The 57,671-nt window shown below is 71.4% G+C and carries 34 protein-coding genes, 2 rRNA genes and 1 pseudogene; 16 read left to right on the top strand and 21 right to left on the bottom strand.

Features of this window, described 5'->3' with window-relative positions:
• Nucleotides 1-94: 94 nt before the first annotated feature.
• Entirely contained in the window at nucleotides 95-1,438 is a 1,344-nt protein-coding gene (locus tag ACFVFS_RS00185) for a chitinase (protein WP_380618367.1), read from the top strand.
• Nucleotides 1,439-1,488: 50 nt separating this feature from the next.
• On the opposite strand, the gene ACFVFS_RS00180 is transcribed toward ACFVFS_RS00185, so the two are convergent.
• The 10 genes and pseudogenes from ACFVFS_RS00180 to ACFVFS_RS00135 all read right to left on the bottom strand — a co-directional run bounded on the left by ACFVFS_RS00180 (nucleotide 1,489) and on the right by ACFVFS_RS00135 (nucleotide 14,693).
• The gene (locus tag ACFVFS_RS00180) at nucleotides 1,489-2,289 is read right to left on the bottom strand and encodes an MBL fold metallo-hydrolase (protein WP_380618365.1); all 801 of its coding nucleotides are present in this window, start codon (nucleotides 2,287-2,289) and stop codon (nucleotides 1,489-1,491) included.
• A gap of 92 nt (nucleotides 2,290-2,381) precedes the next feature.
• Nucleotides 2,382-5,432: a hypothetical protein gene (locus ACFVFS_RS00175; RefSeq protein WP_380618363.1), complete on the bottom strand. Its 3,051-nt coding sequence runs from the start codon at nucleotides 5,430-5,432 to the stop codon at nucleotides 2,382-2,384.
• Nucleotides 5,432-7,348, bottom strand: a complete 1,917-nt coding sequence (locus ACFVFS_RS00170) for an HSP90 family protein (protein WP_380618361.1) — start codon at nucleotides 7,346-7,348, stop codon at nucleotides 5,432-5,434. The genes ACFVFS_RS00175 and ACFVFS_RS00170 overlap by 1 nt, the downstream gene beginning before the upstream one ends.
• Nucleotides 7,349-7,458: 110 nt before the next feature.
• Entirely contained in the window at nucleotides 7,459-8,430 is a 972-nt protein-coding gene (locus ACFVFS_RS00165; protein ID WP_380618359.1) for a hypothetical protein, read from the bottom strand.
• A 382-nt stretch (nucleotides 8,431-8,812) separates the two neighbouring features.
• A complete protein-coding gene (locus ACFVFS_RS00160) occupies nucleotides 8,813-9,694 on the bottom strand; it encodes a geranyl diphosphate 2-C-methyltransferase (protein WP_380618357.1) in 882 nt (293 codons plus the stop codon).
• A 15-nt stretch (nucleotides 9,695-9,709) separates the two neighbouring features.
• Nucleotides 9,710-10,789 (bottom strand): annotated as a pseudogene (locus tag ACFVFS_RS00155) (family 2 encapsulin nanocompartment cargo protein terpene cyclase); the annotation flags it as partial.
• 448 nt (nucleotides 10,790-11,237) lie between these two features.
• A complete protein-coding gene (locus ACFVFS_RS00150; protein ID WP_380618355.1) occupies nucleotides 11,238-11,864 on the bottom strand; it encodes a glycosyltransferase in 627 nt (208 codons plus the stop codon).
• Nucleotides 11,865-11,953: 89 nt separating this feature from the next.
• A complete protein-coding gene (locus tag ACFVFS_RS00145; RefSeq protein WP_380618353.1) occupies nucleotides 11,954-12,799 on the bottom strand; it encodes an ABC transporter permease in 846 nt (281 codons plus the stop codon).
• A gap of 2 nt (nucleotides 12,800-12,801) precedes the next feature.
• Nucleotides 12,802-13,695, bottom strand: coding sequence for an ABC transporter permease (locus tag ACFVFS_RS00140; RefSeq protein WP_380618351.1), 894 nt, complete (start codon nucleotides 13,693-13,695; stop codon nucleotides 12,802-12,804).
• Nucleotides 13,692-14,693 (bottom strand): ATP-binding cassette domain-containing protein, encoded by a 1,002-nt coding sequence (locus tag ACFVFS_RS00135; protein ID WP_380618349.1) that lies wholly within the window; start codon nucleotides 14,691-14,693, stop codon nucleotides 13,692-13,694. Before ACFVFS_RS00135 ends, ACFVFS_RS00140 begins: the two co-directional genes overlap by 4 nt.
• A 171-nt stretch (nucleotides 14,694-14,864) precedes the next feature.
• On the opposite strand from ACFVFS_RS00135, the gene ACFVFS_RS00130 reads away from it, so the two are divergent.
• On the top strand, nucleotides 14,865-15,722 hold the full coding sequence (locus ACFVFS_RS00130; RefSeq protein WP_380618347.1) for a hypothetical protein: 858 nt from the start codon (nucleotides 14,865-14,867) through the stop codon (nucleotides 15,720-15,722).
• On the opposite strand, the gene ACFVFS_RS00125 is transcribed toward ACFVFS_RS00130, so the two are convergent.
• The gene (locus ACFVFS_RS00125; RefSeq protein ID WP_380618345.1) at nucleotides 15,712-16,896 is read right to left on the bottom strand and encodes a cytochrome P450; all 1,185 of its coding nucleotides are present in this window, start codon (nucleotides 16,894-16,896) and stop codon (nucleotides 15,712-15,714) included. The genes ACFVFS_RS00130 and ACFVFS_RS00125 overlap by 11 nt on opposite strands.
• 262 nt (nucleotides 16,897-17,158) lie before the next feature.
• On the opposite strand from ACFVFS_RS00125, the gene ACFVFS_RS00120 reads away from it, so the two are divergent.
• Nucleotides 17,159-17,386: a hypothetical protein gene (locus ACFVFS_RS00120; protein ID WP_380618343.1), complete on the top strand. Its 228-nt coding sequence runs from the start codon at nucleotides 17,159-17,161 to the stop codon at nucleotides 17,384-17,386.
• Between the two features lie 24 nt (nucleotides 17,387-17,410).
• Here ACFVFS_RS00120 and ACFVFS_RS00115 read toward each other — a convergent pair whose 3' ends face one another.
• Together ACFVFS_RS00115 and ACFVFS_RS00110 are read right to left on the bottom strand one after the other, a co-directional pair.
• Complete coding sequence (locus ACFVFS_RS00115; RefSeq protein WP_380618341.1) at nucleotides 17,411-18,130, bottom strand: flavodoxin family protein; 720 nt, start codon at nucleotides 18,128-18,130, stop codon at nucleotides 17,411-17,413.
• A gap of 86 nt (nucleotides 18,131-18,216) precedes the next feature.
• Nucleotides 18,217-18,948 carry a DUF5995 family protein gene (locus ACFVFS_RS00110; RefSeq protein ID WP_380618339.1) on the bottom strand — a complete coding sequence of 244 codons (732 nt, stop codon included), beginning with the start codon at nucleotides 18,946-18,948 and terminating at the stop codon, nucleotides 18,217-18,219.
• Between the two features lie 197 nt (nucleotides 18,949-19,145).
• Between ACFVFS_RS00110 and ACFVFS_RS00105 the strand changes: the two genes are divergently transcribed.
• The 5 genes from ACFVFS_RS00105 (at nucleotide 19,146) to ACFVFS_RS00085 (ending at nucleotide 31,013) form a co-directional block, all read left to right on the top strand.
• Nucleotides 19,146-20,339: a serine/threonine-protein kinase gene (locus ACFVFS_RS00105; RefSeq protein ID WP_380618337.1), complete on the top strand. Its 1,194-nt coding sequence runs from the start codon at nucleotides 19,146-19,148 to the stop codon at nucleotides 20,337-20,339.
• 138 nt (nucleotides 20,340-20,477) lie between these two features.
• Nucleotides 20,478-23,621: an SNF2-related protein gene (locus tag ACFVFS_RS00100; protein WP_380618335.1), complete on the top strand. Its 3,144-nt coding sequence runs from the start codon at nucleotides 20,478-20,480 to the stop codon at nucleotides 23,619-23,621.
• On the top strand, nucleotides 23,618-29,059 hold the full coding sequence (locus ACFVFS_RS00095) for a hypothetical protein (RefSeq protein ID WP_380618333.1): 5,442 nt from the start codon (nucleotides 23,618-23,620) through the stop codon (nucleotides 29,057-29,059). Before ACFVFS_RS00100 ends, ACFVFS_RS00095 begins: the two co-directional genes overlap by 4 nt.
• Complete coding sequence (locus ACFVFS_RS00090; protein ID WP_380618331.1) at nucleotides 29,056-30,363, top strand: AAA family ATPase; 1,308 nt, start codon at nucleotides 29,056-29,058, stop codon at nucleotides 30,361-30,363. Before ACFVFS_RS00095 ends, ACFVFS_RS00090 begins: the two co-directional genes overlap by 4 nt.
• Complete coding sequence (locus ACFVFS_RS00085; protein WP_380618329.1) at nucleotides 30,360-31,013, top strand: hypothetical protein; 654 nt, start codon at nucleotides 30,360-30,362, stop codon at nucleotides 31,011-31,013. The genes ACFVFS_RS00090 and ACFVFS_RS00085 overlap by 4 nt, the downstream gene beginning before the upstream one ends.
• 24 nt (nucleotides 31,014-31,037) lie before the next feature.
• Here ACFVFS_RS00085 and ACFVFS_RS00080 read toward each other — a convergent pair whose 3' ends face one another.
• From ACFVFS_RS00080 to ACFVFS_RS00070, 3 genes are all read right to left on the bottom strand, one after another.
• On the bottom strand, nucleotides 31,038-31,247 hold the full coding sequence (locus ACFVFS_RS00080; protein WP_380618327.1) for a DUF397 domain-containing protein: 210 nt from the start codon (nucleotides 31,245-31,247) through the stop codon (nucleotides 31,038-31,040).
• 90 nt (nucleotides 31,248-31,337) lie between these two features.
• A complete protein-coding gene (locus ACFVFS_RS00075) occupies nucleotides 31,338-31,547 on the bottom strand; it encodes a DUF397 domain-containing protein (RefSeq protein ID WP_380618325.1) in 210 nt (69 codons plus the stop codon).
• A 30-nt stretch (nucleotides 31,548-31,577) separates the two neighbouring features.
• Nucleotides 31,578-32,435 carry a helix-turn-helix domain-containing protein gene (locus tag ACFVFS_RS00070; RefSeq protein ID WP_380618323.1) on the bottom strand — a complete coding sequence of 286 codons (858 nt, stop codon included), beginning with the start codon at nucleotides 32,433-32,435 and terminating at the stop codon, nucleotides 31,578-31,580.
• A gap of 257 nt (nucleotides 32,436-32,692) precedes the next feature.
• On the opposite strand from ACFVFS_RS00070, the gene ACFVFS_RS00065 reads away from it, so the two are divergent.
• The 8 genes from ACFVFS_RS00065 to ACFVFS_RS00030 all read left to right on the top strand — a co-directional run bounded on the left by ACFVFS_RS00065 (nucleotide 32,693) and on the right by ACFVFS_RS00030 (nucleotide 49,452).
• Complete coding sequence (locus tag ACFVFS_RS00065; RefSeq protein ID WP_380618321.1) at nucleotides 32,693-33,157, top strand: ATP-binding protein; 465 nt, start codon at nucleotides 32,693-32,695, stop codon at nucleotides 33,155-33,157.
• A gap of 260 nt (nucleotides 33,158-33,417) precedes the next feature.
• On the top strand, nucleotides 33,418-40,155 hold the full coding sequence (locus ACFVFS_RS00060) for a DEAD/DEAH box helicase (protein WP_380618319.1): 6,738 nt from the start codon (nucleotides 33,418-33,420) through the stop codon (nucleotides 40,153-40,155).
• Nucleotides 40,152-42,473 (top strand): UvrD-helicase domain-containing protein, encoded by a 2,322-nt coding sequence (locus ACFVFS_RS00055; RefSeq protein ID WP_380618317.1) that lies wholly within the window; start codon nucleotides 40,152-40,154, stop codon nucleotides 42,471-42,473. Before ACFVFS_RS00060 ends, ACFVFS_RS00055 begins: the two co-directional genes overlap by 4 nt.
• 274 nt (nucleotides 42,474-42,747) lie before the next feature.
• Entirely contained in the window at nucleotides 42,748-44,472 is a 1,725-nt protein-coding gene (locus ACFVFS_RS00050) for a hypothetical protein (protein ID WP_380618315.1), read from the top strand.
• Nucleotides 44,473-44,761: 289 nt separating this feature from the next.
• Nucleotides 44,762-45,253 carry a hypothetical protein gene (locus ACFVFS_RS00045; protein ID WP_380618313.1) on the top strand — a complete coding sequence of 164 codons (492 nt, stop codon included), beginning with the start codon at nucleotides 44,762-44,764 and terminating at the stop codon, nucleotides 45,251-45,253.
• Nucleotides 45,250-47,328, top strand: a complete 2,079-nt coding sequence (locus tag ACFVFS_RS00040) for an Hsp70 family protein (RefSeq protein ID WP_380618311.1) — start codon at nucleotides 45,250-45,252, stop codon at nucleotides 47,326-47,328. The genes ACFVFS_RS00045 and ACFVFS_RS00040 overlap by 4 nt, the downstream gene beginning before the upstream one ends.
• Before the next feature lie 414 nt (nucleotides 47,329-47,742).
• Nucleotides 47,743-48,033 (top strand): hypothetical protein, encoded by a 291-nt coding sequence (locus ACFVFS_RS00035; RefSeq protein WP_380618309.1) that lies wholly within the window; start codon nucleotides 47,743-47,745, stop codon nucleotides 48,031-48,033.
• 300 nt (nucleotides 48,034-48,333) lie between these two features.
• Nucleotides 48,334-49,452: a serine hydrolase domain-containing protein gene (locus ACFVFS_RS00030; protein ID WP_380618706.1), complete on the top strand. Its 1,119-nt coding sequence runs from the start codon at nucleotides 48,334-48,336 to the stop codon at nucleotides 49,450-49,452.
• A 74-nt stretch (nucleotides 49,453-49,526) separates the two neighbouring features.
• On the opposite strand, the gene ACFVFS_RS00025 is transcribed toward ACFVFS_RS00030, so the two are convergent.
• The 5 genes from ACFVFS_RS00025 to ACFVFS_RS00005 all read right to left on the bottom strand — a co-directional run.
• Nucleotides 49,527-52,763 carry an acyltransferase family protein gene (locus tag ACFVFS_RS00025; protein ID WP_380618307.1) on the bottom strand — a complete coding sequence of 1,079 codons (3,237 nt, stop codon included), beginning with the start codon at nucleotides 52,761-52,763 and terminating at the stop codon, nucleotides 49,527-49,529.
• 16 nt (nucleotides 52,764-52,779) lie between these two features.
• Nucleotides 52,780-54,492 carry a glycosyltransferase family 2 protein gene (locus ACFVFS_RS00020; protein WP_380618704.1) on the bottom strand — a complete coding sequence of 571 codons (1,713 nt, stop codon included), beginning with the start codon at nucleotides 54,490-54,492 and terminating at the stop codon, nucleotides 52,780-52,782.
• Nucleotides 54,493-54,803: 311 nt separating this feature from the next.
• Nucleotides 54,804-56,252 (bottom strand): glyceraldehyde-3-phosphate dehydrogenase, encoded by a 1,449-nt coding sequence (locus ACFVFS_RS00015; protein WP_380618305.1) that lies wholly within the window; start codon nucleotides 56,250-56,252, stop codon nucleotides 54,804-54,806.
• A gap of 189 nt (nucleotides 56,253-56,441) precedes the next feature.
• A 5S ribosomal RNA gene (gene rrf / locus ACFVFS_RS00010) occupies nucleotides 56,442-56,558 on the bottom strand.
• An 85-nt stretch (nucleotides 56,559-56,643) separates the two neighbouring features.
• A 23S ribosomal RNA gene (locus ACFVFS_RS00005) occupies nucleotides 56,644-57,671 on the bottom strand; the annotation flags it as partial.

Genomic DNA, 57,671 nt, shown 5'->3' with positions numbered 1-57,671 from the left:
CGACCCGTCGCGGGGTGTCCCCGGCCCGGCGCGCCGCCCCCACGACTGGCGCGGGTGGGCCGTATTCCGCCGTTTCCTGGAGAGGTTGATCCCGATGGAACGCGCACTTCCCCCACACGCACAACCGCCGAACCCGCCGCCGTCGCAGTCGTCGCGGCCGCCGCGCCGCCGGGCCGCCGCCGCGGTGGCCGCGGTGCTCGGACTGGTGGCCGGCGGGCTCGTGGCGGTCGCCGCCGCGAACGCGGCGACCACCACGGCCGCCGCGGGCGCCGTCAGCGGCGGCATCGGCAGCAACTGGTACGCCTCCGCGCCCTACCTGATGCCCGAGGACAACAGCCCGCCGGACGTCTCCGCGGTGATGGACGCCACCGGCCAGAAGGCCTTCCAGCTCGCGTTCATCCTGGACAAGGGCGGCTGCGTCCCGGCCTGGGGCGGGACCTCCCCGATCGACACCGACACCACCATGCCGGCCGTCGTCCAGACCGTCCGCGCCAAGGGCGGCGACGTCTCGGTCTCGATCGGCGGCTACGGCGGCACCAAGCTCGGCCAGACCTGCGGCACGCCGGAGGCGACCGCGGCGGGGTACCAGAAGGTGGTCGACAAGTACCAGTTGAAGGCGATCGACTTCGACCTGGAGGAGCCGGAGTACGAGAACACGGCGGCGATCCGCAACGAGATCGGGGCGGCCCGCATCCTCCAGCGCAACAACCCGGGGCTGTACATCTCGATCACCACGGCCGGCACCGCCGCGGGCACCGGCTGGTTCGGCCAGCAGATGCTCAACGAGGCCAAGGCGCAGGGCTTCACGCCCGACAACTACTCGATCATGCCGTTCGACGGCGGCTTCAACGGCGCGGCGGCGCAGACCTCCGCGCTGGTGAACTTCAACCAGATCCTGCGCACCACCTTCGGCTGGTCGGAGGCGGAGGCCTACGCCCACGAGGGCGTGTCGCTGATGAACGGCCGCACCGACGTCGCCGAGTACTTCCGGCAGGCGGACTTCCAGGCGGTGCTGGACTTCGCGCTGGCGCACAAGCTGGCCCGCTACACCTACTGGTCGGTCAACCGGGACCGGCAGTGCCCGGGCACGGTCGACCCGGGGCTGTCCGGCTCCTGCTCCAGCGTGGTGCAGAACGACTGGGACTTCACCAGGTTCACGGTGCGGTTCGCCGGGGCCACGCCGCCCACCACCCCGACCGTCTCACCGTCCTCCCCGTCCGCCTCGCCGACGTACACCATGCCGGGGGTGTGCAAGGACCCGGAGTGGCAGCGCGACACGGTGTACACCGCGGGCGCCAAGGTCTCGCGGCAGGGCCACGCGTACCGCGCCAAGTGGTGGACGCTGAACGAGGATCCGACCGCCGGCGGCCAGTGGGGCGTCTGGGAGCGGTTGGAGATCTGCGCCCCCAGCCGGCCCTCGACCTCGCCGATCCGCTGACCAGCTGACCTGCCGGCCCACCGGCCCGCTGGCCCACCAGCCCACCGGCCCTAGAGCGCGACGAAGCGGCGCGGCCCGTCGACGGTCACCACCCGGCCGAAGCGCAGGCCCGGGAAGTGGGCGGCGACCAGGACGTCGTCGGTGTCCGCCGCCTCGTCGGCGATCCGGTTGCGGACGGCGGAGGCGGCGGCCGGGTCGACGTCCCACACCACCTGCCAGTCCCGCTCGGAGAGCTGGACCACCGAGTGGACGACGTCACCGAGCAGCAGCGCCCGGCGCCCGCCCCCGGAGGCCACGTAGACCGTGGAGCCGGGGGTGTGGCCGGGGGCGTGCCGGGCGTCGAGGCCGGGGGCGACGGTGAAGTCCTCGTCGAACAGCTCCAGTCGGTCCCCCACCGGGGCGAAGGCGGCGGCCGCCCGGCCGTCCGCCGCCGGGCCGCCGCCGCTGACGAAGTGCTCCCAGTCGGCGCGGTGGAGCCGGTAGGCGGCATTCGGGAAGAACGGCCGGCCGCGGTGCGAGGCCCAGCCGATGTGGTCGAAGTGGAGGTGGGTGAAGACGACGTCGGTGACGTCCTCCGGGGCGATCCCGTGCCCGGCGAGCGAGTCGGGCAGGCCGCCGCCGACGTACCGGCCGTCGTCGTGGGCGCCGACACCGGCGTCGACCAGGACCACCCGGTCGCCGGTGCGGACGCAGAAGCCGCCGAGCGGCAGCTCCAGCGTGCCGTCCGGGCGGAGGTGTTCGTCGTGGCAGTCCCAGGGGTCGGCGACGCCGGGGCGGCCGAGGATGTCGCGGGCCGTCTCCACACCGGTGCCGTCGTGGACGGGCAGGATCTCGATCTCGCCTATGCGCATGATCGTCCTCAACCCGCCCGCGCCCCCGCCGTGTTCCCGTCCGTACGGGAGAACGGCGGGGCCACGGCGGGGCCACAGCGGAGGTCCGGCCGTCAGTCCGTGAGCCGCTCCCGCAGCTCGGCGAGGATCCCCGCCGCCTCCTCCAGCCCGTGCGCCCGGCACCGCTCGGCGGCGACGGCGAGCCGGCCGCGGGCCGCCTCCACCCGGCCGAGGTCGGTGCCCTCGATCAGCGCGGCCAGCCGGACGGCCTCGGCGCGCGGGGTCTCGGCCTGCTCGCCGCCCGCCTCGTAGGCGGTGATCGCCCGCTCGGCCTCGGCCAGCGCCTCCTCGAACTCGCCCGCCACCGCGCGGACCCGGGCCCGCTCGTAGTGGACGGCGGCGCGCGGGTACCAGGTGTCCGCCCCGGGCTCCTCGCGCTCCAGCCGCTCGCGCACGGCGTCCGCCTCGGCCAGCCGGGCGAGCGCCGACTCGACGCCGGCCGGGCCCTCCTTCTGCGCGGTGAGCCGGGCGAACTGCCGCAGCATCGCGGACACCGGGCCGGGCTGCGGCCACTGCTCGTGGGCGGCCAGCGCCCGGGCCCGGGCGGCGTGCGCGGCCTCCCAGCGGTCGGCGTGGACCAGCGCGACGGTCGCCTCCGCCGCGACCATGGTGCGCAGGTGGAGGTCCTCGGTCCAGCCCTCCAGGACGGCGGCGAGCCGCAGGTACTCCTCGGCGGCGTCGCGGTCCTCGTCCAGGGAGAACAGGCCGCGGGCGAGGTCGAGCCGGGTCTGGGCGACCAGCCGCTCGCCGAGGCCGGCGGCGGCCGCGTCGGCCAGCACGGACTCCAGGACGGCCACCGCGTCCGCGGTCCGGTCGGCCTCGGTCAGCAGGTCGGCGAGCTGCAGCCTGGTCCGGGCGGCCTCCTCGGCGGCCTCCGGCCCCTTGCGGTCGAACCGGGAGGCGGCCTCGGAGAGCGCCCGGATCGCGGCACCGGTGTCCCCGACGTGGGCGCTGGCGTGCCCGGCCATCAGGTAGGTGGCGGCGAACGGGTACGACTCGTCGGCCCAGCGGCCGGCCGCCGCCAGGGCGCGGTGCAGCACCTCGACGGCCTCGGCCTGCTCGCCCGTCTGCAGCAGCACCTGGCCCAGCAGGCCGTACGCCCGCGGGGTGTGCCAGGGCTGCCCGGCCCGCTCCAACTCGGCGATGGTGATGCGCAGTTCCTCCGCCGCCTCGACGGTCCGGCCCTGCCGGGCGGCGGCGTCGGCGGTGTACTGGCGGGCCACCGCCAGCCGTCGGACGGAGCCGCGGGCGGCGGCCGCCTCGCGGTAGGCGGTGACGGCGGCGGCGAAGCGCGCGGCCTGCTCGGCGGGCGGCTGCTCCGGCGGCTCGGGCAGTGCGCGGACCAGCTCCTGGTGGGCGGCGTAGGCGCGGCACTGGAGGACGATCAGGTAGTCGTCGTCGGTGATGCCCGGCTCGCCGCCGGACGCCGCGGCGGCGGACAGCTCCTCGGCGCGGGCCAGCGCGGCGTCCAGGGCCGCCCAGTCGACCACCGGCGCGGAGGGCGCCACCCGCACACCGTCCGCCCGCACCTCGCCGTCCGCCCGCTCGCTGCCGGCCGCCTCGCCCGTCTCGCCAGTCTCGCCCGTCTCGCCTTCATCGTCCTCCCGGACGAGTTCGGCGATCAGCGCCCTGGTCCGGGCCGCCAGCGCCGGGCCGACCAGGCCCTCCCGCCGGTACAGCCCTCCGGCGGCCAGCAGCTCGGCGGCGCCCTGCTCCCAATCCCCGCGTTCGAGCGCGACGTGCGCCCGCCGCTCGGCGAGCTCGGCGAGCAACCGGCCGAGCGGCCCGGCCTCCGCGCCCAGCAGCGCTTCGAGGCCGTCCTCCGCGGTGGCGGTCACCCGCTCGTCGATCCGGGTCCAGAGCCGGTCCCCGTCCGGGTGGCCGACCAACTGCAGCTCGCGGGCCCTCAGCAGCAGGGCGGTGAAGTCCTCCGGCTCCGGCTCGACCTCCCGGGCCGGCACCGCCGGGACGGCCGGGACGGCGGCCAGCTCCGGCGCGGCCGCGGCCCGCACGCCGAGGGCGAGCGGCTCGGCCAGCAGCGGACGGCGGGCGAGCCGGTCGCGGCGGCGGCCGCTCACCGCCCCGGTGCCGTTGCGGGCGTCGAAGCGGGCGGCGAGCGCGTCCGCCTCGGTGCGCAGGTGGGCGAGCAGGGTGTCGACGGTCCAGCTCGCGCCGGGCGGGCCGCTGACGGTGAGCCCGCCGTGCCCGGCCCGGTCGAGGCCGGCGATCAGCACCTCGACGCCGGTGAGGAAGTCGAGCCGGCTGACCGGGTCGCCGGTGACCGAGAACAGGTCGCGGTTCTCGGCCAGGATCTCCAGGCCGCGCGGCTCGTTGCCGGAGAGCGCGCAGAACTCGATGTGCAGGCCGACCGAACGGGCCAGCCCGCTCTTGCCGCGGGCGAAGCGGTAGCCGACCAGGTGGCTGGAACGGGCCTCGTCCAGCCGGCCCTGGCGCAGCAGCGGCAGCAGCGCCTGGGCGTGGCTGACGTAGGGCTCCTCGGCGCAGGTGGCCTCGCCGCTGAGCACCGGCCGCCAGACGTCCAGCGCGGTCGCGTCGTCGCCCCGGCGCAGGTGGTGGACGGCGCGGGCGCGGATCTCGCAGGCGTGGCAGTCGCTCAGCTCGGTGCGCGGCCGGCCGGCCCACAGCTCGTAGGCGTCCTGGACGTCCTCGCCGAGGTGCGCGGCGAGGTGGAAGCGCTGGGCGTAGTACGGCTGGAGGCCGTGCCCGGCGGCGCGGTAGCGGCCGCGCATCTCCTCGTGCCAGCGGCGGATCGCCTTGAGCGGCACGTCGGGGGTGCCGAGCAGCGAGGTGGCGACCCACTTGAAGCGCCAGAACACCTGCTGGCGGGCCCAGTCGCCGAAGGACTCCGGGTCGGCGTCCCAGAGCTTGAGGACGCGGGCGAAGACGACCGGGGCCTTGCTCCGCTCGCCGTCGTACTCGTAGGCCTCCATCAGTTCGAGCAGGGCCATGGAGCGGACCGCGGTGTCGTCGAACTGCTCGGCGGCGTCGACCAGTTCCTCGGCGGTGACGGTCCGCTGCCGCCCGTAGGGGCGGTCGTCGTTCTCGCGCAGCGCGGTCATCACCGCGTCGATGCTGTTCAGCATCACGCCTCCTTCCGCGGGTCCAGCGGACCGGCGCCGCCGTTGCCACCCGCGCCGCCCGTGCCACCCGTGCCGCCGGAGGCGGCCTCGTGGCCGAGCATCGCGTGGTCGAGCAGGCTGATGAACGAGCGGTTGAGCAGCGCGCTCTCACTGGAGGTGAGCGGCCGCCGGGTGAGCAGCACGGCCTGCCCGTAGAGCGTCTCGACGGCGGTGACGGCGAGTTCGCGGTCGCCGATCGAGGCCGCCCGCCGCACCAGCGGGTTGAGGTGGTTGAGGACGAGCTGGGCGCGGGGCACCTCGGCGCGCAGCGAACCGAGGATGTCGGCCCACAGGCCGTCGGCCTCGTCGGCGAGCTGGGCGCGGGTGCGCTCGTGCCGGGCCTCCCGGTTGTCGAGCAGCAGGGCGGGCGCGCTGGTCGGGTGGAAGCTGCGCAGGGCGACGTCGCAGTCGAAGCGGCCGACCACCTCGCGGGCGGTGGCGAGGAACGCCGAGGCGGCGAGTTCGGCGGCCGGGTCGACGGTGTCGAGGTGCGCGGTGACGGTGCTCGGGTCGAGGTCGGCGACCGAGGTGCCGGGCCGGATCTCGGGCAGCCGGTGCACGAGGTCGCGGTCGTAGGTGTAGCCGCCGTTGACGACGCCGAGACCGGCCGCGCCGGCGATCGGGGCGACCTGGCGGAACTCCTCCACGGTGCGGGTGACCAGCACCACCGGGTGGGTGCGGGCGAACTCGTCCAGGGTGACGTTGCCGTCGGTGGTCTCGAACGGCAGCCAGGGCAGCAGCATCCGCAGCAACTCGTCGTCGTAGCGGGCGAGTTCCTTGACGGCCAGGTGGTGCACCGAGATGAAGCGGTGGAGCAGCGCCGGGTCGCTGGCGGACAGGCCGGTGAGCCAGTCCCGGATCCGGGCGCCGAGCGCGTCGCGGACGGCGGCGAGCGTCTCGTCGGCGTACAGGCCCTCGCGGCTGGCGGTGGGCCGCAGGCCGTCGGTGTCGACCACGCAGCGCACGAAGAACGCCCAGTCGGGCAGGAGTTCGTCGGCGTGGTCGGAGAGCAGCATGCCCTTGAGGTGCACCCGGTGGCCGGCCCGGCGGGAGGGCGGGACGGCGTCCGGCAGCACGTAGGCGACGCCGCGCAGGCCGACCAACGGCAGGTCCAGCTCGATGGTGTCGAGCGGGGTGAAGTCGAAGGCCGAGCGGCAGTAGGCGGCCAGCGCCTCGCGGCGGGCCAGCGGGGAGCCGTGCTGCGCGGCCCACGGCGGGGTGTGGTTGACCCGGGTGGCGTCGCCGCGGCCGTCGATCACGGTGACCTCGTGGCGCAGCAGGCTGCCGAAGTCCCGGGCGAGGGTCAGCACCCGGTCGGCGCGGGTCCACTCGGCGGCGTCGGAGCGCGGCGTGAGGCGCACGGTGGTGCCGGGCTCGGGCTTGGCGTCGGCGGGCAGGGTGCGGATGGTGTAGCGGCCGTCGGAGCTGCCGCGCCACTCGATGACGGGGGCGTCGGGAGTGGCGGCGGAGCGGGTGACGACGGTGATCTCGTCGGCCACGACGAAGCAGGCGAGCAGGCCGATGCCGAACTGGCCGATGAAGTCGCCGCGGGCGCGGGCCAGCCCGTCGCCGTCGAGGTGGCCCTCGGCGGTCCGCTTGGAGCTGCGGCCGATGGTGGCCAGGAAGGTGTGGACGTCCTGCTCGGTGAGGCCGACGCCGGTGTCGGTGACGGTGAGGTCGCGGTCGGCGCGGACCGTGATGGCGGCGGGCGCGGCCGGGTCGAGGGCCTGCCGGGCGGAGATCGCGTCGACCGCGTTCTGCAGGAGTTCGCGCAGGTAGACGCGCGGGCTGGAGTAGAGGTGGTGGGAGAGCAGGTCGACCAGGCCGCGCAGGTCGACCTGGAAGGTGTGCGCGCTCGTCGGGTTCTCGGATGGGGACACCGGTGGCTCTTTCGATCGCAAGGGGTGTGTCGGGCTTCGGCGGCGGCGGGTCGGGACGGCCCGCGCCGGCCGGTGGGTCCGGTTGCTCGGCGTGCTCCGCCGGCGCGGGCTCAGCGCGGGGCGCAGCGGTCGCGGTGGGCGCGGAAGTTCTCCGCCTCGTCGCCGCCCAGGTAGTACCAGGGCGACGCGGTGACGACGTCGCCGAGGGCGGCGAACACCGCGTGTGCGAGCTCGCGTTCGTCGGCGAGTGAGAGGACCATCGCGAAGGCGTTGTGGGTGGCCCGCCAGTCGCGCTGGGGCCGGTAGGCCGGGTGCAGCACGGAGCGCAGGGCCGCCTCGCGCAGCGAGGCGCGCACGGCGGGGCCGGTCAGGTAGGCGTGGTCCTCGCCGTCGGGGAGGTCCAGCCAGTGCTCCAGGTGGGCGAGGGCCACCAGCTCGCCCAGCGGGCCGCCCTCCGGCGCGCCGAGCATCGCGGTGCGGGCGAAGGCGTGCATCTCCTCGTGGGAGCCGCCCCACTTGGCGCAGAGCTGCTGGAGGCGCGCCCGGTGGGAGGCGAGGTGCCCGGGGTCGCGGCGCACGGCGGCGTCGAAGCGGGTGGTGGCGACGGTGCGGCCGAGCGAGGCGCCGAGTGCGCCGAGCTGCAGGAAGTACCAGGGCGCGACCCAGCCGGGCTCGCGCTCGGCCACCTCCAGCAGCTGCTCCTCGGCGACCTCCAGCCGCTCGCCGAACAGCTGCCACTGGTCCTGGGTGACGTGCTTGGCCAGGGAGCCGGTGCGGGCCTCCCAGCCCCAGGCGATGTGCCGGGCGCCGGAGAGCAGCAGGACGAGGCTGTCGTCGGGCCGTTCGGCGACGGCCTTGGCGAGCCACTCCTCGGTGCCCTCGACGTCGGAGATCCGGTTCAGCAGCCAGGTCTGCTCGGACTGGTCGGGGACGGCGGCGAGGGCGGGTCCGAGCGCGGCCCAGTCGCCGGCGTCGGCGAGGGCGCGCAGCCGGCGCAGCTCCTCGTCGCCCTGCGCGGGGTCGAGCACCGGGGGCAGGCCGCGCGGAGCCTTCCGCCCGGTCAGACGGCGGAACAAGGACATGGTGCGGCCCCCCTGAGACCTCGTCGACCGGCACGGCCGTCGGCATCGTTCGTATGGCCTCGCAGTGGCCAATCGGATGATGCACTGCATATCACGTGCCACCGACGTCCCGTTGACCAGCCCGGTTCCGGGAGCCCCCCGCGGGATGTCACGGCCGGGCCCAGCCGGACGCCATGGCCGTGCCCCGCCGGGGGGGGGACGCGCTCCCCCGGAGATCGCGGCCGCTCCGCCCCGGAGGTCGCGACCGCTCCGCCCCGGAGGTCGCGACCGCTCCGCCCCGAACGTCGCGACCGCTCCCCGTCCGGGGCCGCGACGCGGCGGACCCGGCCCCGCCGCCGTGCGGCCGGGCCGGGTCCTCGCCGTGCGGCGACGCGACGCGGGGTCAGACCCGGTCGGCGGCGATCAGCAGGTACTGGAAGGAACCGTCCTTGTAGGAGTTGATGAACGCCTCCTCGATGCCGGTCACCAGGGACGGCACGGTGGCCCGCAGCTCCCAGTACGGGAGGGTGGCGGCGGTCAGATCGACGACGGCGTTCGGGACGAGGCGGTTGTCGGCCATCGCGCGCAGGTACTCGCGGCGCGAGTGGATGTTGCACTCGAAGTGGGCGTTGATCTGCGAGACCCACTTCGACGGCTGGCCGTAGATCGGGTTCCAGCAGCCGGTGATGGTCACGTACCGGCCGCCGACCGACAGGATCCGGGAGTGCTCGGCGAACAGGTCGTGCAGGTCGACGTACATGCTGGACTCGTTGTTCCAGGAGCCCCGGACGGTGCCGGTGCCGAACGGCATGTCGAGCATGTTGCGGACCTGCGCGTGCACCGAGTCGTCGATGCCGAGCTCCTTGGCCCGCCGGTTGCCGAACTCGGCCTGCTTGGCCGACAGGGTCACGCCCTCGACCTTGCAGCCGAAGCGCTGGTGGGCCATCACCATCGATCCGCCGCGCCCGCAGCCGGCGTCGACCAGGGTGTGCTCGGGGCGGATGTCGCCGAGGCTGTCGAGCAGGACATCGGTCTGCGCGGACTCCAGCCGGTGCAGTTCCGCGACGAGCTTCTTCTCGCGCTCGCTGTCGTCCGGGGAGCCGAGGGCCTCCTGGTCGACCTCGCCGATGCCGTAGTGGTGGTGGTAGAGGCCGTCCACGTCGCCGAGGCGCAGGTTCACGGGCCGGGCCTCATGGTCCCAGTAGCGGGCGATGTCGCCCTGGTAGGGAGTGGCCGGCCCGGGGACGGCGGTGCGGTTCACGGGGGTGGTGTCGGTGACGGACACGGTTCAGCTCCTTGGTTACCAGAAATCGGGCAGGCTGTAGCGGTAGGTGTTGGTCTGGTGCCAGTAGTGGTTGCCGTCGACCCACGCGGCGACCCCGCGCAGGAAGCGCACCACCACCGGGACGGGCGTGGCGGCGGCCAGCGCGGCCGCCTCCGCCTCGAAGGCGTGCATCAGCTCGTTGTGCACCTCGACGGCCTTCAGGTAGCCCTCGCGGTCGTCGACGCCCTCGCGCTCGGAGATCACCACCGGCAGGTTGAGGTGGCGGCCCGGGCTCGCCAGCTCCTTGGTGTACGAGTACAGGTCGTTGACGATCGTGGTGGCGTTGGAGGCCAGGGCGATGACCCGTTGCATCGCCGGACGGGCGTGCAGGTCGGCGGGGAGCTCGTAGCCGCCGACGGTGTCCGTGATGGTCGGGCAGGGGCGGAAGTTGTTGAACTGCCGCATCGACAGGTACTCCCACACCTCCGGGACGTGGTCCTCCTGGTCCCAGGCGGCCTCGGCGAGGTAGCCGAGGTGCAGGCGCGCCATGTCGTGCCGGAACCGGTCCGCCTGGGAGGCGGTGGCGGCCCGGGTGAAGTGCTCCATCGCCGAGCGGTAGGCCCGCCGGGGCGCGTCCGAGCCCAGCGACTCCTGCCAACCGCCCTGGTACTCCGCGGTGGTGTGCACGGGGTCGAGGGCGGTGTGGGCGAGCAGCAGCCGGCTGCCGAGGCCGATCGGCGAGCCGCCGAGGTCCTCGCAGTAGCAGTCGTCGACGGCGTTCTCGGCGACCATCAGCCGGGTGGCGAGCATGACGTGGTCGACGCTCGGGGCGTCCGGGTGGCAGGCGACCATGTAGCGGCTCACCGAGAAGCCGTCGAACTGGTCCTCCCAGTCCGGCGGGTAGAGCTCGATCTCCTCGGCCCACAGCTTGATCCGGCGGTTCACCTCCGCCACCCGCCCGGCGTCCGGCTCGGCCACGGGGTGGAAGTAGAGCCCGGGGACCGGGTCCCCGGACCCGGGCTTCCCCGAGGGCGGTTCGACCGCCGCCGCGGCCGGCGAGTCGACCGCCTGACGGGGCGCCAGATTCAACCCTGCCGTGCCGATCCCGCTCGGCCCGCGGAGGAGCTGCTCCAGGGCCGCCCCGCTCATGACCGCACCCCCGCGCGCCGGACGGGGTGCGGATGCTGCTGCGACGCCTGCGGTGTCTCGCTGCTCGTGGCCACGGGCATGGGAGAACCTTCCTCTGTGAAGGGGGACACGCCATGACGGGTCGTCGGCCGTCGCCTCCGCCCCGGAAAGAGGGGTTCCCCGCTCGTCGCGGCGGCCCCGTCTCGCTTGCTGCCCAACCGTAGGCGGGGCGGAACGATCTGAGCCGCTTCCCATGATCCTGTGCACTCGAAAGGGTGAACGTTCACATCAGTCGCGTTTGAAACGGCGCACCCCATGATCGGTTCGGACCGGCACCCGAACCGCCACCCGAACCGGCACCACGAACGGGCGGCCCCGCCGTCCTTCCGGCGGGGCCGCCCGGGCCCTTCCACACTGTCCGACCTGCCGGATCCGGCTACATCCAGCTGGCGGCCCAGTGGTGCACGGCGTACGCGCCGGGGAACTCCTCGCCCGCCCGGTGCGGCTCGGTGAAGTGGTACGGGTAGAACAGGTCGGCGGAGAAGACGGTGACCGGCGGCCGCCCGGCCTGCCCGGACTGCCGCTCGAACACCGCGGTGGCCAGCCCCGGGCCGGTCTTGAGGGCCGCGTTGGCGTCGGCGAACTCCTTCATCCTGAGGGGCAGTTCCTGGACGCAGGCGGCCATGAACGGGTGGCCCGGGACCGCCCCCATGATGCCCGTCGAGATGTGGACGCCGTCCTCGCTCGCGGCGAAGGCCTCCTGGTCGGCGAGGAGTCCGTCCAGCGGCCGCAGGCACTCGAAGTCGGTGTCGATGTAGATGCCGCCGCAGCGCAGCAGGATCTCGAACCGCGCCACGTCGGACTTCTCCGACCAGCTCCCCAGCTCCAGGAAGGCGTCCCCGTGGGTGAGGAAGTCCGAGCGGGAGGGGTCGAGTTCCTCCTCCGTCCACAGGCGGTACTCCCAGTCGGGGTGGTGCTCCTGCCAGCCGCGGGAGTAGGCACGGAATCGCTCCGGCATCGGCCCGCCCAGCCATACCTGGTGGAAGATCCGGGGTATCAGCACGCCATGGTCCTCTCTGAGTGGCCGTCCGCCGGTGGAACGGCTCGGGGTGGGGCCCGGTGGTGCGCTCGGAGCGGCGGGCTTCCGGCCCCTCACGTCCCCGAGCTGGAGTACTGGGCGGACTGCGCCCGCCAGAACACGTGCGCGAACCAGAGCAGCAGCGGTCCGGCGCCCGGTGCGGCGTAGGCCGCCCAGAGGGGGACGTGCAGGTCGTCAGCCCGGCCGAGCAGGGCCGCCGCCGGCAGGTAGGCCACGAACGCGACCGGCACCAGGAAGGTGAGCACGAAGCGGGCCGGCGCGGGGAAGACCTTGAGCGGGTAGCCGCCGAAGCTGTTCATCACGTTGTCGACCAGCACCCGCAACGAGCGGTTGGACAGCGTGCGGAAGCACAGCGCGCTGATGCCGAGCTGGAAGGCGCCCTCGACCATCGCGCCGCCCAGCAGGGCCAGCAGGAGGTAGAGCACGCCGCCCGGCGAGGACGGGACCCCGAGCCGCCAGGCCGCGCCGACGAGGATGACCAGCCCGGTCACCAGGTCACCGAACACCGGCAGGTGGATCCCGCGGGCCAGCAGCTGCGGCAGGACACCGGTGGGGCGCACCAGGTAGCGGTCGAACTCGCCGGTCTGGATGGTGACGTCGAGGAAGTAGAGCTGGTTGCCCGGGACCACCCAGAGGCCGTGCGAGGTCAGGCGCATGCCGTACAGCAGGCAGATCTCCGCCATGGACCAGCCGCCGACCGCGCCGAAGCGGGCGGCGACGACCCAGATGAAGGCGAGCCCCACCCCCTGGAAGGCGGCGCCGCCCGCGAGGCCGAACAGCAGGTTCCCGCGGTACTGGAGCTGGGACTTCACGGCCGCGCGCATCAGCAGCCCGTAGGCGTACAGGCGCGGGACCGGCCGGGCGGCGGGTCCGGCCCCGGGGTCGGCGGAGGCGGTCACGGTCAGCCCCCCTGCACGACGACGCGGCGCAGCGCCCTGGCCCAGACGAGCCTCAGCAGCAGCCACAGGGCCACCGCCCAGCCGCACTGGACGGCCAGGGCCTGCAGGACGGCGCCGGTGCCGCCGATCCGGCCGAGGTAGAGGGCGGTGGGGACGTGGACCATGGCCTGGAAGGGCAGCAGACGGGCCAGGTCGGCGAGCCAGTCGGGCATGAACCACAGCGGGACCAGCGCGCCGGAGAAGAAGTGCGCCGTCATCAGGTAGACGGAGTAGAAGCCGTCGAGCTCCAGGGTCCAGAAGGAGATCAAGCCGACGATCACGCCCAGCAGCAGGGCGCAGGTGTAGGCGGGCACCAGGCTGGCCGCGTAGACGAGCAGCGCCGGGGCGGAGGCGGGGGCCTGCGACCCGCCGGCCAGTACCGAGAACACCAGCGCGCAGCCGGCGAACGGGAGCATCGCGAGCGTGGCGCCGGCCCTGGCGGCGATCAGCTGGGCGGTGAAGCGCACCGGGCGGACGAGGTCCAGGGCGACGGCGCCCTCCCGGATGCGGAGCTGGACGGTCGCCAGCGACCGGGCGTCGGAGTTGGCGAGCCAGGCCTGCACCGAGGCGAGGGAGACGTAGGCGAGCTGGGTGTCGAGGGGGATCTCGCGGCCCGCGCCGGCGGCGCTTCCCGAGTCCGGGTAGACCGCGGTCCACACCAGCCGGAGCAGGTAGATCTGCAGCAGCAGGCCGATCGCGCCGAACAGGAAGTCGGTGCGGTAGACCCGCTGGGTGCGGGCCTGGACGCGGGCCAGGGCGGCGTACGCGGCGAGCCGCCGGCCCGGTCCCAGCCGGGCCGTCCGCGGTCGCGCCGCTCCCGGCCGGACCGTTCCCGGCCGGGCCGCGGGCGCCGTCACCCGGTCCCGCTCTCGGAGTAGATCCGGTGGATGACGCCTTCGAGGTCCGGCTCGATGATCGACAGGTCGGTGACGCTGTGCCGGGCCAGGACGGCGGCGACGATCTCCGGGGTCCGGGCGTCCTCGGGGGCGAAGCGGAGCGAGACGCTGCCGGGCCCGGCGTCGCCGCCCCGCACGCTCTCGACGCCGGGCAGGTCGACGCCCTGCCACGGGCAGCCGTCGGCGAGCTGGACGACCAGCTGCCGGTGCGGCGCGTACCGCGACTTGAGCTTCTCGACGTCGCCGTCGTAGAGGACCCGGCCGCTGTCGATGAGCACGATGCGGCTGCAGAGCCGCTCGACGTCGTCGAGGTCGTGGGTGGTGAGCACGACGGTGGTGCCCTGGCCGCGGTTCTGGACGGCGATGAACTCGCGCATCCGCTCCCTGGCCACCACGTCCAGTCCGACGGTGGGCTCGTCGAGGAAGAGGACGCGCGGCTCGGACAGCATGGCGGCGGCCAGGTCGCCGCGCATGCGCTGCCCGAGGGAGAGCTGGCGCACCGGCGTGTCCAGGAAGGCGCCCAGCATCAGCACCTCGGTGAAGTGGGCGATGCTGCGCCGGTAGCGGGCGCGCTCGACCCCGTAGAGCCGCCCCATCGTCTCCAGCGAGTCCCGGAGCGGAAGGTCCCACCACAGCTGGCTGCGCTGGCCGAAGACGACGCCGATGTTGCGGGCGTTGCGCTCGCGCTCGCGCCAAGGCACGACCCCGGCGACCTCCACGTGGCCCGAGGTGGGCCGCAGGATCCCGGCCAGCATCTTCACGGTGGTCGACTTGCCGGCACCGTTGGGCCCCAGGTACCCGACCAGTTCGCCCTCGCCGACCGCGAAGTCGATCCCGTCGACGGCGCGCTTGCTCACGTACCGGCGGGTGAACAGGGTCCGCAGTCCGCCGAGCGGCCCGTCGATCCGCTGGGGCCTGCGGAACTCCTTGACCAGGCCGGCGACCTCGATCAGCGACACACGACAACCTTCTCCTCGACGCAACCCGGCCCGGGCCGCGGCAAGTTGACCGAAGACCCGGTGGAGATCCCACCGTGCGGCATGTTTGATTGTCCATCTACAAAACGCGGTCGCGGCCCAGGTGGGCGGCGGACAATCCGGTTTGGCCGCGGACACGGCAGGGGGCAGCGAGTGGGGAGTGCCGGACGCCCGCAGGGGCGGCTCAAGGGGGAGACCGAACAGGCCGACGCCCTGGCCCGGTTCGTGCGGGAGGTGACCACCGGGCTCACCGTCCGCGAGCTCGCCCAGCGGTACCCGGCCGGCAAGACCAGCTGGAGCGAGTACCGCTCGGCGGAGAAGGACATCCCCTGGCACCTGCTCCGCCGGCTGGTCCACGACCACCTGGAGGACCCCAGGGCCCGGGCGGCCCTGCTGGCGCGGGCCGGCCGGCTCCACGAGCAGGCCGTCCGGGCCGCCCGGGGCCTGGGCTCACCGTCGGCGGGGCGACCGGCCGCCGATCAGGCGCTGGACCGGGCCCGGCAGGCGCAGCGGCTGGCCGAGGCGGGCGCGGCGGAGTCGGCGGAGCTGATCCGCGTCCTGGTGGCGATCGTGGCGGAGCTGCGCGGCGAGCTGGGCGCGGGCGCCTCGGGGCCGGACGGTACGGGCACGGACGCGGGCGCAGGCACGGGCACGGGCAGTGGCACTGGCACGGACGCGGGCGCGGAGGAGCTGCGGCGGGCCCGGCTGCGGGAGGCGACGCGCTGCCTCGCCGAGGTGCGGCGGATCAGACAGCCGGAGCCCGAGGCGCCCGCACCCGCCCGCCCCGCACCCGCCACCGCACGGCGGCGCCGGACGGTCGGGACGGGCACGGCGGCCGCGCTGGCCGGGCTGCTGCTGGTGGCCGGGGTGCTGGTGGGCCTGAACCTGCGCCCGGCGCCCGCCCCGCAGCGCTGTCTCGCCGTCTCCCAGGACGGCGGCCTCCCGCGGGCCGTCCTGCTGCCGTACCCGTGCGAGGAGCACCTGGTCCAGGGTCAGCCGGTCACCAGGTGACCGGCAGGGCGTGGAGGCCGTAGACCTCGTTGTTGACGCGGTAGGGCACCTCGTCGGCGGGACACCCGAGCGCGAGGCCGGGCAGCCGCCGCAGGAGCGCGGGCAACGCGATCCGCAGCTCGGCGCGGGCCAGCGGCGCGCCGAGGCAGTGGTGCGGGCCGTGCCCGAACGCCACGTGCGACACGGGCTTGCGCCCGATGTCGAGGCGGTCCATCCCGGCGCCGAGCACCGGGTCACGGTTGGCCACCGGCAGTTGGCAGACCACCTGCTCACCGGCCTTGACCGGCACGCCGCCGATCTCGGTGTCGTACCGCGCGGTCCGGGCCAGCGCGGTGCTGGACACGGACAGGTACCGCAGCAGCTCCTCGACGGCGGTGTCGATCACCGGGTCGGCCTCGGCGGCGCCGCGCAACCGGTCGGCCTGGTCCGGGTGCGCCAGCAGGGCGAGCACGCCCAGGCCGATCGTGTTGGACACCGTGACATGGCCGGCCAGCAGCAACAGCTCGCAGACACCGACCAGTTCGGCGTCCGACACCGCGTCGCCGTGCTCCCGGACGAGCATCCCGATCATCCCGTCGTCCGGGCTGCGCCGCTTCTCCGCCACCAGGGAGGCGGTGTACGCGTGCGACTCCCGGCCGGCCGCGAGCCGTTCCTCCATGGGCAGCCCGAGGTCCAGCGTGGTCCGGGACCAGCGGTGGAACTCCCCCTGGTCGGGGTCGGGCACGCCGAGCAGCGCGCAGATCACCCCGAGCGGCAGCGGCAGGGCGAAGTCCGCCATCAGGTCCGCCGCGGGACCGCGCGCCTCCATGGCGTCGATCAGCTCGCCGACCCGGGCGCGGATCATCGGCTCCAGCGCACGGATCCGCTTCCCGGTGAACTCCGGCGTCAGGACGTGGCGCAGCCGGGTGTGCTCCGGCGGGTCCATGTTGAGGAGCTCGTTCGGCAGGACCGGCGCGCGCTGCGCGTCGTACATCGCGAAGGTCTCCTGGTCGGCCAGCACCCGCCGCACATCGGCGTGCCGGGTGACGAGCCGGTACTCACCGACCCGGTGCAGCCAGAAGTCCCGCACCCGCCGCACCGGATCCCCCCGCTGGGCCTCCCCCAGCGCCGGGCCTGGGCCGAGCCCGTCACGCCGGTAGAAGATCGAGATCGGCGGTGCTTCCTGCTCACTCATCGGCCCTCCCGTGGCCACCGGACACCCCCCTCCCGATACCCGGCCGCCCGCGCCGCCGCGCACCCCGGGCCCGATCCCGTGCAGCGCGCGGGGGCGCGGCGCCCTCCCCCGCACCCCCTCCGCGCGCCGGAGCCGCCCCCTTCGTCGAACGCGCATCCGACGACCGGCCCGAACGGCCGCGCCCCGGCCCACCGGCCGGGCGCCGGAATGTCTCAACTCGGCCACCGGGGCCCTGGACGCCATCATCGGCTGCAACCGCGGCGTGGCGGAGACCCCGTCCGGCCCCCAGTTCATCCTCGTGATCCTCATCGCGGCCGGCGAGACCGACACCGCCCGCCGGCTGGCGCCGGTCTTCGTCGAACGCTCGACCCCGCTCCAGTGCGAGGCCTTCGCCATCCACCTGCGCAACCTCGCCCGCCGAGTGCCGCACCTGGCCCCCCTCGCCGACGAACTGGCGGAGGTGATCCACCCGCCCGCCGACCGCACCTGACGGCCCCGCCGGAGGACCCCGGGCTCAGCGGTGTTCGGGGTTCTCGAAGTCGAAGCGGCAGCCGGCGTCCCACTCGGAGCGCTGGTTGCCGTACGCCGGGATGCCGCCCGCGTCCTTGATCATCCGGGCGAGGTGCAGCAGGTTCCAGGTCATGAAGGTGGCGTTGCGGTTGGTGAAGTCGTTCTCCGGACCGCCCGAGCCCGCGTCCAGGTACGAGGGCCCCGGGCCCGCCTCCCCCACCCAGCCCGCGTCCGCCTGCGGCGGGACGGCGTAGCCGAGGTGCTGGAGGCTGTAGAGCACGTTCATCGCGCAGTGCTTGGCGCCGTCCTCGTTGCCGGTGATCAGACAGCCGCCCACCCGGCCGTAGTACGCGTACTGCCCGCGCTCGTTGAGGATCGACGAACAGGAGTAGAGCCGCTCGATCACCCGCTTCATCACCGAGGAGTTGTCCCCGAGCCAGACCGGTCCGGCGAGGACCAGGACGTCGGCCGCCATCACCTGGCTGTAGAGCACGGGCCACTCGTCCGTCTCCCAGCCGTGCTCGGTCATGTCCGGCCAGACCCCGGTGGCGATGTCGTGGTCCACCGCGCGGACCACGTCGACCCGCACGCCCTGGCGCTCCATGATCCCGGTGCTCACCTCGATCAGCCCCTGGGTGTGGCTCCGCTCGGGTGACCGTTTGAGCGTGCAGTTGATCACCACGGCGGTCAGGTCGGCGTACCGGGCAGGGGGCGAGGAGGACATCGGGGGCCTTTCGCAGCGCGGCTGGTCACCCACCAGTCCACCCCGCCCGCCCCTCCCCCCGCGCGCCGGACTCGGCCGGTCGTGGGTCAGGGCGCCTCCCCGTCCGGCTGCGCCACCGGCGGGAGCACCGGCGTCACCAGCATCTCCCCCGCCAGCGCGGTGCTCGCGGTGACGGCGGCGAGCGTCGCGTCGAACATCGGCCGGATGTTGCGCTGGTGCCAGAGCGTCTGCGTGGTGGCCCAGGCGGCGTCCCGGGCCCGGGCGGTCGAGAAGCTGGCGACGATGTGCTTCAGCGGCTCGGCCTCCTCGGCCGCGACCTCGGCGATCCGCGCCTCGAACGAGGCCCGCACCTCCGCCGCCGACTGCGCGAGCAGCTCGTTCACCTTCAGGTGGTCGGCGTGCACCGGCGGCGTGTCGGGCGTGGTCCGCCGCTCGATGCAGGTCCCGACGACGGCGAGCGCGAGGTCGTGGTTGATGTGCGCGTTCATCCCCGCGAACGCGAACTGGACCGGCCACACCTTCCGGCTGCCGCGCGCGTCGAACAGCGGCTTCCACGCCGCGTTCACCGCCCGCCCCGCCTCGCCGGCCTCGACCGCGTCGAAGTACAGGTTCGCGAACACCACGTCGAGCCGCTCGATGAACACCTGGTCCTGGAAGTACCCGGCCGCGAGCCGCTCCCCCACCAGCTCCGTGACCCGCAGGTACATCCGGTTGAAGCAGGCGACCCCGTCCCGCGGGTCCAGCCGCGCCTTGATCGCCCGCATCCGCTCGATGACCTCGTCGACACTCTGCGCGGGCCTGGCGGCCGACCGCGTCATGGGGGTGTTCCCTTCCCTCGGGGTGCTCCGGCTGCCACCTATACACACCGCCACCGCCCCGGTCCGCCGAACCGGGGGTCGGCCCGCGATCCATCACCCGTTCCGGTGAGCGCGCGCCGTGCACCTCGGTCCCCCCTCCCCGGAGGGTCCCCCAAAGCCGGCTCGGTGCCCTCTGCCGCCCCTGGATCACGCCCTCCGTGGGCGACGTGTCCTCCCTTCCCACTAATCTGGCCGACGGCGTCCACAGCGGTGATCACGCCGCGGAGATACGAGAGGGTGTGCTCATGCCGGGAATGCCCGAGCGGATCGGCCGGTACACGGTGGCATCCACGCTGGGATCCGGTGGCATGGGCGAGGTGTTCCTCGCTTTCTCCCCTGCAGGAGACCCGGTCGCGGTGAAACTGATCCGCGCGGACCGCCTGGACCCGGTGACCCGGGAACGCTTCGAACGGGAGGCCCGGGCCGCACGGAAGGTGGTCGGCACCGGCCGGGTGGCGCGGTTCCTGGACGCCGACCCGTACGCGGACCGCCCGTGGATGGCCATGGACTACGTGCCCGGCCGGACGCTGCTCGAAGAGATCGACACTCGCGGTCCGCTGCCTGTGGTGCAGGTCGCGAGTCTGGGCGCGCTGCTCGCGGAAGGGCTCGCCGCCGTTCACGCCGTCGATCTGCTGCACCGCGACATGAAGCCGCAGAACGTCATCATGGGTGACTACGGCCCGGTGATCATCGATTTCGGGCTCGCCGCGTTCACTGACGCGACGCACGAGTCCCTGTCGCACAGCGGCATGATCGTCGGAACGGTACGGTGCATGCCGCCCGAGCAGGCCGCAGGTAACCCGCACGTCACCCCGGCCGCCGACGTGTACGCCCTCGGCACCGTCCTGCTCTACGCGACGGCCGGCCACTATCCGTACGACGGCACCCGCTGGGAGTCGATCGTCGCGCAGGTGGCGAGCCCCGACCACGCTCCCGATCTGGGCGGTGTGCCCGAGGCGTTGCTGCCCCTGCTCACGGCCGTGTTCGCGCACGAGCCACAGGACCGGCCGACCGTCGAGCAGGTCGCCGAAGCATGCGGCACCCTGATGTCCGCGTTCGGCGTCACCGCGGCCGCGGCCCGGCAGACGCTTATCGCGCGCACGGCCGGCGGTGGTGCAGGGGTCGACCGGCTCACCCCGGAGGTCGAGGACCGTCTGAGGGATGCCGCCGCACCGCTTCCGGATGCGGACGAGATCCCGGCGCAGCCGCCCGTGGAGGAGGACCTGCCCGAGGCGTCGACGGCCGAGCCCGAACCCCCCGCGCCCACTGCGCCACCACGTCCACGGGTGCCCGCCTCCCGGCGGGTCGCCGAGGATCTGCGTAAGGCATACGCGGCGAAGCCTGTCCTCTAGAACGTCCTGGACGATCAAGCAAACGGTGCCGGTCGGGGCCCGGGCCTGGTTGGATGGCACGGTGCACTGACCGCGCCCGGGCGTGTTCGGCGCAGCAGGGCAAGGCAACTGGCGAGTGCAAGTGAGTGGGAGTACGGCGTGGCGGTCGACGCGGAGTCCGGCGACATGACGGCGACCGGAGCGGCGGCAACCGGGACAACGGAGGCGTCCGATTTCGGCTGGACCGACTGGGAGCCCGAACCGGCCCCGCCCACGTCCCCCGGCGACCGGGCGGCCGGGCCCGGGTTCGCCCCGGGTTCTCAGGTCCTGGTCCGGGACGAGCAGTGGCTGGTCCGCAAGGTGACGGCGACCACCCACGACAGATTCATGGTCGAGGTCACCGGCGTCTCCTCCTTCGTCCGCGGCACCGAGGCCGTCTTCTACAGCCGCCTCGACGACATCCAGGTCCTCGATCCCCGTGAGACCGCCCTGGTCGCGGACGACTCCCCGAACCACCGGCGGGCCCGCCTCTACCTGGAGGCGGTGGTCCGCAAGTCCTTCCTCCCCCAGACCGAACACGGCCTCGGGCTGGCGGACAACTTCCTCATGGACGCCCAGACCCACCAGCTCCGCCCCGCCGAACTCGCCCTCTCCATGGCCAACCCGCAGCCGCGCCTGCTGATCGCGGACGTCGTCGGTCTCGGCAAGACCCTGGAGATCGGCCTGGTCCTGGCCGAGCTGATCCGCCGCGGCCGCGGCGAGCGGATCCTGGTGGTCACGCCCCAGCACGTCCTGGAGCAGTTCCAGCGCGAGCTGTGGACGCGCTTCGCGATCCCGCTGGTGCGGCTGGACTCCACCGGAATCCAGCGGATCCAGCAGGAGATCCCCTCGGGCCGCAACCCGTTCGCCTACTTCAAGCGCGTGATCGTCTCGGTCGACACTCTGAAGCGCGACGGGCAGTACGCCCACCACCTCGACAGGACCGAGTGGGACGCGGTGGTGATCGACGAGTCGCACCGCCTGGTGAACCGCGGTACCGACACCAACGCCCTCGCCCAGCTCCTCGCCCGGCGCACCGACGCCCTGGTCCTGGCCTCCGCGACCCCGCACAACGGCGACGCCCGCTCGTTCGCCGAGCTGATCAAGCTGCTCGACCCGGCGGCCATCGTCGACCCCGACCGCTACGAGGTGTCCGACCTGGAACACCTCTACATCCGCCGGACCAAGACCACCCCGGAGGTACGCGACTCCCTCAAGGGTGCCTGGGCCGACCGGGGACCGTCGGTACCCGTGCCCGCCGCCGCGAGCGAGGCGGAGCTCGCCGTCTTCGAGGAGCTGGCGTCGCGCTGGATCCCGCGCGACGGCGCCGACGCATCCGCGGCCTTCAGCCAGCTCGACGCCTACAACCTGCTCAAGTCCTTCCTCTCCTCGCACCACGCCCTCCTCCAGACCGTCGCCACCCGCAAGAAGACGCTGAGCACGGCGGTCAAGGAGCAGCCGGCGGACGACGGACCGGCCACCGCGAGGTCCGGCCGCCGCAGGCGCACCGCCGAGGAGACCGCGGCCGAGCTCGCCGCCCTGACCGAGCTGGAGCGACTGGCCGGCGCCATCGGCGACGACGACTCCGCGAAGCTCCGCGCGCTGGTCGCCGAGCTGCGCGAGCTGGGTGTCGGCCCCGGGTCGGACGTCCGCGTGGTGGTCTTCTCCGAGCGCATCCCCACCCTGAAGTGGCTGGCCGAGGCGGTACCGGCGGCGCTGGGCTTCACCAGGGGCCCGAGCCCGGACGACCGCAAGCCCTGGCTCGCCTACGGCCACGGCCGCGGCGGCACGCACGCCGTCCAGGTGATGCACGGCGAGGCGACCAGCGACCAGGAGCAGATGAAGATCATCGAGAGCTTCGGTCTGCGGGACGAACCCGTCCGGTTGCTCTTCACCGGCGACGTCGCCTCCGAGGGCGTCAACCTGCACCAGCAGTGCCACCTGCTGATCCACTACGACCTGCCCTGGTCGCTGATCCGGATCGAGCAGCGCAACGGCCGCATCGACCGCTACGGGCAGAAGCGCTCCCCGCAGTTCCGCGCCCTGGTCCTCACCAGCGACCTGCCGTGGCGCACCGACCCCGTCACCGGCGAACCCCGCACCCTGGACGACCGCCTGGTGGGCGAGAAGCTGCTGCGGCGCGAGGAGGAGGCGCACAAGATCGACGGCTCCGCCGAGGCCGCCACCGGCCTCTACCGGGCGCAGGAGGAGGAGAACCGCCTCACCAAGGACCTGATCGCCGGCCGCACCGTCGAGCAGTCCATCAAGGCGTCCCGGCAGGCCGGCGGCGGACTGCTCGCCGGACTGCTCGCGCAGGTCGGCGCCGCGCCGACCCGCCGCGAGGTGCCGCGCGCGCAGGTCCTGCGCCTCTTCCCCGACACCGCCGCCTACTTCGAGGCGGGCCTGCGGCAGGTCTGCCGCACCAACCCGGAGGACGAACTGTCCCTGCGCCGCGACCCGGACGGCACCCTCGCGTTCGAACCGCCGCGCGACCTCGCCTACCGGTTCCGGGCCCTGCCCAAGTCCTACCTGGACGAGCAGCGGATCCTCCCCCGCCGGGACGAGCCCGGCCGGCTCCGGGTGACCTTCTCCAAGGAACTCGCCGGGAAGCGGCTGGCCGTCGCCCGCGACTCCTCGGAGTCGCTGTGGCCCAACGTCTCCTACCTCACCGACATCCACCCGGTGCTGGACTGGCTCACCGACAAGGTGCTCGTCGAGATCGGCCGCCACGAGGCCCCGGTGCTGGCCGCTGCCGTCCCCGCGCCGGTCTTCCTCGTCCAGGGGATCTACTCCAACGCGCTCGGCCGCCCGACCGTCGTCGAGTGGATGGCCGTCTCCGGCCTGCCCGGCGAGCCCGTGGTGGAGACGCTGGACAACGACTGGCTCAGCCGCGCGGGGGTGAACCCGTCCATGCCGGGCCGGGCCGCGCCGCACGACCTGCCCGGCCTCCAAGGCCTGGTCCCGGCCGCGATCACCGCCGCCACCGGATTCCTGGAATCGCGCGAAGACGCCTACCGGCAGCAGGTCGACGCGACCCTCGCCCCCTACCGCAAGCGGCTGACCCAGTGGAAGCAGGGCGCCCTGTTCACCGGCGGCACAGCCGGCAAGCAGCAGGCGGCGCTGACCGCGAGCCGCCGCTTCGACCTGGTCAAGTCGCTGGAGACGGCCGGCGCGCCGATGCTGCGCCTGCTCGCCGTCCTGGAGCCCCTGGACGCCGGAACCGCCCCGGCCGGACCCTCGCACCTGGAGACCGAGAACCGATGAGCACCGTCCACGACTCCTTCGGCAACCGCGGCGAGTACTTCGCGGCGCACTACTTCGCCGAGCAGCTCCCGGCCGACCTGAAGAAGCACGTCTTCGACCCGTGGACACTGCGCGAGGGCGACGAGCACGACCCCCGCACCACCGCCCGCGAGCGCGTCCGTACCCTGCGCGCCGCCTACTTCGGCGACGACATGCGCCCGTTCTTCGCCGAGGCCGACCGCACAGACGCCGAGGACGAGTACGCCCGCCGCACGTACGGCAACGCCGAGTGGACGAAGCGGCTCACCGAATGGCACCAGTCGGTGCTGCGCGCCCTCGGGTACGACGACGGCGGCCCGGCCGAGCTGACCGTCCACCGGGCGGGCAAGGACCACACCGTCCAGGTCGCCTACCACGGACACGGCGTCGTGGCGGTGGACTGCGGCTGGGCCGCGGAGAACGACGCCGCCCTCGACGCGAACGGGCCGGGGCGGCTGCTCACCCCGCTGCGGGTCAGCGCCGCAGAGAGCTACGCGGACGGCGCCGCGCTCGCCTCCTGGCTGTTCGCCGGCAAGATCGGCGGCCCCGAGGGCAGCCCGCCGCGCTTCGTGCTGCTGCTGATCGGCGGTGTGCTCGTCCTCGCCGACCGCAACAGCTGGGGCGAGGGCCGGTACCTGGCCGTCAACCTGGACGCGGCGCTGGAGCGCAACGACCGCAAGCAGGGCGGCGAACTCGCCATGCTGGCCGCCCTGTTCGGCCGGGACATGCTGCGCCCCGGCGACAACGGCGCCGAACCACTGCTCGACACCCTGCTCAAGGCCTCCGCCACCAACGCCGTCGGCGTCAGCGGCGAGCTGCGGGACGGTCTGCAGCGGTCCGTGGAGATCATCGCCCAGGAGGTCCTGGACCGGATCACCGCTGCCGGGCTGACCCCCGCCGACCTGGAGGACGGCCGCACCCCGTTCGCCAAGCGGCTCACCCGCGAGACGCTGCGGTACCTGTACCGGATCCTCTTCCTGCTGTACGCCGAGGCCCGGCCGGAGCTCGGCATCCTCCCGGCGGACGACGGCAGTTACGAGGCCGGGTACTCGATGGCGCGGCTGCGTGAGCTCGTGGCCCGGGACGAGGAGCTGGTCGAGCCGGCGGCACGGGAGGGGTACCACCTGTACTCGTCCTTGGACGTGCTGTTCCACAAGGTCAACCACGGCCACCGCCGCTACGGCAGCGAGCCGGACGACGAACTGCCCGGCGACGACGTGGAGACGCGGAAGGCCAAGGCCGCACGTCGCAGCGAGGACCGCGGGCTGCGCTTCGAGCCGCTGCACAGCACGCTGTTCGAGGACAAGTCCGTCACCCTGATCGGCGGCAATACGCTGGACCCGCGGGCGGAGGACGACTGCCCGGCCTGGCTGGACCTGCGGCTGCGGAACGCGGCGCTGCACGAGGTACTGCGGCTGCTCACCATGAAGAACGCGCGGCGCGGCGAGCGCGGCGGCTTCATCTCCTACCGCAACCTGGGCATCAACCAGCTGGGCGCGGTGTACGAGGGCCTGATGTCGTACACCGGCTTCATCGCCGACCAGGAGCTGCGGGAGGTCGCCAAGGGCGGCGATCCGAAGGACGGTTCGTGGATGATCCCGGCCGACCGGCAGGGCGAGTACCCGGACGAGGTGTTCGTCGAATACGACGAGCGGGACGCGCGGAAGGGTCTGCGCGGGCGGAAGGTGTACCGGAAGGGCTCGTTCGTCTACCGGTTGGCGGGGCGGGAGAGGCAGACGTCTGCCTCTTATTACACGCCGGAGTCGCTGACCAAGGTGACGGTGGAGCTGACGCTCAAGCACCGGCTAGACCAGGAGAAGGACGAGAACGGGGAGGTCGTCCCAACGCGGGCGGCCGAGCTGCTCAAATACCGGATCTGCGAGCCGGCACTCGGGTCGGGGGCGTTCCTGAACGAGGCGATCAACCAGGTCGCGAAGGAGTACCTGCGGCGGCGGCAGGACGAGTTGGGCGTCTCGATTCCGACCAGTAAGGCGCTGGAGGAGGAGCAGAAGGCCAAGGCGTACATCGCCCTGCACAATGCGTACGGCGTCGACTTGAATGCGACGGGTGTCGAGCTGGCGGAGGTCTCGCTCTGGCTCAACACCATGCACCCTGGCATGCAGGCGCCGTGGTTCGGCCTGCACCTGCGGCGCGGCAACTCGCTGATCGGTGGACGGCGGGCTGTGTTCAGCGGGGAGGACGTCGGGGCGAAGGAAAAGCTCTGGCTGAAGGCCAAGGGCGCGCTGGGCCCGACGCCGCTCCCGTTCATCGGCGAAGACGGCGTGACGCGGCAGGAGCTTCCGGAGGGTGCTGTGCACCAGTTCCTGCTGCCGGCGCCGGGGTGGGCGGCGGTCGCCGGGGAGAAGGAGGCTCGGGCGCTCGCGCCGGAGGAGACGAAGCAGCTCGCGGCGTGGAAGAAGGGGATCCTGAAGCCGCCGACGGTGAAGGCCGCGCGGGGGCAGAAGCTGTCGCAGCTGGCGAGGCTGCAGGCGGTGGCCCGGCGGGCTGAGTTCCTGTGGGAGCTGGTCGTGCGGAGGATGGAGATCTCGGAGGGCGAGATCTCGCGCCGGATAGATGTGTGGGGCGCGGAAGCCTCGGAGTCGGAAGACCCGGCGGAGTACGCCTTCCTGCGCCGGCCCGAAGGCGCGGTGCCGAAGGAGAAGGTCTACCGGGACCTCTTCGAGACGCCCGGGACGCCGTACTGGCGGCTGAAGACCATGATGGACACCTGGTGCGCGCTGTGGTTCTGGCCGGTGGAGGAGGCGTCGCTGCTGGACGGCAGCGCGGCGGTGTACGAGGCGCATGACGACGAACTCGCAGTCGCCGCACTAGCCGGGCTGCCCCAGGTGGGCGAGGTCGAGCCGACCCTGCCTGCCGTCGGGCTGGGCATCCCAGAACAGTCGTCGCTGTTCAGCATGGGCAACGACCAGGAGTCTCTGTTGTCTGCGCTCAGCGATGCCGCTCCCATAGCGGCCGCACGCAAGGCCCCCACCGGAACACGTCGGCGCATGGCGGGCCCCACACGACGCCCGGTCATCGCTCTGGCTGATTTCGCGGACTGGCTGGACTTCGCCGAGGCCATGCTCGGCACAGACGACCAGCCGGAGGGCACGCTCGTCGCCGATCTCGGATCACTCAAGAAGATCGAGGGATACGAGGAGGGCCTGCCGGGATTCATGGGAATGGACTCGGTATCCAAGCTCGACGAACGCTTCCCTTGGTTGGCCGTCACCCAGAAGATCGCAGAACGTCAGGGCTTCCTGCATTGGGAACTGGACTTCGGCGCGGTCTTCGCCCGTCACAGCGGCTTCGACCTCCAGGTGGGCAACCCACCCTGGGTGCGGCCCCGCTGGGATGAGGCGGCGGTGTTGGCGGAGCACGAGCCGTGGTTCGTGCTCACCGAGAAGGCGCCAGTGGCGGAAAAACAGCGTCGAAAGAGCGATTTGCTGCAGCTGCCGAACGTACGACAGTACATTCTGGACGAGCTTAGACCCATCAGCGGGCAGGTCGCTCTCTTCGGATCCGATCAAGCTTATCCGCTACTTTCAGGCACTCAGCCGGATCTGTATCGTGCGTTCATGTGTCAGGTATGGGCACACTCTTCACCCCTGGGAACGGCAGGGCTGGTTCATCCCGACTCACACTTCACCGGTGACAAGGAAGGGGCGCTTCGAGAGGCTGCCTATCAGCGACTGCGAATCCACGGAGACTTCTCAAATCCGGGGCATCGATTCTTCCCCAAGCCTGTCGGGGAATCTACCCATTTCGGCGTGCACGTCTACGGGAAGACCGGGTCCGTCGACTTCGACCACCTTTCCTGGCTCGTATCGGTAGACACTTTGCGCCACTCAGTAAGCCATGATGGAACTGGCGAGATGCCTGGCATTCGATATCGCAACAGGGGATTCGATGAACGCCCCCACCACGCGAGGGTTATTCGAGTGAATCCCGCAACACTTTCCATCTGGCAACGACTGCTAGACGAAGAGAGGGGGCAAGTAGAACGCACCCGTCTACTCTTTCCGGTTAGCACAGCGGAGGCCACCGCAATCGATGCGCTAGCGAGGTATCCATTGCGCCTAAGTGCGCTTAATCCGCGAATCTCGCGCGGCTACGACGAGAGTGGCGCCAAAGATTCCAGCTTGATCGACTACAGTCGCTCCGAAGACTCCGAGGAATCTTCAAACCATCCAGACCGCTGGCGTCAGGTAATCCTCAAAGGTATCCAAATCGGCGTAGCGACTCCCATTTTTAAGCGTCACGACGCGAACAGCAATGACCCCCATGGCACCGATCTCGTAACCCTCGACACCGATTTCATCCCAGATACCGCATACGTTCGAACTGCGGGAAGGAGCCGCGAATATCTTGCAGCTCAGGACCGGTGGGTCAATTACTCCACACTCAAGAAACTCCGCATGAGTGATTCGGCAATTACCGCCGCCCGCACCAAGGCTGCCGAGAGTCGAAATTCCAGCACAAATTCAGCAACAGAGGAGGAGGTCGATTCCATTCTAGTTTCTCGCTCTCGCCGACGGTACTCGACCTTCTACCGCGTGGCGTGGCGCAAAATGATTGCCCCCGATACTGAGCGCAGCATCTACGCAGCGATCATTCCCGTAGGCCCGACACACATCGACGGAATTCGCAGCATGGCACTTTCCAGTCGACGTGAAACCTCACTTGTTGCCGGATTCTGGTCATCGGTGCCAGTCGATTACCTCCTCCGCACGACCGGTACAAGTAACCTGGACGTCACTCAAGCCCGCCGCCTCCCAGCCCCATCCCCTGACCACCCCCTTGCATCTGCTCTCCTCCTTCGCACCCTGCGCCTCAACTGCCTCACCCGCGCATACGCCGACCTCTGGTCCGAGTTGTACGACGCGACGTGGTCTGCCTATGAGCCGTGGGCCTGTGACTGGCCGGGCCTCCAGCCGCTGCACGAGGTCACTCCGGAATGGCGGCGGGAGACCCCGCTGCGCTCGGAGCGGGCCCGCCGGTCCGCGCTGGTGGAGATCGATGCGCTCGTCGCGGTCTGGCTCGGCATGGATGCGGATGCACTCATCGCCGCATACCGGGGCCGGTTCCCCGTTCTCCAGAAGTACGAGGCCGTCACCTGGTTCGACGCGGAGGGCTGGAAGCTGGCCGGCAATGCCCGCACGATCGGGCAGCGCCAGTCCAAGGAGAGCTTCGCCCAGCTCACTGCCTACCTCGCCGACCCGGACAACGCACCCGTCCCCGACGGCTACACCGCGCCCTTCTACAAGGCCGACCGCGAGCGCGAGATGCGCGAGGCGCACGCCGTTTTCCAGGCGCGCCTGGACGCAGAGGTGGCCCGCGGCAAGTGGGATCCGGTGCGACAGGAGGTGCCGGGCGCCTCTGTGGCGGTGTCCGACGATGACAGTAAGGTCAGGCCATGACAGACCGCCGGCTTCTCCGACTCGACGTGGAGAACTTCCGCAGCCTTCAGCGGATCTCCCTGCCCCTCGGCGGCCTGACCGTCCTGGTCGGTCCGAACGGCGTGGGCAAGTCGAACGTGCTCCAGGTGTTCCGCTTCCTCGCGGACATCATCAACACCGACCTCGACCCCGCTCTCTCGTCACGGGGAGGCTTTGACGAGCTGGCGTTCTGGGGCGGCGACCGCCCGCCGACGATGATGCGCATCCGATTGCAGGCACGGTGGACGTCCCACGCGTCGGCTGCGGCTCCCGACGAGTACCAGCTGACCATCAACCGGCGCGGCAACAAGCGCGCCATCGAGGGCTACAGCATCAGCCGCAGCGAGTCGTTCACGTTCAAGCGGAACAAGGGCAGAGGCCGACGAATCACTGTCTCAGGTGAGGAAGCGGTGGTTACTGACACGATCGGGCATACGGCGTCCGACGACATCGAGGATTCAGGGGAACGAAGCCTCGGAATTCGAAAGCTCAGCAGCGGCCTCTCCACCCTTCCGCGACTCGCTCCGACCGAGGGCGGGCAGGAGGTGGCGACCATTGCAGAGGTGCTGTCGTCCTTCCGAGTGTTCGACGTGAATGTGGCTGCGGCTCGCACACCTCAACGAGTGCCGGCCGGCCCGTCTCTGACCCGGCCGGTCCGGAGAGGCACCAGTACCGCACGACAGATGCTCATCACGGGTGTACCGCACAGCCGTCCAGTGCAACTGGGACACAACGCCGCCAACCTTGCTCTCTTCTTGACCAATCTCGCAGCACACGACGAGACAGCTTGGAACAGGCTGGTCGAGGATGCCCGGGTTGCTCTTCCGAACCTGGAGGACATCAACTTTGCCACGATCGGTGGAGCTGGTGAATATGTTGAGGTCCAGCTCTCCGAGCAGGGTCTACGGCGCCCGACCTCGCTCGCCGATGCCTCCTTCGGGACAGTGCGCCTCCTGAGCCTGCTTGCCATGCTCTACGACCCGGCGCCGCCCGCACTCACGTGCGTGGAGGAGCTGGACCACGGCCTGCACCCGCAGGCACTCGAATTGCTCGTCGAGCGCCTGCGCGAGGCGAGTGAACGCAGTCAGTTCATCGTGACGACGCACTCTCCCGCCCTAGTGGACCGGCTCGAACCTGAGGAGTTCGTGGTCTGCGAGCGCGACCATTACGGCGCTTCACGCATTCCGTCGCTCAGTGCTGACGAGGTGCGCGAGATCCGCACCGCCAGCGAAGGGCTTCCACTCGGCGAGCTGTGGTTCTCCGGTGCCCTGGGCGGCGGCTTGTGAGCAAGCCATCCAAAGGCGTAAAGGGCAGCGGTAGCAAGGCCCGGATCATCGTCGTCGCGGGCGAGAGCACGAATGACCGGGAGGCGCTCACCCACCTCGTCAGGGCTCATCTGCGCGCCTTCACCGGCAAGGTCGCGTCCATCAATGACCCGGTCGCCCTGAAGGACGCCACCGGAACGAACCTCTCCTCCCGGGTGACGAAGATCGTCCAGAAGGCCAAAGCACTCGCGGCCAAGGAGAAGGCGGACCTGCACGGCCTCGCCATGCACCTCGACCTCGACGACGTCTCGCGCCGCAGCTACGACGCCGTACGCGCCAAACTGCGGGCCGAGTTCGCCGACCGCTGCCCCGCACCGCTCGCCCTCGCGCTGGCGACCTGGGAGACGGAGGGTTGGCTGCTGCTGTTCCCCGACGCCTTTCCAGAGGTCCACGCGGGGTGGACGGTGCCTCAGCAGCTCCGGAATCGGGACACCGCGCAGATACGCAACCCGAAGGAGGAGTTGCAGCGCCGGCTCGGGAAGCCGCCCTACAGGGAGAGCGACAGCCAGACGGTCGTTCAGGCCGCTGTCCGCCTCGGTCACGCGCCGGCGAAGCCCACCGGCAGCAACCACTCCTACCGCGACTTCCTCGACGATCTGACCGCCTGGTAGCAGCCAGCCGCACCCCGACCGGAATCAGGCGAGCGGGAACTCCCCCGCCTTCAGCCCGACAACGAACGCCGCCCACTCCTCGGCTGTGAACAGCAGCGCAGGACCTTCGGGGTCCTTCGAGTCGCGGACCGGTACGACCCCGAGCAAGCCATTGGCCACCTCTACGCACTCGTTGTCCGGCCCGCTGTAAGTGCTCTTGTGCCAAACCCGATCGGCTGTATCCCGCACGGTCATGCGCCTACCTCTTTCCGTCGTCCGGCCCCACGCTAACGTTTCCCGGGCTGTGGGGGTCGTGGTCCACCGCGGCCCCCACACCCGGCCCCGTCAGGCGAGCGGGAACTCCCCCGCCTTCAGCCCTTCGACGAACGCCGCCCACGCATCAGCGGCGAACAGCAGCGCAGGCCCCTCGGGATCCTTCGAATCACGCACAGCCATCCCGCCGACCACAACAGGACCCGTCTCCACACAGTCGTTGGCCTGTGCGCTGTAGCTGCTCTTGTGCCAGCCCTGAACGGCCATCTCCGGCACGGTCATGCGCCTACCTCTTCCGGTCCGTTCCCGTATTCACGCTTCCGCCTCTACGGCAGCGATCCTATCCAGCGACTCGGCGGGATTCAGCGCCGATGAGCGGAGGCACTCGAAGACCAGTCCGTAGCCGTCGAGTTCGGCCTCCTGCTCCAGGTAGTGGCTGCTCGTCAACGTCTCCAGGAACACGGCTCCGGGAGCCGGGGAGTCCGTGAACCCGAACATCACGAACGCGCCGCAGGCACCTGCGGTCGCGCCGACGTCGAGCGGAACGACCTGCAGCGTGACGTTGGGGAACTGGGCGACCTCCGCCAAATGTCGAAGCTGCGCCTTCCATACAGCCTGACCACCTACGGGGCACCGCAGCGCCGGCTCCCAGATGATCGCCCAGAACCGTGCCGCGTCTGGCTTCGAGAGCACACTCTTGCGCTCCATGCGGATCTTGACGAGTTGGTCGATCCGCTCGGGACGCACAGCAGCCGGGTTCGCCTGGAGCAAGGCCCGCGCGTAGTCCTCGGTCTGCAACAGACCGGGAAGCACCAGGGGCTGCCACGTGCGGATGTACCGAGCGTCACCCTCAAGCCCGAGGAAATCGGCATAGGCAGGTGGAACGGTGTCCCCGTAGTCGTGCCACCAGCCTCGTTTCTTGGTGTTCTTGGCCAAATCCTCAAGGCTGTCCCTGGCCTCCAGGCTCGTCACTCCATAGAGGTCCAGCAGGATGCCCAGGTCCAGTCGCCTGATCCCGACCGCCCCGGTCTCTATCCGGCTGATCTTGGCTCGCGAGCACTTCAGCGCGCCCGCAGCCTCCTCGGTCGTTCGGCCCGCTGTCTCGCGAAGCCTTCGCAACTCCGAGCCCAGGCGGCGGCCTCGCACCGTCGGGCGCAGTTCTTCAGTCATGCGCTGCCCTCTCCTGCTGGTCCAAGTCTGACTGCTGACGGACCGTCTGCTCCAGACTAGCCAATCTGCAACTGTGCATATTGGCTTATTGCAATCTGCACGACTCCAGGTGCAAGCTACACCATGTAGTTGATCGCTCGACACACGGTGATCGCGGCGATCTTCGGCCGGGCATCCCCATGCCCGATCCACGGCACGGGTGCCTGCCCACCGACCCCGGCCGTCACACCACTCGCACCACCGAAGGGTGATCAGCCGTGTCCGACGTCTGCAACAACCTCCCCCCGGTCCCCTCCCCCTCGCCCCACGAGCAGTCCACCTGGCTGCCCAAGCACCGCCGTTCCGTCGGCGTCGCCCGCCGGCTCCTCCTCGACTTCCTCCGTTCCTCCCCGCCCGGGCTCGCTGACCTCTTCTCGTCGACCGGCGAGCTGCTGCTCAGCGAGCTGGTCACCAATGCCGTGCAGCACGCCCGGGTGCCCGCCGACCGGCTGCTCCTCGTGCGCTTCGCGCTCTCGCCCGCCGAACTGCGCATCGAGGTGCACGACGCCGGCCGTCCCTTCCCCTCCACCGTCGCCACCACCAAGCAGCCCGGCCTCGACGCCGAGGCCGGGCGCGGGCTGTTCCTCGTCGACCGCCTCTCCCACAGTTGGGGCTGCTTCCCCCGCCCCGACGGCATCGGCAAGGCCGTCTGGTGCACCATCGCCCCCGCCCACCCCCAGTAGCACACGCACACGCCACCCCCGGGGAAGAGCAGCCGCCCTCGCGGCCGAGCCACCCCGACCCGCACGAACGCCCGATTCCGATTCCGCCACGACCCCCTTGTCCCACCCGCCCCCGCAGTAGGCTCGGGGACCCGACGGGCGGCCCCGAGACGCCCCCGGGCCCCGGCCACGGCGACTGTCCGTGTCCGACCGTAAACTTCACCCCGCGAGCACCACCCGAACACCCGGCGGGGAAGAACCACGAGGGGGACCGTCACACCGTGAGGCCGACGCTGGAGGCGCGGGCGCTCAAGGAGAGCCTGCTGCAGTACCTCTCGACCACCTACGCACTGACGGACGAGGGCGCGCGGCTCGCGCTGCACAGCTTCCTCGGCGACGAGACCACCGGCATGTTCCGGGGCCCGTTCCTGCGGATCCGCACCCCCTTCCTCCAGGCCGACCCGTCCTGGCGCGCCTCCCTCGACTGGGCACCGGGCAACGGCTGGACGCCCTACGCGCACCAGGCCCGCGCCTTCGCCCGGCTCAGCTCGGCCCACGGCCGCACACCGCAGCCGACGATGGTCACCACCGGCACCGGCTCCGGCAAGACGGAGTCCTTCCTCGTCCCCGTCCTCGACCACTGCCGCCGCGAGAAGACCGCCGGCCGGTACGGCGTGAAGGCCGTCCTCCTCTACCCCATGAACGCGCTGGCCACCGACCAGGCCCTGCGCATCAACGACTACCTCCGCAACAACGACGGGCTCTCCGCCGTCACCGCCGGTCTCTACATCGGCGACATCTCCAAGACCCGCTACGAGCGGGTCGAGACCAACCGGGCCTCGATGCAGAGCTCCCCGCCCGACATCCTGATCACCAACTACAAGATGCTCGACCTGCTCCTCCAGCGCAGCGACGACGCCCCGCTCTGGGGCGGGGCGGACCTGCGCTACGTCGTGGTCGACGAGTTCCACACCTTCGACGGCGCGCAGGGCACCGACGTCGCGATGCTGCTGCGCCGCCTGGCCTCCGCGCTCGGCGTGTCCGAGCCGGACCGTCCGCTGGGCACGATCTGCCCGGTCGCGACCTCGGCCACCCTCTCCTCCGACTCCGGCCCGGACAGCGCGGAGGCGATGCTCCAGGTGGCGGGCGAGGTGTTCGGCACGCCGTTCACCGCGGACGCAGTCGTCGGCGAACAGCGCCTCTCCCCCGAGGAGTTCATCCCCTCCGAATCGATCGACCCGCTGCCGGTGCCGACTCCGGACAAGCTCGCCGCGATGGCCGATCCGACGCTGAGCGAAGCGGCGTTCGACGCCCTCGCGGAGGCCTTCACCGGCGAGCGCGGCCTCGACCGCTTCGAGCTCGGCGCGCGCCTGAAGAGGCACATCCTGACCCAGGCCGTGATGACGGCACTCAACGGCGAGCTGAAGTCCGTCGACGAGGTCCTCGCCGTCCTCTGGCGCGCGGGTGCCTACTCCTGGGGCCAGGCGATCACCCAGCGACCCGAGCAGGCCGCCGAGGCACTGGCCAGGTTCGTCGCCCTGCTGTCCACCGCCCGCGCACCGGAGTCCCGCACCGGCACGCCCCGGCCGCTGGTCCAGATCGAGGTGCACCAGTGGGCCCGGTCGGTGTCCCGGGTGCTGCGCGGAGTGCTGCCCTGGCCCCGCGCCCAGTTCCAGTGGGACGCCGGCGACGCCTCGCAGGCGGGCGCGCCGGAGACGGTGCGCAGCGCCCCGATGACGACCGCCAACGGCGGGGAGAGCGCCAACCTCTTCCTCCCCGCGGTCTACTGCCGTGACTGCGGGCGCTCCGGCTGGGCGGTGTTCACCCCGGAGAGCGACGACCTGGAGGTGGAGGTCACCCCGTCGAAGATCCGCCGGGCCTCCACCAGCCAGGACCGGATCCGGGTGCGGAACCTGATCGCCGCCACCGACGCGGAGGCCCGGCGGGCCTCCGCCGAGGCGCCCGTGGCGGCCTCGGCCCGGGGTGCCCGGGGCGGGCAGCTGCACGGCGCCGGCGGGGACCTGATGGTGCTGGACGGCGGTAGGCGCCGTCTCCGTCTGCCCGATCCGCTCACCGACTTCGACCCGGAGACGGGCGAACCACGCGTCGGCACGCCCGACTCCGCCTTCGTCCTGGTCAACCGGGGTGCCACTGCCAACACCGCGGCCAAGGAGGACTGGTGCCCGGCCTGCGGCGAGCGCAACGCCGTCCGCTACCTCGGTACCGGTCAGGCGGCGCTCGCGGCGGCCTCCATCACCCGGCTGTTCACCGGCGGCGAGCTCGACGAGAAGGCCGACGAGCGCAAGACCCTGATGTTCAACGACTCGGTGCAGGACGCGGCGCACCGGGCCGGCTTCGTCGCCAACCGCTCCTACACCTTCTCGCTGCGGGCCCTGCTGGTGGCACACCTGTCGCAGGACCGGCCGACGGCGCTGAACGACCTGATCGCCGAGGTGATCGCGGACAGCACCGACCCCGACACCCTGGTCGCGGTCGTCCCGCCGGACCTGCACGACCTGCGCGGCGTCGCCCGGCTGCTGTCCGGGAAGTCCAAGGGCGACAAGGCCACCTGGCAGCTGATCGGCGAGCGGCTGGCCTTCCAGACCCTGATGGAGTTCGGCCTGCGGGCCCGCCAGGGCCGCACCCTGGAGCTCACCCGCACCGCGGCCGCGCACGTTCGCCTCACCGACCCGGCGGCGGCCGTCGCGCTCGTCCGCGAGGCGCACACGTCGAGCGGGCACGCGGACACGCTGGAGCCGCTCGACGACGCCCGCTACCTGGCGTTCCTGCGGGTCTTCCTGGAGCGGCTGCGCTGGCGCGGCGCGATCAAGCACCGCTGGCTGGAGCAGTACCTCTCCGAGACCGGAACCAGCCGCTACTTCGTGTGGGGGCGGCGTCCGCAGGGCATGCCGGCCTTCCCGAAGGGCGTCGCCGCCCCGGTCTTCCTGCTCTCCGGCCCGAAGGACGGCAGCGAGTTCGACGTGGTGAGCGGCCGGCTCGCCTGGCACGAGCGCTGGGCCGGGCGGACCCTCGGCCTGCCGCGCGAGCAGTCGCCCGCCTTCTGGGGCGCGCTGCTGCCCGCCCTGCACGACGCCGGTCTGCTGTCCGTGCGCACCGCGAAGGACGGCGCCACCCGGATCCACGGCCTCCAGCCCGGGGCGATCGACGCCCTGCTGCTGTCCGACGAGGACGTGGAGACGGCGTACGTGCGCTGCCGGGTCTGCTTCTGGGAGCAGACCGTGCACCCGTCCCTGCTCGCCCAGTGGCACGACGCGCCGTGCCCGTCCTACCGCTGCTCCACCGGACGGCTGGTGGCCGGTACCCACGCCCGCGAGGCGGACGTGCACGCCCGGGACCGGCAGTTCCGCGAGGACTACTACCGCCGCCTCTACCACAGCGCGGGCCCGTACCAGGTGGTGACGGCCGAGCACACCGGCATGCTGAACCGCGAGCAGCGCGAGACCGTCGAGGCGGCGTTCCGCCGCAAGCGGAGCGACGGGCGGGCCTTCAACGACCCCAATGTGCTGTCCTGCACGCCCACCCTGGAGCTGGGCATCGACATCGGCGACCTTTCCGCCGTGGTGCTCGCCTCGCTGCCGCGCACCTCGGCGAACTACGCACAGCGGGTCGGCCGGGCGGGTCGGCACACTGGCAACGCCTTCCTGCTGACCATCCCGGAGCGGCGCAAGCGGGACCTCTACTACCTGGACCGCCCCAAGGACATGATCGCCGGTCCGATCACCCCGCCCGGCTGCCACCTCTCCGCGGTGGAGATCCTGCGCCGCCAGTACCTCGCGCACCTGCTGGACCTCGCGGCCCGCGGCCGTCTGACCGGCCACGGGGGGCGGGTCCTGCCCGGTCTCCCCCGCAAGGCCAAGGAGCTGTTCGGCCCGGACGGCTACCTGGCCGACCTGACCGAGGCGGCCCTCACCCACGGCGAGGCCGCCGTCACGGGGTTCCTGGCGCTGTTCCCCACCGGAGTGAGCGACCAGGCCGCCGCCGATCTCCGGGCCTACGCGACCGGCGGTGTGCGGGGCGCGATCGAGCAGGCCGGCCGTGCCTGGGCGGCGCGCGAGGAAACCCTGCGCACCCGGATCACCCACATCAACGCGGCCGTCGCCGAGCTGCACGACGCCGACCCCGAGGAGGCCCGGCAGAAGGCCGAGCTGGAGGCCGAGCGGCGCGGCGTGGGCAAGCAGCTCGGCAAGCTGCTGGAGGAGACCCCGGGCCAGGGCGCCCTGGTGGAGCTCGGGCTGCTGCCCAACTACGCGCTGGTCGACGCGTCCACCATCCTGGAGGCGACGCTGTACTGGCCCGAGGAGAAGCCCCCGGGCGAACGCCCTTCGTACGACTCCGAGCTGCGCCCCTACGAACGGCCGCAGCGCCTCGCGCTGACCGAACTGGCACCAGGGAACACCTTCTACGTCAACCGGTACCGGCACGAAATCACCGGCGTCGACATCGGCACCGCCTCCCAGCCGGGCTGGCAGACCTGGCGGGTCTGCCCCCAGTGCGGCTACGTACGGACCTCGGGCGCGGAGGGCGACCGGTCGGCCTGCCCGCGCTGCGGCAGCGGGGCGATAGCGGACGACGGCTCGTGCCTGTTCAAGGTCGTCCAGCCCCGCCTGGTGACGGCCCGGGACAAGCGCGACGATGCCCGGATCCGGGACGACCGGGACGAGCGCGACCCGCGCTTCTACGAGGTCGTGCACGCCGTCGACATCCCGGAGGAGTCGCTGGAGCCCGGCTCGTGGCGGCACACGACCGAGACCTTCGGTGTGGACTTCTCCCGCACGGCCGTGATCCGCACCGTGAACGTGGGCCCGGCCCGCTTCGACATCCCCGCGGCCGACGAGTTCGCCGGGCACACGGTGCGGCTCAACCCGTTCCACGTCTGCACCGGCTGTGGCGCCGCGACCGCCGACGGCCGGCCGGTGTTCGATCACGACACCGACGAACTGAGCACCTCCGCCGCCCGCGACCCCCGGCTCAAGCACCACCGGCCGTGGTGCCCGGTGCGCCGCGGAAAGGCCTCCGAGGCCGAGCAGCTGCCCGTCCTGCTGGGCCACGAGCTGCGCACGGAGGCGCTGCGCGTCCTGCTGCCGGCCGCGACCGTCCTGGTCGAGGAAAAGATCCACTCCTTCCGGGCGGCGCTGCGGCTCGGCGTGGACAAGCAGTTCGGCGGCGACCCCCAGCACCTGGAGCACACGCTGGCCTCGATGCCGGACAGCGGCACCGGTGAGCGGCGCTGGTTCCTGGTGCTGTTCGACGCCCTGCCCGGCGGCACCGGGTACCTGCACCGGCTGACCGACCCCGCCGTGTTCCGGGCCACCCTGCTCAAGGCCCGAGAGGCGCTGCTCGACTGCGCCTGCAAGGACGAGGAGCACCGTCGGGCCTGCCACCGCTGCCTCTACCGGTACACCGCCGAGCGCTTCCAGGCGAAGGTCTCCCGGTTGGAGGCGCTGGCACTGCTGGAATCGCTGCTCTTCGACCGGGAGGGTGCCGACGCCTGGAAGACCACCGCGCTCGCCTCGACCGGTCTGATCGGCCTGGACCGCCAGGTCGAGTCCGACCTGGAGGCCCGCTTCCTCGCCGCGCTGCGGACGTGGAGCGAGAAGAGCGAGGACGCCGTTCTGGAGGAGGACGGCCGCGCCAGTGGCCAGCTGAAGATCAGTGGTGGGGACGGGCGGCTGCACTGGCGGCTGACCGCGCAGGAACGCGTGGCCGGAACGCGGACGGACTTCACCTTCACCCGGATCAACGGCCCCGCCGGCAGCGTCAAGGTGTACCTCGACGGGCGCCGCTACCACGCCAGCAGGGAGCACAACCGCCTCGCCACCGACGCCGCGGCCCGCACCGGGCTGCGCGCGGACGGATCGGTGGTGTTCCAGCTCACCTGGGACGACCTCGACCTGTTCGAGGGGCGCCCGACCCGGAGTGCGCCTGTCTGGCCCCCGTACGAGTGGGCCGCCCAGGAGGCGGCGAAGGGTGTCTACGAGGAACTGGGCGGCAGCCGGCCGCAGCTGGCGGGCGCGGTCCACACCAACCCGATCGACACCCTGTTCGGGTACCTCCGCGACCCGGCGCCCCGCTTGTGGGCCCGCCGGGCCAACGCCCTGGTCAGCGGTCTGACCGCGCACCCCGGCACCGTGCTCGCCGGATCCGCCGACCGGCGCGGTGTCCTCGTGAAGACCCTGCGGACGGCCCTCGGCGTGCCCACCGGCGGAACGAACGGCGACGACGGCCCGGTCGAACCGGTGCACGTCCTGCGCAGCACCGACACCAACGGCCTGCCCCTCGTGCTCGCCGTGCGCGACGCCGATCAGCAGGCGCCGGCCTGGACGGTGCTCGCCTGCCTGGACGACGACCCGGCCGCCTTGGACACCGACGAGCACAAGCAGCGCTGGCGGGCCTGGCTGTACTGGTCCAACCTGCTCCAGTTCCTGCCCCGAGCCGGCGGCGACGGCGTCCAGCTGACGACCGGCCAGGCAGCGGAGTTCCCGTTCGAAGCGCTCGCCGTGTGCGGCGGCGCGGGCGAGCTGGAGTCCCTGAACGCGGCGCAGGCCCCGGCCGAACCGCCGTCCCCCGCCCTCTCCCCCTTCGAGGAGAAGGTCGTCGTGCTGCTCCGGGACCGTACCTGGGACAACGACTTCCTGCCGGAGATCGACCCGGACGAGGAGGCCGCCCTGCTCGATCTGGCGGTCCGGCTCGCCGACCACGGCAAGTCGGCCCCGACCGAGTTCGGCTACGAGCTCGGCGACAGCCGGTGGCCGGCGGACTTCGCCTGGGCCGACGACGCCGTCAAGGTCGCCGTCCTGCCGGTCCCGCCGCGGCTGCCCGGCGAACCCGACGACGCGGCGGACGACGAGACCGAGCGGCGCATCGCCGCCTACCGGGCCGCGGGATGGACGGCCCGCACGGCGGCCGACTGGCTCGACCACCTGGACACCCTCTACTCCCTGCTCCCCGACGCGTCCTCCTCCGACGCGCCGCACGACGTGGAAGGCTCTCTGCGATGACCGCCCGGCTCAGCCTGTATCAGAAGGCCGAACAGGAGCTCTACAAGCTCGACCACCAGGTGAAGGGCAAGTTCTACGACTTCAGCCGGATCTTCCGGCAGGACCCCTGGCACTCGGAGCTCCGTCTCAAACCGCTGAAGGGCGACGGCCGGATCTTCTCCGCGCGCCTCAACGCCTCGTACCGCGTCCTGCTCACCCGTACGGGGGTCCACGCCGATGGTGTGGAGAGCTGGCTGGCCATCGCGGTACGGCACCGCCGTGACGTGTACGAGCAGCTGTCCGTGGCCGTCAACCGGGTCACCGGCGAGATCGAGTTCGTCGACCTGTCCGTGGTCGGCGAGAGCGCGCTGCGCAGGGCCGGCATCGCGCTCACGCCGGCCGAACCCGAGGCCGAGCCGGACGAGGTCCCGGCCGCCCCTGCGCCCACGCCCACCCCGGTCGACCCGGCAGCGGAGCTGGCGGCGCCGCTGCTCGCCGCCTACGACGCCGAGCTGCTGCGCGAGCTGGGCGTCGCCGAGGCTCTGGTCGAGCTGGCGTTGGTCGTCACCACCAGTGAGGAACTCGACCAGCTCGTCCAGGGCGCCCCGCTGCTCACCAAGGACGTGCTCTACGGCCTGGCCGCCGGGATCCCGCTCGACGACGTACGCCGGGAGATCACCGCCCCGGTGGAGCTGGAGGAACGGCCCAACCCCGAGGACTTCGACGCGGCCCTGGCCCGCACGACCGTCACCGTGGTCACCTCGGACGCGGCGCTCGCCGCCGCGATCGGGGAGGGCGACTTCCGCGCTTGGAAGGTCTTCCTCCACCCCACCCAGGCCAAGCTGGCCAACCGTGCCTACAGCGGCCCCGCCAGGGTCTCCGGCGGACCCGGCACCGGCAAGACCGTCGTCGCCCTGCACCGGGTCGCGCACCTCGCCGAGCGGCTGTCGCCGGGCGAGGACAAGCCGATCCTGCTCACCACCTTCACCAAGAACCTCACCACCGACCTCCGGGCCCGGCTCGCCTCCCTGCTGGAACCCGAGCGGCTCGCGCGGGTCGAGGTCGCCCACATCGACCAGCTCACCGCCCGGGTCCTCGCCGAGAACAGCCTCGCGGGCCGTACCCGCGGCCGGGTGGAGAACCCGGTCGTGCTGAAGGAGCTGCGGGACATGCTCCTGGAGCTCGACGAACGCGGCTGGGAACCCGAGTTCCTGCTGGAGGAATGGGAGCAGGTCGTCCTCGGCCAGGCCGTTCCGACCCGCACGGCGTACCTCCAGGCCCGGCGGGCGGGGCGCGGTCGGCCGCTGAACCGCTCGGAGCGCACCGCGGTGTGGAAGCTGCTGGACCAGTTCGCCGCCCGCCTCGACAAACTGAACATGGAGACCTGGAGCCAGGCCGCCGAGCGCGCCGCCCGGTTCGAGATCGGCCGCGCAGCGAAGGTCCGCGCCCGTGCCGACTACAAGGAGCAGATCGGCGCCCAGGATCTGATCCACCGTGACGCGGAGTCGGGCATGCGCTACCTCCACCACCGCTACCGGCACATCGTCGTCGACGAGGCCCAGGACCTCAGCCCCGCGCACTGGAAGATGCTCCGCGCCATGGTCGCGGACGGCCCCGACGACCTCTTCATCGCCGGCGACACCCACCAGCGCATCTACGACAACCAGGTGTCGCTCGGCGCCGTCGGCATCAACATCCGGGGCCGCTCCAGCCGCCTCACCCTCAGCTACCGCACCACCAAGGAGATCCTGAGCAAGGCCATCACCGTCGTCACCGGCAAGGACGTGGAGTTCGACGACCTCGACGACGGCCGGGACAACCTCGCGGGCTTCCGCTCCGTGCTGAGCGGCCCCGATCCCGTCCTGGCCGGATACCCCACCTGGGCCGAGGAACTCGGCGGACTGGCCGAGACCCTCCGGACCTGGCGGACCGAACTCACCACCGACGAGACCGGACGGACCGCCCGCGACGGCCGCGGCCTGATGGCCGTCTGTGTCGCCGACCGCAACAAGGTCAACGAGGTCATGTACTACCTGACCACCACGGCCGGCATCACCTGCGCCGAACTCACCAAGGAGGGACCGCGCGGCGAGGGCGAGGTCCACGTCGGGACGATGCACCGTTTCAAGGGCCTCGAATACCAGCGGCTCGCGATCGCCGCGGCCGGAGAGGGCATCCTTCCCCGGACCTTCATCGAGCAGTACCGAACCACCGACAACGCCCGGTACCAGCGCGAGCTCCGCAAGGCGCGTGCCCTGCTCTTCGTCGCGACAACACGCGCTCGTGACGCCCTCAGCGTCTCCTGGCACGGCGAACCCAGCCGCTTCCTGCCCCGCTGATCAACTGGTCGACCCTTCCTGGAAGTTGTTCCCCGGGGAGGCGCACGAGCGTGCCGGGCGCCTCCCCGATCTCCACGACTTCCCGCTCCGACGGCTCAAGGAGGCCGAACCCCCGCAGAGGTGCCTGGACTTGTGAGGCCGATAGGGATGGCCGACGGTTCCGGCAGTGATCCGCTCACAGCTGGGACTTGGCACCGTGCGCCGAAGATATCGATCAGATGAATGATCGGCAGACCTACCGATCCAGGCATGTCAGCATGCGTAGCCTGATCCCGTGTTCAGTCCTGTCGATCCGGTGTCAGCCGAACTGGAAGCCAACGCGGCCGAGGTGAAGAGGCTCGCCGCCCAGGAAGAACGCCGCAGGCAGAAGAAACCTCCGGAAGGCAGGCCGAGCGGCTTCACCCTGCGCCGGTGGCGGCTCGTGGGAGTCAACGGTGCGGAATCCGTCGAGGCTCTGCTCGGCATACTCAAGGAGCTCTCGACAACTTTCGAACAGCCTGCGCCGCCCGCCCCTGAGCGCACCCGTGCCATAACCGCTGCGCTGGAGGGCGAGCCCGGTGAAGACTTGCCGGCGGCAGTCGCACGCGAGCTCCGGAAGCGCCCGGCGATGGAGGTCCTGCGGCATCTGCGCACGCTCCGCGAGGCCCGGATAGAGTGGCTCACTCCCGGAGCTGCCGGGCGTCTCGGCATTCTCACCTCGACTGCGCCTGCGCGCCGGCTGGTCCATGCGCCGCATTCCGGGGACGCCGGCGCCGCCTATGAACTGTTCGTCTCGATCACCACAGGTCGGCCGACCCCCAGCGTACGCAAGCACCTCGAAACCCAACTGGCCCTGCTGCCGCTGCCGGTCGTGGACACCCTGATCGACATCGGGGCACTCGGCGGGTCCGATCGCCCCTGGGCCGCCCGCCCCCCGGAGGAAGGCCCCTACCTCAGGGCCCGGACGGATCCGGCCCAGTTGAGACCGGCGCAAGCGGAGGAACTGACCTGGCCGTCGTTCGATCGACGCCATGCCTTTGTCAGCGGCTGGGTACTCCCGGAGCCCGGTGCAGACAGCCCGGGATCGGACCTCTACGACCACCTGGTCAGCCTGACAGCCGGCGAGACCCACCATCTGGGCGAGCTGGAAGGGATGCTGCCCGAGGTCCAACGCATATCGCTGCGCAACCTCAGATCCTATTGCAGCCTCGGCAGTTGGCCGCCCCATATGCTGGCCGACCGCGGGTTGTGGCTGCTCATGGAAGCACTCTGGCGACCGCAGGAGGCCATTGATCCCCGGCTCAGCCCGTTCCATGCCTGGGCTGCACTGCGCCGAGCCCGTCAGTTGATCCACGACGGCCAACACCAGAGTGCCGCAACACAGACCCTCCGTCTCCTGAGGATGGGCGAGGCAGAGGCCGAGCCGGACTACCTGGCCGAGGTCCTCAATCTGGATGCCTACCGCGCCTTCTGCAACGACAGGCTCGCGGAGGCGGAACAGACGCTGCTCCGGGCTCTGGCGATCCTTCCTCCGGCCCCTGCGGGAGATCTACCCTCCGGGTCGTCCGACGGTCGCAGCCGACTGGAATCGAATCTGATCGTGGTGAGGCGTCGGCAGACCACCAAGAGGAATGACCGCACCCCCTCGCACAATCCCTTCCTGGAACTCGGTCTGCCACATGGGACTCTCGATTGGGAGGACCTGTACCGCGAGTTCACGAAGGAGGCCTTGCACGACACTCAGGAGCGTGCACGGCTCAATGACATCAGAGTGCGGATCGAGTCCGTCCTGCGGGTGGGTGCCATCGACGCCGGGGTCTTCGTGGTCCCGCACGACGAGAGGCCTTACCAGGATCCGGACGAGCGCTCGACTCTCCTGGTTCCTCCACTGCCGCCTCTTGAGCGACGCACACCCCAGCTCGATTCAGGCGACATTGAGGCCCTTCGTGCCAGGGCAGCCGTCGATCTGCTCGACGAGTTCCTGACCGCTCCTCCCCGCGTAGTCCGCAGACGCAGTTGACACATCCGCACATTCCATCATCCGCCTACTCCCGCCGTTCCGTTTCTCTGCCCGTCATCACCTTCAGGGACAACAGTTCATGCCACTCCCACCACAGAGCCGGTCCCGCGGCCGAGTCCTGCGCAAGCGGATCCCGAAGCCGATCGGATCCCGGACAACCTGCCCTCACTGCGGCCGGGCACGGGTCTCACCGACTCCATCGGCCTTCACGTCCGGCAGGACGAAGCCCGGGAGGGCGCGCACCGACCCCGTTCCGTCACCGGCAACCCCCGCATCGACCTCCGCCTGGATGCGCGAGAGCGAACCCTTGGAGCCCGGAACGGTGGTGAGGCGGCTGACGGCAGCGATCCCGGACGCCCTGTCGACGATGGGCGAGGACCTTGGTGACGCGGGAGCCGGCGCCACGGTCGCGTCGGCCGTCCGCTCCGCCGTCCTGGCGGAGTTTCGGACCCGTGCCCAACTGGCCGGGCGGATATGCGAGATCGACGCAAGACTGTGGGAGGAGACCGGGCTTTCCCGGACCGGACGCCAGGCCATCGACGACCACCTCACTCAGCTCGGCCTACGACGCGTGACCGACCCTTCTGCGGCACCGGACCTCTTCGTCGTGACCGAGGGCAACGGCCCCGTCCTCGAACTCATCCGGCCCGCATACCGTGACGAGATCACGGGCCAAACCGTCCTCGGGGGTCAGCTCCGGCGCCGGGAATCCCCGCCTCGGGAGCAACACGATGCCGCTTCCGAAGAGCGTGAACAGGACACACGGAGCGAGGCACAGTGACGACCACCGGCATCGATTTCGGCACCACGAACTCAGTGGTGGCCCAATGGAACGGCGAGTACGCGGAGGTCCTTGAGCTGGGCGCGAACGGTTTGGATGCGGACTGGCGCCGACCAGGCTTCGACCTGCTCTTCCCCTCGGTGGTCGGCACCAGCTCACTGCGCAACGGCACCCTCTTCGGTTGGGAGGCGAAGCTTCGCTCCGAGGAAGCGGTGGAAGCCAGCAAGCGCCTTCTACGCGCCGAGGAATTCGTGACAGTGGGTGGCCGGCGTTTCGCAGCGACGACGACTGCGGCCGGCATCTTCCGCAGGATGGCCGAGCTGGCCGAGCGAGAGGCTGCCACCACGATAGACAGCGCGGTGGTCACCGTGCCGGCCAATGCCACCGGCGCGGCGCGGTTCCGCACTCGCGAAGCAGCAAAGTTCGCGGGGATCAGAGTCAAGGCACTGTTGAACGAGCCCACCGCCGCAGCGATCTCCTACGTGCACGGGCTTCCCCCCTCCGCCGCCGACGGCCAGTTCCTGGTCTTCGACTGGGGTGGGGGGACCATGGACGCCACGATCCTGGTTCATGACAGCCGACTGCGATTCCTCGATGAAAAGGCATCACGAGGTGTCAACAAGCTGGGCGGCATCGAGCTGGACGCCCGGCTACGACGTCTGGTCCTGGAACGAACACCACCGCAGCCACGCTGGACCCCTTCCCAGGAGCGTCAGTTCGCCCTGGACATCGAGCGTTCGAAGATCTTGCTCTCGCAACAGCCCTCCGTCCTGATACCCACCCCTGGCGGCAGTCTCGTAGAGATCACACAGGTCGAGTTCGAGAACGAGATCCAGGACCTCATCACACGGGCTCTCGATCCCGTCGAGGAGTGCCTGGACGATCTCCGGATGGACCCGGACGAGATCACCGCGGTTCTGATGATCGGCGGCAGCAGCCAGATCCCGGCCGTACGCGATGCCGTCGCGGATGCCCTGGATTGTGTGCTCGTGGATCCGGCCAAGTGCAATCCCCTGACAGCCGTGGCGCGTGGGGCTGCGATCGCCGCGGCTACGCTGGACGGCCGGCTGGACGGCGTAGTGCAGGTGGTCAACTGCCACGCCCTGGGAACCAGGGTGACCAACGAGGCCGGTCACCGGAGCTTCGGCACAGTGATCCCCCGTCGCAGCCCTTTGCCTCGGATCCAGGAGAAGTCGTACACGCCGCACGACGGACGGGCGACCAGTCTCAAGATCGAAGTATGGGAAGGCGACCCGGATCGACCGCTCGACGACATGGACAATGTCAAACTCGACACCCTCACCTTGCGATACCCACCCGACTTCACCAGCGCCAACAGGTCGTTCCGGCTCCAGTACACCTACGATGCCGACGGACTGCTCCAGGTAAAAGCCTGGCTGGCGGGCCGCGCGCAACCAATTGTCGACCAGACGGTGGACAGCTTCGGCGGTACCGGCGTCCCACCTGCGGTGGCGCGCGAACTCGACGCCCTCACAGCCGTCAAACCTCGCGATCCTGGCCTTCCGCCGAAGCCCACGCACCCACCGCTGATCCCACCGGCCGGCGCCCGCAAGCCCGACGCGGCAGCCGCCGGAGGGCCGAAGCCCTCTCCTCCCCGACCGAGGGGCGAGGCTGCGGCCCCGTTGATCGTGGACGGTTCCAATCTGGCATGGGTCTCGGCACCCAGCCGCCAAGCCGGCGGTCGGCCGAGCATGGCCCGCTTGCAGCAGGGGGTCTCCGAACTGAGGCGGCGCTTTCCAGGACGCGCCATCCACGTGGTGGTGGACGCGACCCTCCGCCATGACGTCGTCCTCGAAGAACGCGCCACCGTGGACCAGGCGATCGACTCCGGCACCGTGGTTCAGCCTCCGGCAGGAACCGAAGGCCGCGGGGACGCCCTCGTACTGGACATCGCAAGTCAGGTCGATGGAGTCGTCGTATCCAACGACAACTTTGCACCGTTTCAGGAAAGGCACTCCTGGCTACGGCTACAAGGCCGAGTACTGGGCGCGACGCTCTCCCAGGGCGTGTGGGTGTTCAGTCCGCGCACGCCACCCTCGCCGCGCCCCAGATGACGAGGAGATCCCCGGACAGTCCACCGACCGTGCTGTAGGCGGGATCCGGTCTGTCGACCGAAACGGTCCGAGGGCGATGCCGAACGGTTCCTCAGCCAGGACCGTGTTCCGGTGGCGGATAGTCGGAAGGGCTGGGATCGGGCACGGGCGCAGTCCGTTCCCGATCCCAGCCGGGGGGAAACTCCTGGGGCACCGTCGTGCTCACTCCGCGATCGCAGTCTCCTGTCCCATCCTGGCTGCGGTCTGCGGCTGAACAGACCTGGTTTATCACCGGCACGTCCCGCGGCTTCGGCCGCGCCCTCACCCGTGCGGCCCTTCAGTCCGGCGACCGGGTGGCGGCGACCGCCCACCAGCCGGAGCAACTGGCCGACCTCGTCGATGAGTTCGGCGACCGTACTCACCTCCTCATGCTCGATGTCACCGATCAGGGGCGTGAAGGTGCTGGTGGTCGAGCCGAGCGGGTTCCGCACCGACTGGGCCGGCTCCTCGATGACCGTCCACGACGTCCCGGAGGCGTACGCCGCGACGGTCGGCGCCATGAGCACCTGCCTGCGGCAGGGCGGCGCCGGCCCCACCGACGGCGCCGTGCGCGCCGCCGAGTTCCTCGCGCGGGTGGCCAAGCGGCGCGACGTCCCCGAGCACCTGCCGGTCGGGGCCTACGCGGCCGAGGCCTCCATCGCCCAGGACCGCCGGCTCCTCGACTAGGACACCAGGTGGCGCGAGGTCGCCCGCTCGGCCGACTTCGCCGAGGCCCGCCCCGTGCCCTTCCCGGCCGACACGGTGTCCTGACCGGTCCGCGCTCCTCCCCTGGAGCGGAACGGTTGGCTCCACGGGGGGAGACGGTCACGACCTCGGGCGGAGGCCCCGGCCTCCGGCGGCGAGCAGGCTGGAGGCAGCCGGAAGACGTCCGGCCGCCACCGGGAGGGACCGAGATGACCACCACCGCCGTACCGAACCGCCCCGCCGCACTCCGCACCGCACGACGGCTCGGCGGCCGCCGTCGCCCTGGCCGGCGCGGGGCTGCTGGCGGCACTGACGCCCACCGCCTCGGCGGCGGCCGCACCAGCCGCCGACCCGGCGGCGCTGCAACGGGCGCTGCGGGCCGTGGTCGGGGAGGGCGGCTCGTCCGCGGTGCTCGCCGAGGTCCGGCAGGACGGCCGCACCGCCTGGCGGGGGACGGCCGGGGTGGCCGATCTGGCGACCGGCGCACCGGTGCCGGACGGCGCCCGGTTCCGGATCGGCAGCGTCACCAAGACCTTCGCCGCCACGGTCGTGCTCCAACTCGTCGGCGAGCGCCGGATCGGCCTGGACGACCCGATCGACCGCCACCTGCCCGGCCTCGTGCCGAACGGCGCCGCGATCACGGTGCGCCAACTGCTGAACCACACCGGCGGGATCCACAACTTCACCGACGACCCGCGGTTCGACACTCAGGGCGAGGAGGCCCTGGACCGCTGGCTGGCGGTCGGCCGCTGGACGACCTACCGGCCGCTGGACCTCGTGCGGATCGCCACCGCGCACCCGCCGTACGACGCCCCCGGCGCCGGCTGGCACTACTCCAACACCAACTACGTCCTGCTCGGGATGATCATCGAGCGCGTCACGGGGCGCACCTGGGACGAAGAGATCGAGCGCCGGATCATCCGGCCGCTCGGCCTGCACGACACCTCGATGCCGCTCACCTCGACGGACGTCCCCGGGCCGCACGCGCACGGCTACGTCGAGCGGCCCGGCGGCCCGGCGGACGTCACCCTCCTGAACCCGTCGGCGTTCGGCCCGGCCGGCGCGGGCATCTCGTCCACCCGGGACCTGGCCCGCTTCAACGCCGCGCTGCTCGGCGGCCGGCTGCTTCGTCCGGCGGAACTCGCCGCCATGAAGCAGCAGGTCGACACCGGTCACGGCGCCACCTACGGCCTCGGGCTGAGCCGCTACCCCACCGCGTGCGGCGAGTTCTGGGGCCTCACCGGCGGCATCCCCGGGTACGGCACACTGGTGACGGGCGACGCGGCCGGGCGACGCCAGGTCGTCGTGTCGGTGAACCCGTACCACCGGACCGAGGCCACCGGCACCACCTTCCAGGCCCTGGTCGACACCGCGACCTGCGGGGCGGGCGGCGGCCGGTGACGACGGACGGCCCCGGGCCGGGGAGCGAGGAGAGCTCCCCGGCCCGGGGCCGGTGTTTGCCGACGGGTCGGCGGCTACGGCTTCGTGGCGACGGAGACGTAGTCGACCCGCATCGGGTGGCCGGGTTCGGTGGCCTGGGTGACGGCGCCGCCGAAGGCGGTCGGCAGGTTGCCGCCGACGGCGACGTTGAGGATCAGGAACAGGCCGTGGTTGACGGCCCGGTCCCAGGTCGCGCGGTCCATCTGCGCGGCCCGCACCCGGTGGTGCTCCCGCCCGTCGAGGTACCAGCGGACCTCCTCGGCGCCCGGCCTCAGGTCGACCTCGACCGCGTAGCGGTGGACGCCGGTGCGGCACTCGGCGCCGCAGGGCTGGTCGCCGGAGGTCAGGCCCCGGGGCTCCTGGCAGGGGCCGCCGTCCAGGACGCCGCAGTGCATCGTGCCGAACACCGCGTCCCGGCCGTTGACCTGCTCCATCACGTCCAGCTCGCCGATCGCCGGCCAGCCGGTGTAGCCGTTGCGCAGCTCGCCGCCGAGGGTCCAGAAGGCGGGCCAGTAGCCGGAGGCGGCCGAGCCGGTGACGTCGGGCAGGGCGATCCCGGCCTCGATCCGCAGCACGCCGCCGGGCGGCGGGGCGAAGTCGGCGCGGCGGGACTCGATCCGCCCGGACGACCACTGCCCGTTCGCGTCCCGGGTGGGCACGATCTCCAGCGCGCCCCGGCCGTCGAGCCGGACGTTCGCGGTCGAGTCGGTCATCGTCTCGACCTCGCCCGTCCCCCACTGCGGGGCCGGGCAGCCCGGGTAGCAGGTGCCCAGGTCGTACTGCCAGTTGACCTCGGACGGGCGGCTGCCGGCCGGGCCGTCGAAGTCGTCGCGCAGCAGCTGCGTCCAGCCGTCCGCCGTGACCGGCGGTGCCGTGGCGGAGCCGCCGGGCGCGGCCGGACCGCCGGGCACGGCGGGCGCACCGGATACGGCGGGCGCACCGGGCGCGGCCTTCGGCGGCAGGGCTCCGGAGTCCGTCAACAACCGCTCCAGGCGCGGCGTCAGGACGACGGTGGCGACGTTGGTGAGGTGCGCGTCGTCGCGGTAGAGCAGGATGCGCTCCAGCACCGCCGGGCAACTGCGGCCGCTGCCGGGGCAGATGACGTCGTTCACCGACACCGCGCGCACACCCGGCAGCCGCCCGGCCGCGACCTCCTCGGCGAGCGGGTCCGCCCACAGCGCCTTGTCGCGCGGGAACTCGCAGGCCGCCGGGTCGTCGGTGTGGCCCGACACGCAGGCCGGCACGTCCGTCCCGGGGATCGGGGTGTCGCGCACATAGACGATCGGGACGCCGAGCTCGCGGAGCGGGGTGAGGGTCTTCTCCCAGCCCTGGAGCAGCAGTTCACGGTCGTCGGTGTACCGGTTCAGGGCGGAGACGACGATCAGCCGGGGCTTGGGTCCCTCCTTCAGCCGGGTCAGCGCGTTCGCCCGCCAGGTGTCGCACTCGCGGTAGGTTCGGCCCAACTGCGGGTTCACCACCGTGAGTTCCGGGAGCGGGCAGCCCTGCTTGACCAGCTCCTCCAGTTCCCAGCGCCGTTCCGCGGCGATCGCGAGCAGCGCCGAGAACCACTGGCCGGCGTGCGAGTCGCCGAGCAGCACGATCCGGTCCGGGCTGCCGACGACGCCGAAGCGGCAGTCGGGACTGGTGGTGGCGGTCGGGGCGACCTCGCACTCGCCGTCCGGCGGGAAGTCCTTGCGGGCCTGGACGGCGTCCGGCACCACCGCCGGACCGTTCGCCGCCGCCGCGGTGCGCACCAGCAGCGAGGTGCCGTCCGCCGCGCCGGGCGGCAGGCCCCGCAGGTCGACCGGGGCCGCCGGCCCGAGCAGCCGCAGTGTGCCGGAGCCGACCACCAGCGCCAGCACCACCGGGATGACCACCGAGGCGAGGCCCAACGACAGGCCCCGGCGCGGGAGTTCGGAGACGGTGCGGCTGTGCCGCAGTGGCCGCTCGACCCACCGCATCACGGCGGCGGCGGGCAGTGCGGCGGCAGCGGTGAGCGCCACCTTCACCGGCCAGCTCAGCGGGCCGAACCGCGCGCCGACGAGAACGAGCACCGGCCAGTGCCACAGGTACAGGTTGTACGAGAGCCGGCCGATCGCCCGCGGCACGCGCAGGCCGAGCACCCGGTCCACCCCGAGGCCGCCAGGGCCGTCGGAGCCGGAGGTACCGGCCCGACCGGGGGCCCTGTCCCGACCGGGCGTGCCGGCCAGGATGACGGCGGCCGTGCCGAGGGTGGGGACGAGCGCCGCCCACCCCGGGTACGGGGTCGTGTTGTCGTACGCCAGGACGCACCCGATGATCGCCGCCGCCCCGCCCCAGCCGACCAGCACGCGCAGCACGCGCGGTCCGCTCAGCAGGTGCCAGGGCAGCAGGGCGAGCAGCGCGCCGACCCCGAACTGCCAGACCCGGGACGGCGTCCCGAGGTAGGCGAGCGAGACGGAGTCGTGCGTCCAGCGCAGCGAGAGCGCGAAGGAGCCGACGGTCAGCACGGCGGCGAGCACGGCCGCGACCGGACGCACCGCCCGCCCGCGTCCGTCCGACCGGCCGCGCCGCACCACCCGCAGCACCAGGTAGGCGGTGAGCGCCAGCAACGGGCCCCAGAACAGGTAGAACTGCTCCTCGACGGCCAGTGACCAGAAGTGCAGCAGCGGGCTCTCGTCCCGCCCGGCCGCCAGGTAGTCGGTCTGCTGGGCGACGAAGCGCCAGTTGCCGACCGAGAACGCCGCCGCGAGCACGTCGTACTCCAGGTCGGCGCGCCGCAGCGGCACGGTCAGCCAGGCGCCGAACAGCGCCACCGCGCCGAGCACGACCGCCGCCGAGGGCAGCAGCCGGCGGGCCCGGCGGGAGAAGAACTCGCCCAGCCGGATCCGGCCGGTCGTGGTGGCCTCGCGCAGCAGCAGGCCGGTGATCAGGTAGCCGGAGATGACGAGGAAGACGTCCACGCCGACGAAGCCGCCGGCCAGGCCGGGGACGGCGGCGTGGAACGCGAGGACCGCGAGCACGGCGACCGCGCGCAGGCCCTCGATGTCGGGGCGGAAGCCTGCCCGGCGGGGCGCCGCGCCCGGGGCATCGGAACCCCGGGAGGCGGCGCGGCCGAACAGGCCGGTCGAGCGGGACGGACCGGCGGCCGTCCGTTGGACGGGGATGGTGAAGGCGTCCGGCCGCAGCTCCGGAACGGCCCGGTCGGCGGCCCGGTCGGCGACCGGGTCAGTGACCGGGGAGGGAGGCGGTACCGGCGACGGTATCGGTGACGGTGTCGGTGACGACGACATGGATGGCGACGACCTTTCAACCCAGCCAGGGCAGCATCGGGCGGGCCCAGCCGGACGCGAGCAGAGCGGTGAGCACGAGCGTGGCGGTGGCGGCCAGCCCCTCGGGCCAGCGGCGGGGCAGCATGCCGGGCCGGGGCGCCTTCGGCCCGGCGGCGGCGCCCTCGCCGCGATTGCCGCGGACCTCGCCGAGGAGGTCGCGGATCAGCGGCAGGCCGATCTGGGCCTGCACCGCGAGGTAGAGCGCGAGGCCCCAGTTGGGACCCCAGCCGTACTCGGCGACGGCCAGGCCGAGGCCGAGGGCGCCGACCGCGAGCGAGGCGCCGAGCCAGGCCAGCGAGAGCAGCACCACCTTGCGGGCCATCCCGCCGGACCGCGCCTTGCCGCGCGCGGCGGGAGCGCCCCCGCCGGCGGAACCGGCGGGACCCGCGGAACCTGCCGCACCGGTCGGCACCCAGGCGGCGCTGCGTCCGCGCAGCGTGTGCCAGAACGCGACACCGGCGGCGACGCTCATCAGCACGTTGGAGCGGATCACCTCGATCCGCCAGCGGGTCCGGCTGACCCGCGGCAGCAGCACGTGCCAGAGCCAGAGCGGCGCGAGCATCGGCAGGACGTGCCAGGGCCGGATCTGGTCCGGGTAGAAGAACATCATCACCAGCGGCGGCAGCGGCGCGACGAAGACGTTCACGGCGGCGGCCAGGTAGCCGACGATGCCCTCGTAGAAGCAGAGCCGCATCCGCCAGGGCGCGCCGATCCGCTTGAGCTCGGGCGAGCCGAGCAGGTGCAGGTTGCCCATCGCCCAGCGGTACTGCTGGTTGACGTACGAGGCGAGGTTGTCCGGCGAGGTGCCCTTGGCGACCAGCACCGGGACGTACAGCGTGCGGTAGCCCTTGGCGTACAGGCCGAGGCCGGTGAAGAGGTCCTCGCTGTGGTCGAGCCGGGCGAAGCCGCCGGCCGCGTCGATCGCGACGCGCCGGTAGACGGCGTTGCTGCCGCAGCAGATGGCGGCGTCACTGGCGTCGCGGGAGGGCTGGATCCAGCGGAAGAACCACTCCTGCGCGGCACCCGCGGCGCGCTCGATCCAGCTCATCGACTCGTCGGTGTCGAAGCACTGCGGGCTCTGCACGATGCCGATCCGCGGGTCCGCGAAGTACGGCACCAGGTGGCGCAGGAAGTCCGGCCGGGGCGCGAAGTCGGCGTCGAGGATCGCGATCAGCTCGGCACTGCTCAGTGTGAGCGCGTGATTGAGGTTGCCGGCCTTCTTGAGGTGCCCCCGGTCGGGCCGCACCACGTACCGGTACCCGTGCGCGGCCGCCAGCTCGGCGACCTCGGACCGGTCCGCGTCGTCGAGCACCCAGACCGTCAGCGCGCCGGGCCAGTCCACTCTGGCGACCGCCCGGTAGGCGTTCTCCAGGATGTCCAGCGGCTCCCCGCAGGTCGGCAGGTACAGGTCGACGGTCGGCAGTTCCTCCGGCGCCCACGCGTGCACCAGCACCTCGTGAGACTGCCGGGTGAGCCGCCGCTGGCGCAGGCTGTTGACGGACGACAGCGCCAGCGCGACGACATTGAGCCCGAGAACGGCGAGGAACACCCAGAGCGCCGGCGTCCGCAGCGCGAAGGTCAGCATCGTCCCGGCCGTGAACACGAACGCCGCCGAACTGGCGACGAGCACCCATCTCCGCTGCGGCCCGAAGTACCAGTACAACTCCTGGTCGTCGGGCGGTTGCGGCAGATGCGCAAGAGAATCGGAAGAGGAAGAAGACAAAGAGGAAACAGGAGATACCTGTTGAACAGTCATATGGCCCCCACAGCCGTGTTTCTGACAGCTCCACGGGCCACAGTACCGCATTGGTATAGACCACTAATCCACGTATCCAGGCCCTGGACGCCACCTCCGCGCCACCTCCCCCACTACCGCGAAGCAGCAGGTCACGCGGACGTGAACGTTCCTCCAACAACCTCCCGCCGGGCGGACGCGAAAACGCCTGTGGGGCGGCAACCGGAATCCGGTTGCCGCCCCACAGGCGTTGCGCGTTCCGCGGATCAGACCGCCGGGACGGGGTACGTCGGGTACTCGACGCCCGAGACGTGCTGGACGACCCGGATGACCTGGCAGGAGTAGCCGAACTCGTTGTCGTACCACAGGTAGAGGATGGCGTTGTCGCCCTCGACCTTGGTGGCGCCGGCGTCGACGATGGACGCGTGGCGCGAGCCGATGAAGTCGTTCGACACCGCGTCGGGGGCGGTGGTGAAGTCGATCTGGCGCTTCAGCGACGAGGTCAGCGACACGTTGCGGAGGTAGTCGAGGACCTCCTCGCGGGTGGTCTCGCGGGCCAGCTGGAGGTTCAGGATGGCGATCGAGACGTCCGGCACGGGCACCCGGATCGAGCTGCCGGTGATCTTCGCCTTGAGGTCCGGCAGCGCCTTGGCGACGGCCGAGGCGGCACCGGTCTCGGTGATCACCATGTTCAGCGGTGCCGAGCGGCCGCGGCGGTCGGCCTTGTGGTAGTTATCCAGCAGGTTCTGGTCGTTGGTGAACGAGTGGACGGTCTCCACGTGGCCGCGGAGCACGCCGTACTCGTCCTCCATCGCCTTCAGCGGCGGGACGATCGCGTTGGTGGTGCAGGAGGCACAGGAGATGACCTGCTCGTCCGGCTTGATGGTGTCGTGGTTGACGCCGTGCACGATGTTGGGCACGTCGCCCTTGCCCGGGGCCGTCAGGACGACCTTCTCGATGCCGGGGCGGAGGTGCTTCGAGAGGCCCTCGCGGTCCCGCCACTTGCCGGTGTTGTCGATCAGGATGGCGTCCCGGATCCCGTACACCGTGTAGTCGACCTCGGACGGGTCGTTGGCGTAGATCACCTTGATCTCGGTGCCGTTGGCGATGATCGTGCTGTTCGCCTCGTCGACCGTGATCGTGCCCTGGAACTGCCCGTGGATGGAGTCGCGACGCAGCAGGGAGGCGCGCTTCACGATGTCCTGGTCGCCGCCGCCGCGGACGACGATGGCGCGCAGGCGCAGGCCGTTGCCGGAGCCGGCCTTCTCGATCAGCAGACGGGCGACCAGGCGGCCGATGCGGCCGAAGCCGTAGAGGACGACGTCACGCGGCGACTCGCGGCGCTCGATCTTGTTGGCACCCGTGGCACCGGCGACGGCCTCGGCGGTGAACTGCTCCACCGAGAGGCCGCGGCTGTCGGCGCGGTAGGTGGCGGCAAGCATGCCGAGGTCGATCTGGGAAGGGCCGAGATCCAGGGTGGTCAGCGCCTGCAGGAAGGGCAGCGTCTCGGTGACCGAGAGCTCCTCGCCGGCGATCTGGCGGGCGAACCGGTGGGTCTTCAGGATGCTGACCACCGACTTGTTCACCAGGGAACGGCTGTACAGCAGGACGGTGACGTCCCGCTCCCGGTGCAGTCGGCCGATGATCGGGATCATCGACTCCGCGATCTCCTCGCGGTTCTTCCAGTCCGTGAACACGTCGTCGTTGACAGTCACAAGTCCATCTTTCGAGCTAGGAGGGTGTTCACATGCTAACTGGGCCCCACCCCGCTCACCGAAACGGTTCTGCCCTCTCCCGCATGACAAGAATCACATATGATCCCCCCCTGCGTGTCTTACGAAGCAAGGTTGGGCAACGCAAACAGGCCCCCATCCGAAGGGATGGGGGCCTGTTTGTGAATGATTGTTCGGCGGCGTCCTACTCTCCCACAGGGTCCCCCCTGCAGTACCATCGGCGCTGTGAGGCTTAGCTTCCGGGTTCGGAATGTAACCGGGCGTTTCCCTCACGCTATGACCACCGAAACACTATGAAACTGTCAACCGCACCCACGACAGGCCATGTCATGGGGGTCGTTGTTTCAGAACAACACAGTGGACGCGAGCAACTGAGGACAAGCCCTCGGCCTATTAGTACCGGTCAACTCCACCCCTCACAGGGCTTCCATATCCGGCCTATCAACCCAGTCGTCTACTGGGAGCCTTACCCTCTCAAGGAGGTGGGAGTGCTCATCTCGAAGCAGGCTTCCCGCTTAGATGCTTTCAGCGGTTATCCCTCCCGAACGTAGCCAACCAGCCATGCCCTTGGCAGAACAACTGGCACACCAGAGGTTCGTCCGTCCCGGTCCTCTCGTACTAGGGACAGCCCTTCTCAACACTCCTACGCGCACAGCGGATAGGGACCGAACTGTCTCACGACGTTCTAAACCCAGCTCGCGTACCGCTTTAATGGGCGAACAGCCCAACCCTTGGGACCTACTCCAGCCCCAGGATGCGACGAGCCGACATCGAGGTGCCAAACCATCCCGTCGATATGGACTCTTGGGGAAGATCAGCCTGTTATCCCCGGGGTACCTTTTATCCGTTGAGCGACGGCGCTTCCACAAGCCACCGCCGGATCACTAGTCCCTACTTTCGTACCTGCTCGACCCGTCAGTCTCACAGTCAAGCTCCCTTGTGCACTTACACTCAACACCTGATTGCCAACCAGGCTGAGGGAACCTTTGGGCGCCTCCGTTACCCTTTAGGAGGCAACCGCCCCAGTTAAACTACCCACCAGACACTGTCCCTGATCCGGATCACGGACCCAGGTTAGACATCCAGCACGACCAGAGTGGTATTTCAACGACGACTCCACCATGACTGGCGTCACGGCTTCAAAGTCTCCCACCTATCCTACACAAGCCGAACCGAACACCAATATCAAGCTATAGTAAAGGTCCCGGGGTCTTTCCGTCCTGCTGCGCGAAACGAGCATCTTTACTCGTAATGCAATTTCACCGGGCCTATGGTTGAGACAGTCGAGAAGTCGTTACGCCATTCGTGCAGGTCGGAACTTACCCGACAAGGAATTTCGCTACCTTAGGATGGTTATAGTTACCACCGCCGTTTACTGGCGCTTAAGTTCTCAGCTTCGCC

Source organism: Kitasatospora sp. NPDC057692 (assembly GCF_042799475.1).
GTDB lineage: Bacteria > Actinomycetota > Actinomycetes > Streptomycetales > Streptomycetaceae > Kitasatospora.
The sequence above is the reverse complement of the archived record's forward strand: the minus strand, read 5'-3'. Positions and strand labels throughout refer to the sequence as shown.

Bases quoted from the DNA above. Each gene is read 5' to 3' on its own strand.
- ACFVFS_RS00165 (WP_380618359.1), bottom strand. From the start codon at position 8,430: ATGTCCTTGTTCCGCCGTCTGACCGGGCGGAAGGCTCCGCGCGGCCTG.
- ACFVFS_RS00115 (WP_380618341.1), bottom strand. From the start codon at position 18,130: ATGTCCTCCTCGCCCCCTGCCCGGTACGCCGACCTGACCGCCGTGGTG.
- ACFVFS_RS00070 (WP_380618323.1), bottom strand. From the start codon at position 32,435: ATGACTGAAGAACTGCGCCCGACGGTGCGAGGCCGCCGCCTGGGCTCG.
- ACFVFS_RS00180 (WP_380618365.1), bottom strand. From the start codon at position 2,289: ATGCGCATAGGCGAGATCGAGATCCTGCCCGTCCACGACGGCACCGGT.
- ACFVFS_RS00055 (WP_380618317.1), top strand. From the start codon at position 40,152: ATGACCGCCCGGCTCAGCCTGTATCAGAAGGCCGAACAGGAGCTCTAC.
- ACFVFS_RS00095 (WP_380618333.1), top strand. From the start codon at position 23,618: ATGAGCACCGTCCACGACTCCTTCGGCAACCGCGGCGAGTACTTCGCG.
- ACFVFS_RS00035 (WP_380618309.1), top strand. From the start codon at position 47,743: ATGTCACCGATCAGGGGCGTGAAGGTGCTGGTGGTCGAGCCGAGCGGG.
- ACFVFS_RS00125 (WP_380618345.1), bottom strand. From the start codon at position 16,896: ATGAGTGAGCAGGAAGCACCGCCGATCTCGATCTTCTACCGGCGTGAC.
- ACFVFS_RS00110 (WP_380618339.1), bottom strand. From the start codon at position 18,948: ATGACGCGGTCGGCCGCCAGGCCCGCGCAGAGTGTCGACGAGGTCATC.
- ACFVFS_RS00080 (WP_380618327.1), bottom strand. From the start codon at position 31,247: ATGACCGTGCGGGATACAGCCGATCGGGTTTGGCACAAGAGCACTTAC.
- ACFVFS_RS00045 (WP_380618313.1), top strand. From the start codon at position 44,762: ATGCGCGAGAGCGAACCCTTGGAGCCCGGAACGGTGGTGAGGCGGCTG.
- ACFVFS_RS00185 (WP_380618367.1), top strand. From the start codon at position 95: ATGGAACGCGCACTTCCCCCACACGCACAACCGCCGAACCCGCCGCCG.
- ACFVFS_RS00075 (WP_380618325.1), bottom strand. From the start codon at position 31,547: ATGACCGTGCCGGAGATGGCCGTTCAGGGCTGGCACAAGAGCAGCTAC.
- ACFVFS_RS00025 (WP_380618307.1), bottom strand. From the start codon at position 52,763: ATGTCGTCGTCACCGACACCGTCACCGATACCGTCGCCGGTACCGCCT.
- ACFVFS_RS00090 (WP_380618331.1), top strand. From the start codon at position 29,056: ATGACAGACCGCCGGCTTCTCCGACTCGACGTGGAGAACTTCCGCAGC.
- ACFVFS_RS00175 (WP_380618363.1), bottom strand. From the start codon at position 5,432: ATGCTGAACAGCATCGACGCGGTGATGACCGCGCTGCGCGAGAACGAC.